The following is a 53690-nucleotide window of genomic DNA, read 5'->3' on the forward strand; positions in this document are numbered from 1 at the left end:
CGCCTTCTTCAAGGGCGGGCATAAACTCACTACCCATGCGGGTCATGGGATACCAAGCACTGGCCAGCGCGACTAACGCTAACATCAGGGTGACTTTAGGAAATTTAAGCACCAGTTTGAGCGAAGGTTGGTAAAGCGCGATCAAGAAGCGACTGAGAGGATTGCTGCGTTCGCTGGGAATTTTGCCGCGAATAAAGTAACCCATCAAAATCGGCACTAAGGTGATCGATAAAAAGGCCGCCGCTGCCATGGCGAAAGTTTTAGTGTAGGCCAGTGGCGCGAATAATCGACCTTCCTGCGCTTCGAGTGCGAACACAGGCACAAAGCTTAAGGTGATAATAATCAATGAGAAAAATAACGCAGGGCCGACTTCAATCGACGCTTCGGTGACGATGCGCCAATGCTCCTTAGTATCGGGCTCGCGATCATGTTTGGCTTTGAAATGTTCTAAATGCTTGTGCAGGTTTTCGATCATCACAATCGCGCCATCCACCACGGCGCCGATAGCAATGGCGATGCCGCCAAGGCTCATGATATTGGCGTTCACACCCATCTTATTCATCACGATAAAAGCGATAAGGATGGATAGCGGCAGGGTTATCACGGCCACGAGTGTGGAGCGCGCATGCAGCAAAAACAGTAAGCAGACTAAGCCAACCACCAACATTTCTTCGACGACCTTGCTAAACAAGTTGTCGACGGACTTAAGAATCAAGTGGGATCTGTCATAGGTTGGGATAATCTCAACCCCATCGGGCAGGCCCGCTTTGAGTTCTTCGAGTTTAGCTTTCACCGCATCTATCGTCGCTAAGGCGTTTTCGCCGTAACGCATCACCACAATTCCGCCAACGACTTCACCTTCACCGTCGAGTTCGGCTATACCGCGGCGTGAGGCTGGGCCTTTGCGCACAGTGGCGACATCTTTGAGTAATAAACCTGTACCAGAAGGGCTGGTGATACCAAGGGGAATTTCACGAAAATCCTCTAGCGTCTGGCGATAGCCTTTGGCGCGCACCATGTATTCGGCTTCGGCCATTTCGATCACTGAGCCGCCAGCTTCGCTATTAGCTTTATCGATCGCTTGTTTAATGCTGGCGATATCGAGTTTATAGATCGCCATTTTATCCGGCTCAAGCACTATCTGATAGGTTTGCTCCATGCCGCCGACGGTGGCAACTTCAGACACGCCTGCCACGCTTTGCAGCTCTAGCTTGAGATACCAATCCTGCAGACTTTTGAGTTGTGATAAATCTAAATTGCCAGAGCGATCGACCAGCGCATATTCATACACCCAACCGACACCAGATGCATCGGGGCCGAGTGAAGGTTGTACACCCTGGGGCAAACGGCTGCTAATTTGACTCAGGTACTCGAGTACCCGCGAGCGCGCCCAGTAGATGTCTGTGCCATCTTCAAAAATCACATACACATAGGAGTCGCCGAACATGGAATAACCACGTACGGTTTTGGCGCCAGGTACGGCTAACATGGCAGTCGACAAGGGATAAGTCACTTGTTCCTCAACCAATTTTGGTGCTTGGCCCGGGTAAGGGGTTTTAATGATCACTTGTACGTCGGATAAATCCGGCAGCGCATCAAGCGGCGTTTTGCGCAGCTCCTGTACGCCCCAAACAGTGATCATGATGGCGATAATCAGCACCATCAATCGCTGCCTGATTGACGCCTCGATAATATATTTCAACATAACGCGCTCCTAGTGCTGATGACCGCTGCTTAAACGCATTAAGCTGCCCTTGAGACTGGCTTCGGAGTCGAGTAAGAATTGCCCCGAAATCACCACCCGTTCACCTTCATTCAGGCCTGAAATAATCTCGGCTTTACCTTGGCTCATCATGCCGACTGTGATGGCCTTGGCGGTAAAGCTGTCATCGGTTTGTTTGACGATCACGCGGTTTTCTTTACCCGTCTGAATTAAAGCTTCCTGCGGGATCACGAGCACATCTTTATTCGGGCCACCGAATAGCGAGACTTTCGCGAGGGTTTTAGGTCTTAAATCTACGTCGGCATTGTTGAGAACCACTCGAACTCGCAGGCTGCGAGTGACTGGGTCAAGCTCAGGGTAGATATAATCGATCGTGCCTTCGATGCCACTGATATTCATGGCGGGAACGGCAATTTCGGCCTTTTGACCTTTAGCAATCCAGCTTTGCTCATTCTCGAATACGTCGGCAATCACCCATACCTTAGAGAGATCCACTAGGGACATGACTTCGGTCGAAGGCTGAATGTACATGCCATCACGAACGTCGAGGGCTTTAACTATGCCATCCTCTTTGGCGTAGAAAGGTACGCGATACTGGGTTTGATGTGACTCGGCTAATTGATTGATTTGCTTATCGTTAAAACCGAGGAAAGATAAGCGTAAACCCGCATTGCGCACCAAATCTTTGTAGCGGCCTTGGCCGTTTGCTTTGGCTGTGTCCATGGCGAGCAGGTAGTCATCTTGGGCGTTAATTAAATCGGGAGAGTAGATCTCGTAGATCAGTTGGTCTTTCTTGACGGTATCCCCCACGGATTTGACCATGAGCTTTTCAATCCAGCCAGTGACGCGGGCATGGATATGGGTGATCTGGCTTTCGTCGTAATCGATTTGACCGACGGTTTCGACAAATTTCCACAGTGTGTCGCGTTCAACCTTGGCGACTTTGAGTGCCAGCGCTTGCTGCATACTGCCGGAAACATTGATATTGATTTCTTGGGTATTGCCGCCCGTTTCGACTTTTTCTAAGTTCATGCCGCAGATAGGGCAAGTGCCGGGCACATCGCTGATGATGTGAGCATGCATAGGGCAAACGTACTTGATTGTTGTCGCGTGGTTTTGAGCTTTGACTAAACTGTCGGCCTTAGGTGTTGGGGTGTCGAATACTTGACTCGACGCTTTCGCTGCCAAGATTTGCCCATGCTCAGAGGCTTGGTGATCTGCGACTTGATGCTGTGCATGCTCGGCCGCAGAGTTTGCGGTATCTTGTTTCTCAACTAAAAACATATTGCACTTAGGGCAGCGACCGGGCTCATGGCTGAGCACTTCGGGATGCATAGGGCAAGTGTAAGTTTTTACTTGATTTAACGAATTATTTTTAGGCGCTGTTGCAGAATTTACTGCAGCTTCGGTCGCCACGAGCTCTTGTGTGCTCGCCAGTTGGGCATGGCTCAACCAAGGCGTACCTAAGAGTAAGCTACTCAAGATCAGTACGGCTTTAGGGGTCTGCTTTTTTACGGTTTTAAATGAATTCATATGCCTCATCTCCAGCCTAGCTTAGTGGTGTTTGTGGGCGTTTTTTGCCGCACCTTCAGCTGGTTTTGCTTCTACCGCCTTTGGCTCTAAGTTCATACCACATTGAGGGCAAGTATCCTCTTTGCTGCCAGTCACTTCAGGGTGCATAGGGCAAACATGGGTATGGGCTTGTTTCTGTGGATTGGCATTGTCGTGTTGATGTGCGTGCGGCGCGGCCGTCGCAAACACGCTTGTGCTGGTCAGCAAGAATGCGATTAAGGCGAGATTAGTTAGTGTTTTCATATTATTCACTCCATCGGATTAACGGCCGAATACGAGCGCATAAACGTCAGTGAGCACAGTGGATCAAAGCGGTTCGCTTCGATAGACGGATTGATGCCACAATTTGGCATTCGGCTCAGTAATCAACGTTTTGCTAGACTCGGGTGCACAATTTAATGATAAGGCACCACAATAAACGGCTAAATAGGGCGTTAGCTTAGGGCTAACAGCATTGTCGTTTTAGCTTGGTCGTTTGGCTTTTTTAAGGGTTTATTTGCCCAATAAGCACAAAGTAGAGCTAGGCTATCGGTGGTTTAAAGGCCGAAGACAAAGAGATAGAGTGGAAATGAGGCATAGGAGTGGCCATTGCAGTATCGCTCATGCTCACACTTGGCCAGAGGTGTGGGCTGAATAGAGTGCCAGCGACTGAAATCGTCAAACAATGACCACAATCATTTGAACATGATGTGGTGCCATCACAGCAATGCTGTTTCGCGCCGGGAAGCATTTTATCGTTGCAGCAATCCGCGTTGGCCATTGAATGTGAGTCAGAACTGTTCTCCGTGTCCATCTGCATCATTGTAGCGTGGTGCATTTGGGAGGAAACTTCATGATTCATCGCACTCATATCCATAGTGTGTGGCACCATGGCGTGACCATTAGACACGACACTTTGCCCGACGAGTGCGAGTAGAGTGAATATGACTAAAAAATAACGACCGAGTGTGTGATGCATAAGTCTTCCAAATGATGAACGGCTCGATTCTAGCATAGCGATGTTTAGCTGTAATGATTTAACTCACATTTCAGTTAACGCCTCAATTTAAATATCTAATTAATCTAAATTAGCAAATATAATTTCTGACTCGCAGTTTTGTCTTCAACGGGCTTATCATGAATATGACTGCGTATTTTAAGAGACTCAAATTGATCGTAGAAAGTTTCATTTCGAACAGTATTATTCGGCTTACCTGCGTTTACCATTTATTTCTGCTTCAATCTTAAGGTGCAATAAACATTGGCGTGATCACATTTCTGTTTTCTAGAAAATAAATTTCTAGTTCTAGATTATCAAGGGAAAACCTAACTATAAAAAATCGGTAACTTGCGATTATCGGGTGATTGCATTAGCTTTAGTTAAAGTGCATCACAGTTCAGCTAGCGGTTTTTACCAAATGACGTCCAAATAGTTAGAGCTAAGTCTCATTTTGCGCTTTTAAGGTTAATTTAATCAGCAAATTTCGGCTTAAAATCAAATTTCTAATAAATGAAAGAGCATAAACTAGTCTTATAAAAACTAATTTTGACAATTTTGGAGATAGAGTGATGAACTGGCGTGCACTATTTAAACCTAGCGCGAAATATTCAATCCTGGCGCTACTGGTCGTCGGTATTGTAGTGGGTGTTGTGGGATACTTTACCACTCAACAAACATTACACGCGACCAGTACAGATGAGTTCTGTATGTCTTGCCATAGCAATCATTCGCTGAAGGATGAAGTGTTGGCTTCTGCCCATGGCGGCGGCAAAGCGGGGATTACGGTTCAGTGTCAAGACTGTCACTTACCCCATGGTCCAGTCGATTATTTGATCAAAAAAATCATCGTATCTAAAGATTTATATGGTTTCATGACAATTGATGGCTTTAACACTCAAGCCTGGTTAGATGAAAATCGTAAAGAACAAGCGGATAAAGCGCTGAATTATTTCCGTGCGAACGATTCTGCTAACTGTCAGCATTGCCACACTCGTATTTACGAGAATCAGCCAGAAACTATGAGCAAAATGGCTGTAAGAATGCACTCAAATAACTTCAAGAAAGAACCTGACGCGAGAAAGACCTGTGTTGACTGCCATAAAGGCGTAGCACACCCATATCCAAAAGGATAAGGTTTAGCGTCTAGTTGACCATTTAAAAGCCCTCAATTGAGGGCTTTTTGCTGTCTGTGTGCTTGGTTAATTCGCTTGAGTCATCACCCGTTGCCGATAAGCTAACAGGCTGAAAATTCCGAAGATAAACACTTGTAGATAATCTTGTTGCGTTAATGGCAGCAAGGTCTTAAACAGCATGTGGAAAATCGCGACTTGGAAGCAATGCATCATGCAGGTAATGGCAAACAGGATATTTAAAGTAATCGCCACATTGCCTTCAAAGGGGATGACTAAGTTGTAGGCCATCATCAACCAAGCAATCAGAGTGATGGCTTTACCTAAGTTAATTAATAAGGACATGGTTTTCATCTTCGATGGGCTCAACAGTGGTTTCTGAGTGATATTGATATAAACGGTAGCTCACTTGCCCTGCATTCTTTTCTTTTAAGGCGTGCCAGCGAGAAGGGATAGCAAGTTGCGGCAATTCAGACTCGATTTCGACATAAATCAGCGCACCATCATTGAGCCAGCCTTGAGTATCTAGCAGTTGAATCGTCTTTTCTGCCAATCCCTTACGAAAGGGGGGATCGATAAACACCACATCGAAACCTTGCTCGCAGCCCCTTTGCAGTACCACTAACGTATCAGCATTGAGCACTTCGGCCTTATCGCATTTAAGGGTTTGTAGATTTTCTTTTAATTGCATGGCTGCGCCGCGTTGCAACTCGATAATTTTGGCGAAACTGGCATAGCGGGACAAGGCTTCGAGAGCTAAAGCACCACTACCGCCAAAACAGTCGAGTACACGTGCATTGACTAAATCATTAGCCAACCAATTAAAGAGTGTTTCGCGAACCCTGTCTGTCGTCGGGCGTAAACCTTCGAGATCTTGGATAGGTAGACGACGCGAGCGCCATTGGCCTGCGATGATCCGCACTTGTCCACTGCCGGGTTTATTTTTGGCTGTTTGACCCATGGTCACATTATTTTTGACCGTTCGATGATTAACCAAAGTGCCCCCGTGATTTTGCCTGAAGAAAGAAAGTGGTAGACTGTGCCACCTTAATAAAGGCCGCTATTTTATATCAAAGTCTCACTAAAAGGTGAGAAGGCTAACTGAGCTTAGCTAATTGCCGACTTTTTGGGCGTAATTGCCGAGGCAATCTGGTATAACATCAGGGTCTTATTCAAAATTCAATACTGAAGTAGAGCGCTGGAATCACACATGGCAAAGAAAGGTTTTTTCTCTTGGTTTCGTAAAGATAAGTCACAAGATGAGGTCGTCGCTGAAACGCCAGTTGTTACTCCAACACAAGATACTGATGCAGCACAGCGTGTAGCGCAGGAACAAGTAGAGGCACAAGGGGCCATCGAGGCCGAAGCTCATGCTGAAAAAAAGGCTGCAGAACAGTTAGCGGCCGAACAAACACAGGCAAAAGCCGAAGCCGAGCAATTCGCCCTTGAGCATGCCCGAATTGAATCGTTGCATTTTGCTAATCAGCAAGCTGAAGCGACACGTTTGGCTGCTGAACAACTTAGTGCACAAAAGCATGCTGCAGAGAAGTTAGCCGAAGCACAGTTAGAAGCAGAGCAACGCATCGCAGAACAATTGGCAGCACAGCAGTTAGCGGTTGAGCAAGCCGCCGCAGAGCAATTAGCTCAAGCAGAGGCGGCGCGTGTAGTTGCCGCTCAGCTAGAAGCAGAATTACTCGCAGCGGAACAAGCTGAACTTGCCCGTTTGGCCGCCGAACAGCATGCTGCTGAAGCCTTAGCGGCAGAACAACTCGCTGGCGAAGCACTGGCACGTGAGCAAGCAGAGGCTTTAGTTCAGCAACAAGCTGAAACTGAGCAAGCTGTTGTAGCAGTTGCTGAATTACAACCTGAGCCGCAGGCTAGACCCGTTAAGGAAGGGCTCTTTGCTCGCCTGAAACGTGGCTTAATGCGTACCAGTGAGAATATCGGCAGTGGTTTTATCGGCCTATTTCGCGGCAAGAAAATCGATGACGATCTGTTTGAAGAACTCGAAGAACAATTATTAATCGCCGACGTTGGTGTCGAAACCACTACGCGATTAATCAAGAATTTGACAGAGCATGCCTCACGTAAGCAGCTTAAAGATGCCGAAGCTTTATATGAATTACTGCGGGATGAGTTGCAAAAAACACTCGATCCTGTCGCTATCCCGTTAGTGCCAGACAATGCTAATGGCCCATTTGTTATCTTAATGGTTGGCGTTAATGGCGTGGGTAAAACCACCACTATTGGCAAATTAGCCAAACAATATCAGAGCCAAGGTAAGTCAGTCATGTTAGCCGCGGGCGATACCTTCCGTGCTGCAGCGGTTGAGCAGCTACAGGTTTGGGGTCAACGTAATGATATTACCGTGATTGCCCAGCATACTGGTGCCGATAGTGCCTCTGTGTTGTTCGATGCTTTGCAAGCGGCCAAGGCGCGTAAAGTGGATGTATTGATTGCCGACACTGCTGGTCGTTTACAGAACAAAGCGCACTTGATGGAAGAATTGAAGAAAGTCGTGCGAGTGATGAAGAAACTCGACCCAGATACGCCACATGAGGTCATGCTGACATTAGATGCGAGCACAGGGCAAAACGCGATTAGCCAAGCACAATTATTCCAGGAAGCCGTAGGTGTAACGGGTATTACCATCAGCAAGTTAGATGGAACGGCTAAGGGCGGCGTGGTATTTGCGATTGCTGATAAGTTTAATATTCCGATCCGTTACATAGGTGTGGGTGAGCAAATTGATGATTTGCGTACCTTCAATTCGAAAGAATTTATCGATGCCTTGTTCACTCAAGAAAAAGCGGATAGCTAATTTATGATTGATTTTCAGCAGGTCAGTAAGATTTATCCTGGCGGCCAAATGGCGCTGGAGGATGTGAATTTTCATCTACAGCAAGGTGAAATGGCATTTTTAACCGGCCACTCGGGGGCGGGTAAAAGTACGCTGTTGAAATTAATCACGGTAATCGAGCGGGCAACAACGGGGCGCGTCGCGATTAACGGTCACGATATCGCCAAAGTCAGCCCTAAACATGTGCCTTATTTGCGCCGCAATATCGGGATGATTTTCCAGAACCATCACCTATTGATGGACCGAAGTGTGTTCGACAATGTGGCTTTACCACTGGTGATTGAGGGATTCTCCCATGGCGAAATCCGTAAGCGTGTAGCGGGTGCACTCGACATGGTGGGTTTATATGGCAAGGAGCGGCATAACCCGATTATGTTGTCCGGCGGTGAACAGCAACGTGTTGGCATTGCCCGTGCGATTGTGAATAAACCGCCTTTACTACTCGCCGATGAGCCTACGGGTAACTTAGATCCTAAATTATCTATGGATATTTTGCGTCTGTTTGAAACCTTTAATGATGCGGGAACCAGCGTATTAATCGCCACCCATGATTTAGGTCTTATCGCACGAATGAAATATCGCACTTTTACCCTTAAACAGGGCCGTATGTTAGGTGCACAAGAGTTGCATCCTAATGTGCACACTCGCAGTGCACCGACGAATAGAGGTGAAGGGCAATGAGCGATAGCGCAAAATTAACTCGCAGCAAGCTGCCTCTGTCTGGTCGGATTGTGATGTTTTTTATTCGCCATGCGCAGCAAGCAATGGCTAGCATGGGAGAACTCTGGCGCAACCCAATATCCTCTGTGATGACCATGGCTGTCTTAGGTGTGAGCCTAAGTTTGCCTGCAGCATTGCAAGTGTTAGTTAAAAATGCCGAGACCATTACCAGTTCCTGGAACAGCGCGGCAGAGATCTCCTTGTTTATCGACGATAATCGTAGTGAACAAACGATTCAGAGCCTGCTGACGCGCATTCGGACATATCCCGAAGTGGATAAAGTGCAATACATAGATAAAAATCAAGCGCTAGAAGAATTCCAACGCTTATCTGGGTTTGGTGAGGCCTTGGCCTATTTAGATAAAAATCCTTTGCCCGCGGTCATTACCGTTACGCCTACGCCGCGTTACTCAACACCAGTGGGCGCCCGTGAACTCTTAACTAAACTAGAGCGCGAGCCTGAGATTAGCTTTGGCCGTTTAGATATCGAATGGTTAGAACGGTTACAGGCGGTAGTGCGTCTACTCGAACGTACTGTGATGGCGATTGCCGCGTTACTCGTGCTGGCCGTGGTCTTAGTGATAGGTAATACGATTCGCTTAGCGATTATGAATCGGCGCAGCGAAATTGAAGTGATGAAGCTCGTTGGGGCAACCGAAGCCTTTATTCAGCGTCCATTCCTCTACACTGGGATTTGGTATGGTGTCATTGGTGGCATATTGGCTTGGCTTATCATTAACTTATTAGTGTGGTATCTCGATTCGGCTCTTGCCGAGCTGTTGGGCTTGTATGGCAGTCAGCTTGAAATGAAATCACTCACTTTTATTGAACTGCTGCAATTGGTTGGACTTGCCTCATTTTTAGGTTGGTTAGGTTCGTATTTGTCTGTACGTCAGCATTTACGGTCGATTGAACCTTCATAATAATCAGTCGATTAAACTAAAAAAAGTGACGAAAAAAATGCTGAGTAATGAACTTTTGTTCACTTGCAATGTCTACTTCAGCGAGGTAAAAAGGGTACCTGCAAACGAGCTGAGGTTGACATACTCTGTCAATTAGCCGATAGTTCGTGAGCTTATTCTTAGGGTATTTTGTTGTTGAACCTAAGAATGCACTCGTTAAGTAGTCTGATAAATGTAGGAGAGTGAATGACCTTTCAAACGCAATCAATGGCACTGACAGTCCCACAGGGCGCCAGTAGTCTAGAAGCTTATATCCATTCAGTGACTAGCATCAGCATGCTGGACGCTGAGGCTGAGTATGAGTTAGCCAAGCGTTTACAGGAAACTGGTGATCTACAAGCTGCGAAGCAACTGATTATGTCGCACTTACGTTTTGTAGTGCACGTTGCAAAGGGCTATTCAGGCTATGGTTTGCCACAGGCAGACCTGATCCAAGAGGGCAACATAGGCTTGATGAAAGCGGTTAAACGCTTCGATCCCGATGTTGGCGTGCGTCTTGTGTCTTTTGCTGTGCACTGGATCAAAGCTGAAATTCATGAATATGTGCTGAAAAACTGGCGCATTGTTAAAGTCGCGACCACTAAAGCACAACGTAAGTTGTTCTTTAATATCCGTAAAGCGAAAAAACGCTTAGGTTGGTTCAGCGATGCAGAAGTCACTATGGTGGCTGAAAATTTAGGTGTGTCTAAGGCCGATGTGACCGAAATGGAATCACGTATGGCAGCGCAAGATCCGGCATTTGATTTAACCAATGATCAAGACGAGGAGCATGATTTTGCCCCCGTCCATTATTTGGAAGATCATTCATCGGATTTAGCGGAAAATATTGAAAACGACAACTGGGAATCCAATGCTCAAGGTCGTTTATTATCGGCCATCAAAACCTTAGATGAACGTAGCCAGCATATTCTGCGCGCTCGTTGGTTAGATGACGATAAAACCACACTGCAAGAACTTGCAGAGACTTATCAAGTGTCGGCCGAACGTATTCGCCAACTTGAGAAAAATGCCATGAACAAGCTAAAAGCTTGTATGGAAGCCTAAGTCACATCACGTGTAAAATGATTGTAACTTAACCATAAAAAAACCTGCTGCGGCAGGTTTTTTTATGGGTGAAATTTGGCTTGATGACGTTGATGATAAATCAGTGTTTAACAAGATTAGCTATCAAGGCTTTTCTATTTACTTTCAGCCCTGCCTGCTCATGATTTTCTGGCCATACATAATACTGTCTTGGGCGTTTGAAGCGGGCGATTTTGTCGGCGAGGAACAATTCGAGTTCACTTGCAATCGACTCTGGGTGGTGGGTTAAACTGCCGCGAATGATGGCGGCGGGGAGACTGCCAAATTGTGCATCGGGGATGGCGAAAACGATAGCATCATCTATTTGTGGGTGCTGTTTAAGCGCGGCTTCGATTTCTTCTGGCTGGATGTTTTCGCCGCCGCAGATAAACATATTATCGACGCGGCCATGAATGCGCAGATTACCATTTTCGTCCCATTCGCCCATGTCTTTGGTGTAAAACCAGCCGTCTTGTTCAACGCACTTTTGTATTCCATCCGCGGTGAGATAGCCCATAAACAGGCATGCGCCGCGTACCAAAATCACACCATCTTCGATTTTAAGCTCACGCTTGGGGAGTAATTTGCCACTGCTGCCGTCGCTAAAAGCGTGACCTGTGGTGATCTGCGAGCCCATTTCCGTCATGCCGTAACTGGTGTAACTGGCGATATTGCGTTGCTTAAGTTGTTGGAGTAAGTCGATTGAGACTGCGCCGCCACCAAGTAATAAGGCTTTGATACTTTTAAGCTTGCTGCTCGTATCGGCGAGTAACTTGCTCAGTTGTGTGGGAACGAGAGATATGTGAGTCAACTGATCTTGGTCAATCTGCTGACCAAGGCTAAGCGCTTGATCTGGTATGACAACACTGGCACCGACTAAGGCACAGCGGTTTAATATCGCAAGACCGCCAATATGGAATAAGGGCAAGGAGAGTAGCCAGGCATCACCTTGTTCGAGTGGGATTAAGCTGCGGGCACCTTCGGCATTGGCAATATGATTCGCTAAGCAATGCACCGCCGCTTTGGGAAAGCCACTAGAGCCTGAAGTTAAAATCACATTAGCTGGACGAGTAAAGTCGACAGGCTGGGCTAAGTCACTGCTAATGCGATTAAAATTTAAGCGCAAGTGATGACAATTCTGTAGTTCACAAACCTCAGCACTCCAAACATAGCGGATCTGATGTTCATTAATTAAGTCTTGGATCTGCGCGAGGGGGAAACGTGGTGAGATAGGAAAAAAGATTACTCCTATATCGATGCAGGCCCAATAGAGACAAATCATCTCGAGATTATTGCTAGCAATACAGGCGAGCGGCTCACCGTTTGAGATCCCCGCAGCGCTTAGCTGCTGAGCCAGTGCGATAACGCGCTGGCTAAGCTCTGAGTAGCTAATGTCTTGCCCCGCCAACTTGATGGCTGTCTGTTGTGGAAACGCAAGCGCAGCTTGGTGCACGGGTGACAGTGCAAGCGGTTTTGATAGGCTGGCATTAGACAAACTCGTTTCCCTCACTTTTGGCTGTATCATTATTTTGTTGCATTGAATCAATGGCGTGCAGTGCAATTGGCTCAAGTTGCGCGAGTGTGAGGCAGTATTTTTTACCCGATGACACGATTAAATCTTGGCTAAAGGCGCTGAGGGTATCGAGCCCAGGGATTTCATCGGGAGTGAGAATCGCGGCTAAATGGGCCAGATCATTAATGCCTAAACTGCTCTCTAGACTCGAACTGATAATGCAACGTACGCCATAGCTTTGCGCCGTATCGATTAAATTAGCTAGTTTTTCGATACTGCCGAGCAGCATAGGTTTGATGACAAGCGCAGTCAGGCCATTTTGCATTACAAACTGGTATTCTGGATCGTTGAGCGATTCATCGAGGGCGTAGGGTATACCAATTGCTTGATAAAATTCATGATTATCATGAGGATTCAGGCAAGGTTCCTCAATGTACTCTATGGTATCTAGGGGCAAGCAAGCGGCAAATTCGATTGCTTGCTCAAGTGTAAACCCTCGGTTCGCGTCCAAACGCAATTTGAGATCGGGGCGGGTACGTAAAATGCCATAAATCAGGCTTAGTTCATCTTCGATTGAAGTTTGCGCGACTTTGACTTTCACCGAACGAACATTACAGCCAAGGGCGGCAATTTTGCTATCGAGCAAGTCTCTGCTCGCATCCGTTGGATGATAAATCAAAGGGACTGTAGCCGTTTGTGGACGGATGGCATCGAGTTTGCCCATTAACTTGGCTTGTAACAGACTTAAACCAAAGGCCAAAGAAGGGTACGGACTTTGCTCGGCGCATTCTAGCAATGTATCAATATGCTGACCGCAGAGTTGGGGTAATAATCCAGTCAAAGCCGTTTGCACTTGAGTGAGTGTTTCACGGCTGAACCCCATCAAGGCTTGTTCATCGACATCTATGCCAGAGAGTGGGGAAATTTCAACTTCGACTTGTCTATGCTCGCCACCAAGATTAGCGCTGGCACAGGCTTGTAATACTAATCCCGCTCTGTGATCGATACGTTGCTTGCCGACGGGCAATAATACGTCGAGCGGTAGTCGATATTGATACAGGTTAAGCGAAGTTAATATCATATATTTCCTACATTTTAATTCTGTCATTACCCTAGCAACTTCACTATTTTTGAGGTTAATGCCTCGGGAGCAGCTTGGTGTATGTTGTGGCCGGCGCCGTGAATACTATGGACGAGGATGGGCGCGTGTAATTGCCACTCTTGGGCGAGGGCGTGGAACTTAGCATCTTGGTTGCCAGCAAAGAAATGGCACTCACAGGTAAGCTGCAAAGGTACATCCCACATTGATGCTTGGTGTGCAAGTGAGGTGGTTATGAATACCTCTTTAAGCCGCTGTTTAGGATGCAGATCTAATGCTGCAGAACGATGCTCGATTAAGGTTTTCCGTTTGGTAGCCGTCATATCGGCAAATACGGGCTGCTGATACCACAAGCTTAAAAAGTCTTTGCTATTCAGATGCAGTAAACGCTCGGCCCACTGGGCATCATTTTGGGTTCTGGCAAGTTTTTCTTGCGGGTCTGTAAGTCCAGGATGGCAGGATTCGAGGTTTAGGCTCAGAAGTCTTTCTGGATAGGCTTTGGCAAGGTGCAGAGCAATACGGCCACCGAGAGAATAACCATAGAGATGGAATTGACCAATATGAAGGCCATTCAGGTGTGCCAACACATCTTCAACACATTGGTTAAATCCATCTAATTCGGTTGGCTTCAACTCCTTTTGGTTATCCCCGTGGCCCGGCAGATCTAAGCAAATACAGTGAAAGTGCTGGCTTAGCGCAGGCATTAACGGCAACCAGTCGGTCTTAGTGCCTAAAAAGCCATGCAGTAACACTAAGGTCGGTAGTGAAGGAGCGCCGTAACGGGCCATGGTTGGCATTAGCTTTGTTTCACCCACAAGTTGAGCTCGGCGATTTGGTCGCTGGCTTGGTTTTGGCTCACATTGACTTCAATGATCGAAGCCCCCTGAAAATCCAGCGCTTCATTATAGCTATCTTGAAAATCGGCTAAATTATCCACTTGATTATAGGGCAAATTAAACATAGCTGCGGCGTAGCCAAATTCTAAACCGTGGCTGAGTCGATAATAATCGCTACGGACTTGTTCATTGGGAACGGGTAATAAGTTGAAGATGTTACCGCCATCGTTATTGAGGATCACGATCACCAGCGGGCTGGTTAAGCCTTTAGCGATGGCTAGCGAGTTAAGATCGTGCAGTTGTGATAAATCACCGATGATTAAACTCGTGGGTTTGCCTTCATGGGCCGCAATACCGCAGGCGGTGGCGAGTAGTCCGTCAATACCTGATGCGCCACGATTAGTATAAGTGGTTGCCGTACAACAACTGACAGGGGCATACATGTCGTACAAGCGTACAGGCAGGCTATTGCCGATAAAAAGCTGCTGTTCTAGCGGACGAGTATTGGCGATGGCCCGCACAACTTGTGCTTCACCAAATTCCCCTTGGTCGATATTGCGCACAAATAAGTTATGTAATTCATCGTTATAGGTGATTAGGGTATTCGCCCAGTTTGCTGAGGATGAGCGATACCAATTTAAGGCCGCAAACTGCTGTGCATTCGCGTGCCAAATGTGTTTAGCATTGTGGCTAGGGTCAAGCCTGTCTTGTTCTGGTAAAACCTGCCAATAGCTGTGCCAATTTTGCTCGGCGAGATAGCCTATCAAGCGTTTTGATAATAAACGGCCGCCGAATACGAGTACACGATCCGCTTCCTGCAATAGATTGCGCGCCTTTGGATGTTGCAACAGTTGATCAATATTACCTATCGCTGCGGGATGCTGACGCAGTTGCGACTGGGCATCGGTAAGTAATGGCCAGCCGATTTTTTGCGATAGGGCAATTAGTTGCTGTGGATCTTGTTCAGGCGTGAGAGTACCGACAACGATCACCCCTTTACCGTGGACGAACCGCATAATGGCATCGTCACTTGGGCTGCTCACCTGTTTGCTCTTACCGTATTGGGTATACGGTCGTGCGAGCTGCAGCCAAGTTTGCAATGGTTTGAGGTAAGGTGATTCGGCATCGAGAATCGCGCCACCGAGTTCACTCGGATACAAGGGCTCACGGTACATGCAGTTGATATGCACTGGGCGAGTTTGATTCGCCACCGCTTCATCCACTGTGGTAAGCAACGCTTGCGGTGCGATATGTATATCCGGTGTTGGCAAATTCACTTGAGTGGCGTAATTCGCAAAAATTCCCGGTTGGACTATGGCTTGATTGGCACCGCAGCCGAGTAATTCGGGCGGACGATCGCCACTTAAGACGATTAAAGGTACATGGGTCAGCCACGCCTCCACAATGGCAGGGTACAAGTTGGCGACTGCTGTGCCTGAGGTTGTAATGATGGCGACCGGTGCGCGGCTAGCTTTTGCTAGACCTAAGGCCATAAAGCCGAGCCCACGCTCGTCGAAATGTAAGTGACGCTGGAGTTTAGTTTGCTGGGCGGCGGCGAGGGTTAACGGTGTTGAGCGCGAGCCCGGCGCCATACACACATGTTGCACGCCAAGACGTGCTAACTCCTCAAGAATAAGGGCGCCCCAAATAAGATTAAGAGTGGCTGTATTTTCGGTCCGCATAGCTGAATCTATTAGGATAAAGATGGGCTTAGTGTAACGTGTTTATGCTCCAAGATGTATGCTTGGTTTAACAATTCTCGAGTGGATCGCATGGGGGCTGAGGTGGAGCCTAAGCTAAGGCAGAGGATGCCTATCACCTCGTGTATCGGTGGTTTGTTGTTTGGATATGTTGAGCTATTGCTTGGCTAGATAATACGATCGACGATTTTTTTAATCTCTCCGCTTAACCATTTCAAGTCCTCATTGATTGCATTAGGCTGATTTTTTTGCACTAAGAAAATCGTTGGCGTTTCTGTATCTGCATATAAACGTTCTGCTTCATACTGCGATAGTTGACACGTATGCAGTTCAGGAATATCACTCACCATTTCGTAAACTATCCGATAAGGCAATAGGGAGACTGCATTACTTTCGCCTAGATATTCAAACAAACTTGAAATACTGGTAATGGTAATTTCAGTATTGAGTTTAATGCCATTCGTTATGCAAAACTCTTGGTATGGACTCAATTTGGTGCTGGGATTACCAAGATCCGTATTGACATAGGGGTATTCCGCAATCGTTTCTAGGGTGATTTCCCGTTTAAAAATAGGATGATGTCTGCTAGCAATCAGGTAGAGTTTGTCCATACGTTGCAATTCAGTCGTTAGCAGTTTATCGCCGAAGGCGGCAACATCGGCAGCACTTTTATTGCAACAAATACCTAGGGTTGTATCACCATTAATAATGTCTTGAGTCGTATGCATAGACCAAGGGTTTATATTAATGTGCATGGTTTTTTGCTCTTCTTTAATAGCCTGCATCAAGGCTTTAGGAAAGGTGTAGGCAATTAATCCTGGCGCTGCAATTTCGACATGTGTCTTAACTTGGCGAGTGTTTGCTATTCTGGCTTTTTGAAACTTATCAGTACACTCAATTGCTTCTTTTGCAATTGGATATAAATGAGTAGCAAACTCATTTGGGAATAAGCCATATTTACGACGAATAAATAACTCATCACCAAAAATTTCCCGTAGATTTTTAAGGCTACGGCTGATTTTAGGAGCTGGAATGTCTAGCGCTTTCGATACATAGGTTGCTGACTTGTTCTCATATAATGAAACAAGTATTTTTAAACTCAGAATATCGAGGCCATCCATGTTACTAATGTGCATTTTTTATATTCCTTAATATTGAGCAAATACTTAAATCAACGCCTAATTATGGTGCTAATTAATAATTTTAATGTGAAACTAATCCCAAGTTTTGGATCTAGATTTTATCTATGTGTATCAAAGGTTTTTTTGTTTTATTTTTAATATTTAAAATGGTTTTTCATAAAATTTAAAATTTCAAAAACTGATATTTACATATTTAAAATGCAAATACTGAATTATCAAGTATCAATATTTGTATTTAAGATTTACATAATTTTGCAATGTGACGCGCAATGTAAATCATTGTTTATATTTAAGTTGTTATTTGCAAGTGTGACGTGTGTCAAGAAAAAATAAGTGTTTTCAAATAATACTAAAGTTGCTTTAAAGGAGATAACAAAAAATAAATTAGTTTTTGGAGGCGTGTATGAATACTTCAGTCATTCTCAGCTATGCGTTTATGTACTTCGTACTATTCGTAGCAGTACCATTCGTGTTTGTGATGTTTGTCATGACTTGCATTAAGTTTTTTAAAGCAGGTCCTGATGAAGCCGCACATCATGAGATGAAACTTAAACCAGTATTGTTTGATAAACAAAGCTTCAATTTTTTTAAATCATTAAAAACAGTTGTTGAAGGTAAATACGATGTTTGTTGTAACGTGCCATTAGACACTGTATTTGAGATGGACAAACATGATACGGAATTAAATCATGAATGCCGACTCGATTATGTATTGATCGACCATGATTCATCTGAAGTGAAAATGGTTATCAGTGATTTTGGCAAAGAAACTAACTCACCACTGAAAAAACTGTTTAGCAAGTTCAATATCAGTTTCATTGAAATGAACCAGCATAAACAGTGGGATACTCAGAGTCTTAAGCAAGCCTTGGCTGTGTGATCTTGACCGTCGGGTTCGGAATTATCCGAACTCGACCCCTTCTTTACCTTCCTACGGATAAATGTGAGGACTTCCTATGTCCAAAAGACAATGGCTGTGGTCGTTACGCTTAGGTGCTGCTGCGTTGCTTTTAAGCTTTTCTGCAATGAGTGCTGAGCCAGCCAATCAAATTAACAGTGATGCTTGTATGAAGTGTCACAAGCGTAATGGTCAAATGTTAGGGCATCATGGTCAAGATGCGATGAAAATGAGCTGTTCTTCCTGTCATGGAGAAAAGGGCGATCACCCTAAAAAACCGAATGATATGGTGGTCTTTGGTATGGAGGAATCGTCGGATCTGACGGTTCAGCTGAGAGTGTGTCAGAAGTGTCATACCAAGAAAAAACTCAGTGGAGCAGATTGGACGCATAACGTACATGCTCAAAAAGTGCCTTGTGCCGCCTGCCATAAATTACATAGCCCAACGGATCCAATGGCGGATATGACGCCGAAGGTTCGCAGTGAGCTATGTAGCAGTTGCCACACTGGCAAGCAGGAGTAAGGTTATGGAAAATTCAAAAAGAAGATTTCTAAAAGGCACCTGTGCCTTATTTGCCGGCGCTACAGGTGCATCATTACTCGCCACAGTGAATGCATCGGATAGTGTTAAAGCAGAACCTGATGTCAAATATGCACTTATTCATGATGAAACTAAGTGTATAGGTTGCCAAGCGTGTGAGGTGGCTTGTCGTGAAGTGAATAATGTACCCGAAGGTGTTTCTAGGCTTCAAATTAAGCAAGCGGGTCCCTTTGGCGAATACCCTAATCAGTTTTATCACTTTAGTCGCAAGTCTTGTCAGCATTGTGAAGACGCACCCTGTGTAAATGTATGTCCAACGGGAGCTGCATTTATTGATAAAGAAACGGGTATCGTTTCTGTCGATGCATGGAAATGCGTAGGTTGCCAATACTGTATTGCAGCTTGTCCTTATCAAGTCCGTTTTATTAATCCTGTCACCCATGCGGCGGATAAGTGTGATTTCTGCCGAGAAACTAACCTAGCTCAAGGTAAACAACCTGCCTGTGTTGCTGCTTGCCCAACAAAGGCACTCGTGTTCGGTAATTTAAAGGATCCGACTTCTGAGGTTGTTCAAGTTCTGCGGTCTAATCCAACCCAGCGCACTAAGGTTGATCTTGGAACGAGACCTAAATTGTTCCGTATCGTTGCAAAATCAGGGGAGGTGATACTATGAGTGCCCTACATTTTGATACCTTAGTGTGGCATTGGCCGATTGCAATTTACCTGTTTTTAGCGGGTGTATCTGCGGGAGCCATGTTCTTCGCCGTACTGTTGAAACATTTTGTTTTGAAGCAAAACGCCTATCAGTCTGGTTTTGTGCGAGCCGCTTGTATTGTCGCGCCTGTCGCTGTGATGGCCGGGTTAGGGATATTGGTCGCAGACTTAACTAAACCTCTCGATTTTTGGAAGATTTTGGTGTTCTACAACCCTAAATCTGTCATGTCGATGGGCGTGCTTATTCTGCTGATTTACCAAGTGTTTATGTTTATGTGGATTGGTTTGACTTTCCGTAAACCTGTTGATGCTTGGTGTGAAACACGCTTTCCTATTGTGCTTAAGTTGACCGCATTATTGGCTCGATTTGAAGCGACAATTACAGGATTGCTCGTGATTCTATCCTTGGCATTGGGCGCGTATACAGGCTTCCTGCTCTCGGCCTTGCCAGGCTATCCCATGCTTAAAAATCCTGTGTTACCTCTGCTGTTTTTGGCATCTGGTTTGTCTTCCGGTGCGGCATCATCTTTACTCGGTGGCGTGTTGATGAATGGCAAACCTAATGACAAAGAGGTGCACTTTATCCACAAGGTTGAAATCCCACTGATTTTAGTTGAAATCGTGCTGATTTTTACCTTCTTTATGGGCTTAGTGCTAACAGGTGGGCAGAGTAAAATAGCCGCCTTTAATGCCTTAGGGTATGGCTTCTGGGGATGGATTTTCTGGCTTGGTATTATTGGACTCGGTTTGTCTGGACCATTGGCGATGAATCTGTTTATGACGGCGACATCTAAACGGAAATGGGCCTATGTGGCGGGGACGGCTTGCTTGAGCTTGATCGGGGTATTACTGCTACGTAACTTCATACTCTATACAGGACAAATGACGATTGCTTAAGGCGTACCGTTAATTAATGACGAAAAAATCATAATAATCAATGGAATCGACGGATCGCGGAAACAATGTCAAAGGAAAACATTGTAGATGAGGCCCTTGCGGCGCTGGCTGAGCTCTCAAGGGTTAAGTCTAGCCGCGGTTGGTTGTGTAACAGGGAGGTCGCTGGGCAAGGATGCCATATTTTACACTTCAATATTTTGCCCTGCCTCCAAACGGGCCTCGCCACCTTATTCCTAAGGGTGGCGTTTCTTGTTTTAGGGAGGCACGATTTACTCGCCGAGGTTATTAATCCATTCACTCATTACCACATGGGTTTTGATCTTGATGATGTCAGTGTGAGTGTCGATATACTCACGGATCTCATGCAGGCGGCGCATCGAGGGCGCATGCACGTACACGAGTAAATCCATATCACCAGAAATACCACGGCAGGTAATTACTTCGGGGATCGCTTGGAATACGTGTACCACGTCGGCGCAACGTGGACATTGATGCTGGATTTCGAAATAAGCCGATACTCCTTCTTTTTGCGACTCACTCAAGAGCACTTGATAGCCACGGATCACTCCAGTTTGTTCGAGCTTTTTTATGCGCTCGGCAACCGCACTACGGGATAGATTGACCTGTTCGGCGATATTCGACACGCTCTGGCGCGCATCCTGACGCAAACTATGAATGATGGCCGTATCGAATTTATCCAAGGGTGACTCCAGTGAAAATGGCTATATTGAATCTGTGTGTTATTTTGCCATTGGTTTGAATAACCACAGAATTTGCTGAGTATTTTTGCTTAAAATTTTACCAAAATTTAAGCTGGCCGTCATTTTGATGGAAATAACGTTATTTGCCGCGATTTTGCCGGTATTGGACGTGGAGAACACTGAAATTAACGGCAGATTGTAGGGCGAAATCTCATTATACTGACAGCTCAAAAACCACAGAATATTAACAGATGAATTCAAATAGCGGAACTATAGGTCGTTGGCAAGGTGCGGGTTTAATGGCGACCACTTTGCTCGGTACAGGGGTATTTATTTTGCCTCAGATGACTATTGAAAAAGCGCATTCTGGCGCCTTAGTCGCATGGATCTTGTTAACCTTGGCCATTATTCCAGTGGCACTTGTCTTTGGTCGTTTAGCGAGTGTATTTCCCCATGCCGCAGGCCCCGCTTACTTTGTCGAAAAAGCCTTTGGTCGCACTGCTGGTCGAACAATTGGACTGATCTTTTTACTGGTTGTGCCCATGGGGGCACCGGCCGCGATTTTGATGACCTTTCAGTTTGTGAATGCCTTAATCCCGATATCGGGTTGGTCCAAGGTTGGTGTTGAAATACTCGTGATTTTTGGCTTGTTTCTGATTAATTTAAGAGGCATCCAAGTGTCGGCTAAGCTGCAATTTGGCCTGACACTTTGCATCGTCGCCGTTGTTGTGGTCTTGTCTGGTGCGAGTAGTTTTCAGCAAGGTCATCTCACGACACTTGCTAGCCATGGTATGCCTGAAATGCCGACCGTGATGATTGCCGCTGGCATCGCTTTTTGGAGTTTCTTGGGTATAGAAGCTATGACCCATCTTGCCGATGATTTTCGTCGTCCGCAGCAGGATATGATCCCCGCTATGATGATGGGCACAGTGCTGGTGGGTGTGATTTATGTGGCTTGTACACTTTTACTGCTATTAGTGCCGACAGATAAAAGTGTCGCCATGATCGGCGTGTTTGACCAACTGCTCGGTGGTTACGGCGCACAAGTGATTGGTGTGTTAGGTATCGCAAGTGGATTGGCTACCGTTAACGTGTATGCGGCCAGTGCGGCACGTCTGGTCTGGAGTTTTAGTTGTGAAGGCATTTTACCGCGCTTCTTTGCCGTTAAGAATGCCCACGGTGTGCCCATTCGAGCACTTGCTGCGCTGTTATCTGTGATGGCAAGCGTGATTGTACTGACTTACCTTACTGGGCAAGAGTTAGAGCACCTTATTGCATGGAGCAACGGCGTATTTGTGGTGATCTATTTGATGGCTATGCTCGCTGCCGCTAAGTTATTACCACGGCACAATTGGCCGCTGGTGGCGCTGGGTTGTGTGTTTTGCTTAGTACTAGGTTTTGCCCTAGGTGCAAGTATGTCCTATGTGCTTGTGTTGATCTTAGTGGTCGCACCATTTTTGTGGTGGCAAAAGACCCATATTAGTCGCAAACAAAGTTTGGCGTTACCTGAGTAATATTCGCACCCTCTGGGGCTAAATCAACATGATGGGTTAATTAAAAAAGCCCCGAACTTTTTATTGTCATAAGAGTTTGGGGCTTTTTTGTGTGGCTTAGTGGATTTCGAAACTGGATATGATTGAGTGCGATTAAATTGCATGAAACAAAGAGGTAAACCTTAAGTCTGATGGCCGCCAAGCTTTGTTGCCGAAGGACTGCACATTACTGATATTTAATGTATCTCGGTGAGCGAGGCGATAACTTGTGTTCTATATTTTGATCATTCATACGGAAGGAGAATAAATATGGATTCAGCTGCGTTGCTCAATCGTGTCGATGAGTTACCTAGGTTACCTAAGGCGATCAGTGAATTGTTAGATGCGGTCAATGATGACAATGCGACAGTAAAAAGCATTGCCACTAAAGTTTCACACGATCCCTTAATTAGCGCTAGGGTGTTACGCCTTGCTAACTGTGCCCACTATGGACGCAGTCGAGAGGTTGGCACTATCGATGAAGCTGTTGTGCGTCTTGGGATGCAAACCCTACGAACCTTAGTGCTAGCATCGGCGGTGATTGGTGCCGTCCCTAAGTGTGAAGGAATAGATTTAGCCCAGTTTTGGGGGCAAACCTTTGAGATTGCGCTTTATAGCCAAGAAATGGCAAAGCGTTGTGGCGCAGTCCCAGAAGAGGCTTTTACTTGCGGTATCTTACATCGTATTGGCGATCTATTGATTGCGGCAGTATCGCCTGAAGATGCGGCGAAAATTGCCGAAGCTGTGGCGCAGGGTAAAGATAAGCATCAGTTTGAGCGCGAGTTACTTGGATATGATTCCCCTGATATTGGCGCATTACTAGCGAAAAATTGGAAGTTTACACCAGCGTTAGTGCAAGGCATTTTGTATCAAGACCACCCTAAGGATTCAAACCCATTTTCAAAACTTGCTGCGTTATTATGCTTATCTTACAAAGTTCTAGATGAGTGGGATACGATTGAGGATGATGAAAAAACCAGTTGGTTATCTCAATTAGCGACTAAGAAAGGATTGAAGATGGAGATGGGCGGGCTAAGGACTAAGTTGACTGAATTACACGGTTCGGGATATGAAATCGGTAAAGCGTTAGCTTAGGAGCTTGTTTAGCTTAGTGTTTTGGTGAGTAGGGCGGCAGTAAAAATATTTTTAGCCAAAGAGCGATATCAATTTAGTCTTAAGAAAGCAATCGCGTGAATGGGGAACGGGTGTTTCGCATTCACGCTTTTTTATGGGCTTTTGTTGATTTGCACTTTGATTGAATAGTGGATGTGGCTAGCCAGTTTGTTGGGTGGCAGCGATGGCAAGATTACGCATTTGGATCAACTCGCTGTGTTTGAGGTGCAACAAATCGGCGGTGCGTCGAATGATCTGGTCTTCATATTGGGATAGCTGGCCATCGGCGTAGGCCAGTTGCCACATTGCGAGCAACAATTGCTGCTTTTGCGCTAGGCTAAATTCAGCGTTAATGGCTGAGGTGAATTCAAAGAGTGAGGTCGCGCTGCCTTGTACGCTTTTAGCCTCATCAATCAGTATCTTAGCGTCTACTTCTGACATTGATAAGGTATCGGTTAGCAGCTTAGGTAATAAGGCTTCTTCCTCTGCCGTTAAGGTCTCATCGGCAAATACGACTTCAAGTAACATACTCGCTGCGGCCAGTTTAAGTTGATGTGCCTTGTCTTCAGTGGAGACTGCTTGAGTATGAGCTTCAAAAAATCGTCTTAATTTCGCAATCATATTTGGCGGTTCTCATGCTGGAGGGAATATAAAGTAGAGTCGATTGGGAAGTGAAAGTTCACCCTAAACCTTGTATTGCTTAGGGTGAGGTAAGACTGAATTACAGTAGCGAGTTCAGACCTTTCACCAGTAAGTCTGAGGTGCCTTCAGTGCCATTGGTATCTAAGTAAGACTTAGCTATGTTGATCATTGGCATTGCTAGATCTTTAGAAATGCCCAATTTTTCAAAGGCGTCTAAAACCATAGCACTGCCTTGCAGTGATGAACCTAAATCACCCGCTTTGGATAATAAGCCAGAAACACCCGATTTTGAGTCCAATTTAGGCGCGGCGGCTAGCAAACTATCGGCATTAGGAATGCTGGCAGCCAGTTTTGAGTAGTCGGTTGTTCCTAGGCTTGATTGCGCTAAGCCTAATAAACTGCCTAAGCCACCTTCGGCTTGAGTTTGGTTTAAACCCAATTGTGACATGACGCTGCCAACTAAATCATTCGACTGAGTTGCCGCTGTTGTAGTGGTCGCTTTTTCAGTTTTGGCTTGAGTTCCTGCCAAGTTATCTAACCAGCCTGCACTGGCGGGCGCCGCTAAAATACAAGTGCTGAGGAGGATAGAGAAGGTCAGAGTGTGTTTCATATGGAAGCGTCCTTTGATGGTTTGCGCACGAGTTCGCTGGACAGTTTAGCGGGTTTGTCACTTTTGTTGCAGTAGTTTTCTGTGATTTACGGTTCACACTGGTGATTTCTACTGTGCATTGCCAAGGGATTTTCGGTATCCTTAGCGGCAATTCTAAGTGTTAATTCATTTCAATTATTTGGAAAGTCGCATGTCACTATCCGCAATTTTGTCAGAAGCCTATAACTTCTTCCGTAATCATCTGGCGCAACTCGCTATGCTGACGATCCCATTACTCTTGATCCAAGTGGGGATCCAGTTATGGCTTGGTATAGAGATGAGTAAAGTTGATCTAGAAAACCCACAGTTTGGCGCGCCGCATATGATCGCCATGATGCTGTTACTACTTACTTTTTCGGTATTAATTGCCGCTTTGACTCTGTTTTTAGAACTGCGCTCACAAGGGCATAGTCCTTCAGCGGGAGTGGTGTTGAAGGCGAGTTTACCTTTTGTTCCACCATTATTATTGGCTGGGGTGTTTTCTGGTCTAGCGATTTTAGCACCAGTGATGCTGTTTGCCGCCTTCGGTCCTGTGTGGCTGGTAGGATTGGTAATTAGCTTCTATCTCTTTGCGCGTTTAGCCTATGTGAACTTTATGGTTGTGGTTGAGCGCTTAACACCGCTAGAAGCGATTAAGGGTAGTTTTAGTTTTAGTGGCCCTATCGTACTGAAAACCATTGCATTATTGATGTTATATTTACCACTCTCAGTCATAGGTAGCCAGCTTTCTGGGTTAGCGTCCATGGGCGGATTACCTGTGCAAATGTTAGCGGATACTTTTATGTCTTTTATTGGATTATTCGTTAACGTCGCTTTGTTCCGCTTATATATGGTGTCGAAAAAACCAAGCGTCGAATAGTGCAACATCAATTCAGCCTGCAGGGAATCACTCATGGGGACGAAAACAGTCATTAAGGATAGTGAGTTTATCCACGATTTTTCGGTCTCCTTGAGTGATGATTACCTCAAGGCGAAAAGCTATGTGCAGGATGTGCCGACACAGTCGCTGCTGCACATTCGCAGTTTTACCCATAAACTTACAGAGTTACTGGGGCAAGATAAGCAAATCGCGTTTTCCAGTCCGAATTTATACGATAGGATCGAACAGCTAAATCAGCGGCGCGTGATTGATGTGAAGACCACTCGTGCCCTGCATCGATTGCGTGCCGACGGTAACCGCGGTGCTCATCCTGAGAAATACCATCTCACCCAAGAACAATTACTCGCGCTAGCGCAAAAATCCATTAAAGATGTCCTGACTTTAGTTGAGCACTTGTATCCTAAGGTTAAAGGTCGAGTTGCCCCTGACTACTGTTATGAAGCGACTGACGCAATGACTGTGAGGGACTTATGTTACCGCGCTGTGATGGAAGATGACCCGCAAGCGCAGTATTTGGTGGGGATATCGTTTAAGATCAAGGCTTTGATACTGAAAGAACAAGAACTGCTCAAAGAGCAAGAACTTGCGGCAGAAGCCGAAGCTATATCAAGCCAAGATTTATCCACAGTTTCACCTCTAAATACCATTTCTCACATTAGCGCAGCTGACAGTTTTGCCCGAGCGGCCTATTGGTTTTCCCTTGCGGCACCTAAGCACATGGAAGCCTTACATGAGCATGGCGTAGCACTGATCCACGGTTATCAAGGCGCGCCAGAAGTGGCTAAAGGTGAACAGATCATTGCCACTGCAGCAGCAGCAGGTGTGGTCAATGCGATGGCGTTATTGGGATATTTTTATCTTGTAGGCAGTGAGTCGTTTCAACCCGACAGCAAGTTAGCACAGCAATATTTACAAGGTGCGGCAGATGGCGAGCAAACCGAAGCGATGGCGAATCTAGGTGTATTGCATTACCAGCAAAAGAACTTAACTCAAGCTTATCATTTTATAAGCAAAGCCGCGCAAGCAGGTTATCCCCATGCTCAGTATCATTTAGCATTAATGCTTGCCAATGGAGATGGTTGTACTCGAGATATGATTGCCAGTGAGCATTGGATGGCCGAAGCTGCCGAGCAAGGACAACTCGATGCTATGCTCACGCGGGCGCAACATATGCTCAATGATGACAATGCCTTTGGCAGTGATTTGACTCAAGCTGAGGATTATTTGCGCCAAGTGATCAAATATAGCCACAGTGTGCCTGCGATGATTGAGCTGAGTATGGCACTGGCCGACGGTATCTTAGGGCGAATTGATGTCGTTGGATCTGCGGCTTTACTTAAGCTGGCACGGCAAAATGCCAATAAAAAAGAGGCGGATATTATCGAGCCTCTGTGGCGTTCACTGGTATTACAGATTGAAAATGTGCTTGAGGTAACCCAAGATCCCGCCGAAATTCATAGCCTTAAACGCGCCCAGACCTTACTCGCTTGAGCGCAGTTTTGCTTCGATTGAACTAGTGTTCATCCTCTTTATGCTCAAAAGTGCGCCCTTGATGGCGTGCCGCATTAGATTCCCTAACAATAGTGTCAGATCCATAAACCTGACTCTGCGGCTCCTCTGTCGCGTGGGCATGCTGCGTTGCGTTTGCCTGAGCCTGATTAAATTTAGCCAACTGACGTGCCATATAAAAACGGCTAAATAGGACTAAACAACCGAGCGCAATGGCGCCAAATAAGAGCACGAAGGGCAATAAAAATAGTGATAAACAAATTAGGCTAATGCTAATTGCCATCGCTAACCAAGCCCGTGGGCCAGAAATTCGGGTCTGCAGTGGGCTCTGTTGGAACTGTTGAAAAATCATAAGAACTCCTCGATAGGCAGTGGACATTTAGTGTGCAATAGCGAGTGCGTATAGGTCACGTTAATCTTGATTAATTTACTTTATTTTACTCGGGAGGCCATTTTGGTGTTGCGCATTACTTTGATATGTGATCGCATGTCTATCTATATGTTGTTGCTCGAATAACGGTTGGTTAATTATATGTGTTTGCTAAAATCTTTTTGATGTAAATCTGAGCAATTTCTTTGCTAACTGTACATAATATGAGAAAATTCAGCTCAAATTTAACTGCAGTTTTAACTCAGTTAGCCGCCTTATTATATTGGTTGTAAATATTCGTTCGACCCGCTCAAACACCCTCTTGTTTCACTGCTTTGTTAATTAATTAGACGCCAACATGAACTCATATTCGCTCAAGCAAAAAATTCTGTTCTCTGTCGTGGCAGCCCTTTCACTCGTGATTGGTTTGTTGTCATGGCAAAGTTATTCCAGCCAAAAATCCCAACTGTTACAAAACAGCCTAGAACAAGTGCAGCGCTTAGGTGAACAGCAGGCTGAGCGGATACAAGAATGGTTGGCTGGCCGCCAAGATATTATGGGAGCCCTGGCGAATAAAGTTGAAGGTGACAGCCTCAATACACTTCAACAAGCACAGGCATCGGGCCGTTTTCAGCTGACCTATTTTGGCTCTCAAGCTGGGCAAATGTTGGATTCTGATCCGAGTATTGATCGTACGGGCTATGATCCTCGCAGCCGCCCTTGGTATCAACAAGCCATCAGTGAGCGCGGTCTTATTTTGACAAAACCTTACGTGGATGTTGCCTATAACATTCTGGTTGTGACTATGGCACAGCCTACCGCACAAGGTGTTGTGGGTGGTGACTTATCTATCGCAAGCCTAGTTGACGGTGTTAATCGGATGAAGTTACCGGCAAACGGTTATGCCATCATGATGCACAAAGATGGCACAGTGATCGCTTATAAAGATCAAGCTAAGACGATGAAACCTATAGGTGAAATCGACAACGAGCTTAATCGCAACTTACCAGAACAGAGCCGTGCAGCGGGCACTCTGTTGCCTATGTATTTTGAAAATGAAGGACGTGACAAATTAGTCTGGAGCGTTGATATCCCTAATACAGATTGGGAATTAGTGTTAGTGCTTGATAAGGAAACGCTAGAAGCGCCATTGTCTAACCTATTACTCACTCAATTGGGTCTCTCTGCACTCGTACTGTTGCTGAGTGTGTTAGCCATTTCTTGGTTAGTTGGCATGTTACTGGGTCCTCTGAGTCGAGTATCGCAAGCTCTTGCGCGTATTGCCGATGGTAATGGTGATTTAACTCAACGTATTTCTGTCGACACTCAAGATGAAGTGGGCGTGCTTGCCGATAGCTTTAACCGCTTTGTGGGCAGTCAACATCAGCTGATCAGCCATATTCGCCAATTAGCGAATGAGTTAGATGCCGATGCTGAACGTAGTCTTGCCACCACGCAAACTTCTGTTGCCGAGTTACAACGTCAACAGCAAGAAGTCGCTATGGTCGCGACTGCGGTAACTGAAATGGCGAGTGCGACTAATGAGATCGCAGCCAATGCTGAGAACACGGCAACGGCGGCTCAACAGTCTGCAGCGAGCAGTTTACAGGGCAAAGAGTTAGTGAATAAAACTCGTAACTCGATTAATTCACTCGCAGATGAAGTGACTCAAGCAACGGATGTCATTGGCGATTTAAGTCGTCACGCTAAGTCTATCTCGAGTATTCTGGCGACAATTCAAGGGATTGCAGAGCAAACTAACCTGTTGGCGCTTAACGCAGCCATTGAAGCGGCTCGTGCTGGCGAGCAAGGCCGTGGTTTTGCGGTCGTTGCCGATGAAGTTCGAGTACTGTCACGTCGTACACAGGATTCGACTCAGGAAGTACATACCACGATTGAAACGCTACAACGCACTACCGCCAGAGCAGTCAGCTTGATGGAAAGCAGCCAAGCATTAGCGGGTCATAGCGTAGAAGATGCTAATGCGGCGGCGAAAGCCCTTGAAGAGATTACGCAAGCGGTCAACGTGATTTCAGATATGGCAGGCCAAATTGCTACCGCAGCGGAAGAACAGACTCAAGTGACGGGTGAAATAACCCAGAATACGGTTGCGATTAAAGATGTGACCGATGAGATTACCGCATCGGCCATGGCAGATTTGGCACAGGCGAGGGGCTTAAAAGCTCGCGCTAATGACCTGAATGCACAAGTCGCGACATTTATTCTTTAGTTGCCTTAACTCGATTTTTTGAATAATAGATATTTAAGTAAATTTCAATCGTAGGTTTACAATAACTAATAGTTTTCCTCCGCGCCTTAGACGGCGCGAAGGTATTACTTTTTAAGATTGTTTGTGATGATACAATAATGAGTTAATTATACCTTTATTTAAAGGTACCATTCTGTTTATTTTTTATAATATCTTAAAATCACTTAATAACTGTTTTAACTTGAAGTTTTTAGTTGCATTTAATTCTTAGTTGCATTTAATTCTTAGTTGTTTGCATTAATATGCATTGCTAAGCCTGTTTAATGTTTTGTGCTTATTTAAATTTGGCTAATTTAGTTTGTTTGTTAAGATTAAATTTTATTTTTAATTTATTTATCTTTCATGGTCAACGTGAAATAATTCATTTTTACGTTTCTAAGTAAGCTCACTGCTGCTAAAAATAGCTGTTGTTATATTTAGTCGGTATGGTTATCAGGTCTTTATTTGTGAAAAATATATTATGAAATCATTTTCATTAAGGCAGAAAATTCTTTTTTCCGTTATTCTTGCTCTTTCATCTGTCATATTATTATTATCTTGGCAGAGTTATTCAAGTCAGAAGAAAGTCTTACTAGATGTGAATTTAGAGCAGGCTCAACGACTTGGTGAGCAGCAAGCGCTACTTATCAGTGAGTGGCTCGTAAGCCGTCAGCAAATTGTTAAAGGAATCGGTGGGCAGTTGAGTCATGACATTGTGCAAGCAATGAAACAGGCTAAGCAATCGGGAGGGTTTGAATCGACATATTTTGGTGAGTCAAACGGTAATATGAGAGACTCAGAGCCAGCAACTGACTATTCAAATTATGATCCTCGTACAAGGTCATGGTATCAAGAGGCAATGCAAGCTGGAGGAAATATAATAACCCAGCCATATCTCGACATTCCTCTCCGTATTTTAGTTGTTACTTTGGCCGAGCCTGTTGCAGGCGGAGTTATTGCTGGAGATCTATCGATTAGTAATCTTATCGAAGAGGTCAACCGCATGAAGTTACCGGCAAACGGTTATGCCATCATGATGCACAAAGACGGCACAGTGATCGCTTATAAAGATCAAGCTAAGACGATGAAACCTATAGCTGAAATCGATAACGAGCTTAATCGCAACTTACCAGAACAAAGCCGTGCAGCGGGCACTCTGTTGCCTATGTATTTTGAAAATGAAGGACGTGAAAAATTAGTCTGGAGCGTTGATATCCCTAATACAGATTGGGAATTAGTGTTAGTGCTTGATAAGGAAACGCTAGAGTCGCCACTGTCGAGCTTGTTACTCACTCAGTTTGGGCTTTCTGCACTCGTGTTGATCTTAAGTGTATTAGCCATTTCTTGGCTAGTAAGTGTCTTGCTGGGTCCATTGAGCCGAGTATCGCAGGCACTGGCGCGTATTGCCGATGGCAATGGTGATTTAACTCAGCGTATTTCAGTCGACACTCAAGATGAAGTGGGCGTGCTTGCCGACAGCTTTAACCGCTTTGTGGGCAGTCAACATCAGCTGATCAGCCATATTCGCCAATTAGCGAATGAGTTAGATGCCGATGCTGAACGTAGTCTTGCCACCACGCAAACTTCAGTTGCGGAGTTACAACGTCAGCAGCAAGAAGTCGCTATGGTCGCGACTGCGGTAACTGAAATGGCGAGTGCGACTAATGAGATTGCAGCCAATGCTGAGAACACGGCAACAGCGGCTCAACAGTCTGCAGCGAGCAGTTTACAGGGCAAAGAGTTAGTGAATAAAACTCGTAACTCGATTAATTCCCTCGCCGATGAAGTGACTCAAGCAACGGATGTCATTGAAGACTTGAGCCGTCATGCTAAATCCATTTCGAGCATCCTGGCGACAATTCAAGGAATTGCCGAGCAAACTAACCTGTTGGCGCTTAACGCAGCCATTGAAGCGGCGCGTGCTGGCGAGCAAGGCCGTGGTTTTGCGGTCGTTGCCGATGAAGTTCGAGTACTGTCACGTCGTACACAGGATTCGACTCAGGAAGTACATACCACGATTGAAACGCTACAACGCACTACCGCTCGAGCAGTCAGCTTGATGGAAAGCAGCCAAGCATTAGCGGGTCATAGCGTAGAGGATGCCAATGCGGCGGCGAAAGCCCTTGAAGAGATTACGCAAGCGGTCAACGTGATTTCAGATATGGCAGGCCAAATTGCTACCGCAGCGGAAGAACAGACTCAAGTGACGGGTGAAATAACCCAGAATACGGTTGCGATTAAAGATGTGACCGATGAGATTACCGCATCGGCCATGGCAGATTTGGCACAGGCGAGGGGCTTAAAAGCTCGGGCTAATGACCTGAATGCGCAAGTCGCGACATTTATTCTGTAATCGCTATTCTTAATAGTGGGCCTCGATATTAGCCCGATAAAGCCTTCGCTTTGTCGGGCTTTTTACTGGCCGTTTTTGTCGTGTTAAAGCATTTCTGTGGGATTGAATAACTTAGCCACACTTTGACAAATGGTTTCTCTAATCCATTTATGCCCTTGATCTTCATCATTTCTTTGATGCCATAACAGCACATAGGCCATTGGCATAAATTCGAAAGGCAGTGGCAGTTGTTTGAGCGGATAAAGTTGGCAGGCGTGACGGGCAAAGCTCGACGGCAGAGTGAAGATTAAATTGCTGTGGGCGCAAACGCTGGCGGCACCATAAAAGTCGGGTACAGTCGTGCTGATCCGGCGTCTATGCCCAAGATCGGCAAGAAAGTAATCCAGTGCCCACCAATCACTACCTTCACAACGAACCTGCACATGGGCCATATCGAGGTAAAGGGGTAAATTCCATTGTTCTGAGGTGAGCGCCGCCATCAGCGGGTGATCCTCTCGCACTAAGCAGACTTGTTGATCGGTAAATAATGTTTGATAGGCAATCCCTTCGGGCAGGCGATCCACTTGAAAATCCGACAGTGGATGCAAATCCCGCCCTGAAATGCCAAAGTCGATTTGCCCTTGCTGCAAATCCTGCATCGATTTTTCGGTCCAGACATAGGAGTCGAGTTTGACGTTGGGTGCCGTGGTCAGCATAGGGCCGATAAAATATGGGATTAGGGTTTCATAGGCGCTTTCCACCATGGCAAAAGAAAATTGTCGATTGCTACTGGCAGGATTAAAGGTCGGAGGCTGAGTGAGTTGATACAAGTCTTGCAATATATTCGGCAGTTTTTGCCCAAGAATGAGGGCGTGCGCGGTGGGTTTTAAGCCATGCGCCGTGCGCTGAAATAGGGGATCATCTAAGGTTTCTCTGAGTCGATTTAAGCTCTTACTGAGGGCTGACTGACTTATATGTAATCGGCTGGCGGCGCGAGTGACACTTTGCTCCTCTAGCAGTACTTTGAGTATGACCAGCAAGTTCAAATCGATTCTGGCTAAGTTGTCGATATTCACAGATATTCCTCAGAGGAAATTTACTTTGGAAATTATACCATTTCTGTTCATACCTTGAGTTAATTAAAATAGCGCCCACTGAAATACCTTTCCCTGATCAACTGAGATTATTTATGCGGCGCAATCTGTTACCTATCCTGATGTCTATGGTGCTGCTCAGCCCATTAGCCATCGATATTTATTTACCTTCAATGCCAACTATGGCGACAGAGTTCGCCGTATCTGCCAGTGATGTGCAATCCACACTCGTATTGTTTTTATTCGCCATGGGCTTAGGCCAAGTGTTGATTGGGCCATTAGCCGACCGTTATGGCCGCCGTCCTGTGGCCATTTTCGGGGTCTTACTCTACGGCGCAAGTAGTCTTCTCGCTGCCGCGGCCATCGAATTTCATTGGTTACAGATTGCTCGTGTGCTGCAAGGTTTAGCCGCCTGTTCAACTTCTATTGTGGTGTTTAGTGCAGTGCGCGACTGTTACTCACAAAAAGAAGGCGCTAAAATTTACAGTTACTTAAATGGCGCGATTTGCGTGATCCCAGCTTTAGCACCAACCTTAGGTGGCTTGTTAGCGATGCAATTCGGCTGGCGTTCAACCTTCGTTTTCATGACGTTATATGCCATGTTGATGATGCTCGTTGTCGGTTATCGCTTACCTGAGACTCGCCCAGCCAACACTGTTACTACTGGCCCACTTTACCGTTGGGGCAGATTCAAACCTGTACTCGGTAACACCCACTTTTTGTTTTATGCCTTTGCTTGTATGTCAGCTATGGCGGCTATTTTGAGTTATGTGTCTTATGCGCCTGTGTGGTTGATTGGGCATTTAGGGGTTTCTGAGCTGGCGTTTAGTGGTTTATTCGGGCTCAATGCTGTGTTCAATATCGTGGCCTGTTTTGCTGCACCGATCGTCATTCGCAAACTGGGTAATCGTCCAACGGTTATTTTGGCTCTGTCTTTACTCGTTTTGTCTTCAGTGGCGACAGTGGCGGGCCAACAGTTTGGTCCAAATACAGGGATGGCAGCAGCTTTTAACTTCATGTTACCTATGATGTTGTTGTGTGTGGGATTTGCCTTCTTACTCGGCCCCGCGACGAGTATGGCGCTGTCAGCTTTCGGTGAGCGAGCGGGGACTGCCGCGGCTATGCTAGGTTTTATTCAGATGAGTGGTGCATCCGTTTTAGCTGGACTTATACAGCAAACGAATTTAACTGCACCTTATGCAGTGGCACTCGTCATGGGCGTGTTTTCTATCGGTTTATTGTTGATGATGGCGCTGAGTCGATTCGACCACTGGCACCAAGAGCAGTTAGTTGGCGAGCATTAGTTCGCGGCACTGATTAATTACAGAGTACACCCTTTACCCACAGTTTGTTTGACCGCGAACTGTGGGTATTTTTTGTTGTGTCTTATACCCTTTTATCCTTTGGTATACTCGTAAAATAACTCACTACGAGGGTAAAGCTTGTCTCGTCACTATTGTTCTATCTGTCGTTATCCGCAAAATGCTTGCTTATGTGCGAGTGTTCAGCCTATCTCTCCAATGACTCAGTTGGTGGTTTTACAGCACCCGAGTGAAGTCGAACATAAGAAGAATAGTGTGCGGGTATTAAGTCTTGCTGTACCTAAAACGCAAGTTTATGTGGGTGAAAGTGAGTCTGATTTCAAAGGCTTACGAGAATATTTAGCGGCGTGTAATATGCCGATTTATCTCGTCTATCCCTCTGCGTTAAGTGTAAGTGTTGAACAGCAACGTATTAATCCTGATTGTATATTGCTGTTGCTCGATGGCACTTGGCGTAAGGCATTCAAAATGCTGCAGCTGAATCCTTGGTTAACCCAGTATCCTGCGGTGCATTTGGCTGAAGGTTATGAATCGCGCTATCGGATCCGTAAATCGAGTCGTAGCGATAGTTTATCGACCTTAGAAGCTTGCGCTTATATGTTAAGCGCCCTCGATCCTACCCTTGATGTTCAGCCGTTAATGATGGCATTTGATGCTATGGTGGAACTGCGGATTAAGGCGATGCCGAGTACAGTGCAGGTTCGTTATCAGAACTCAAATGAATCCAGTGGTAAGGTATAGTTGATGGGGTTAAGGCTATTGAGTCTTAGATTTTTTAAGTATGAATTAGTGCTTTTAAGTTATTGAGTTTTGAGACTCCGTACGAATTAAAATAGTCAAAATCTTATTCAGATCACGCTAACTTAATGTGAAATACGGTTTAATAACTAGGATTCATTTGCGCAGCAAATGATGAGATAGCTTTGCCAGCCAATTGCTTTGCAGGGGAGTAATTCCATTCATTACTATTAGTAAATGGCGTGCTGGCAGGGCTATCGAGCTTTAAATATGGTTTTTTTATTGATAATGATGATAGCGCTTTGCCAGGCCATCATTGGCTTTGCAGGGGAGTAGATTCCATTCATTACTATTAGTAAATGGCGTGCTGGCAGGGCTATCGAGCTTTAAATATGGTGTTTTTGTTGATAATGATGAGAGTGCTTTGCCAGGCCATCACTGGCTTTGTAGGGGAGTAATTCCATTCATTACTATTAGTAAATGGCGTGCTGGCAGGGCTATCGAGCTTTAAATATGGTGTTTTCTGCAAGAAAATCTTTCCCCTTAGTTCGCGACCCATCAAAATATTTCGATAAAACCTTAGCGGAATCTTTCGTTTTCCGTTGTAAACGTTGAGAGCATTAATTTGGTACGTAGGTCGGATTATCGAGCCGATGCGAACATCGGCAGTCCTAAATCTGTTCTAGGCTAAGCGTTTTTCCGCAAGAAAGGCTTGGGTGAAGTTTTCGACTGAACTCGGGTAACCAAATAGAAATCCTTGGGCGAAACCTTGGCCCATGTCAGTCATTATGTCTTTTTGTTGTTGAGTTTCAATACCTTCTGCGACGAAGTGAATGTCGAGTGCTTGTGCGAGTTGCACTATAGCATTGCAGAGCTTTTGTCCTGAGACTTCGTTTAAGCGCAAGGCAAACTCGGCATCAATTTTGACGCTGTCTATTGGCAAAGTCCCTAAGCGACTGAGTGACGATAACCCAGTCCCAAAATCATCGATGGCAATACTGACACCTAACGCTTTGATACGATTGAGTGTGAGTCGTGCTTGCTCCGGTTGTCGTAACAATGCCGATTCGGTAATTTCTAAAATCAGTGCTTCGGCGGGTAATTTCGCCATTTCTAAGGCATTTATCACTTGGTCGATAAAATCTAAGTGTTCTAATTGCAGTGGTGACACATTGACTGAAATTCTAAAGTCGGGTTGATAATGTGCTCGCCAGAGGGCCGCTTGTACACAGGCCTGTTCTAATACCCATTGGCCAATGCTGACAATTAATCCTGTTTCCTCAAGCAATGGCACAAAGTCGGCAGCTTCATAATATTCTGTCGGTGATTTCTGCCAGCGGAGCAGGGCTTCGGCAGCAATAGTTTGATTTGTGTGTAAATCGACTATGGCTTGATAAGCGAGAGTGAATTGTTTTAGGCTATGCGCATGCTTTAGGTTATTGATTAACTGTAATTTTAACTCGGCTGCTAGGCTCATTTCCTTATCGTAAAACACGAGATGCGGTAAGCTCTTTTTAGCGCAATACATGGCAGTATCGGCAAGACTAATCAGTTGTCCCGCTTGGTTACTGTGGGTAGGAAATAGCGCAATGCCTATGCTGGTGCCGAGGAAGAACTTTTGGCCTTCAATTTCAAAGGGGCTCTCAAATAAGCTGAGAATCTGTTCTGCAAACAGTTGGATTTCATCTTTGCAGCTACAGTCTTGCAGCACTAAGGTAAACTCATCTCCTCCCATACGGGCTATATCGGCTTTTTCGATACAACCCGCCTCGAGACGGGCGGCGACGAGTTGTAATACTCTATCGCCCATGGAGTGACCGAAGCTGTCATTGATATTCTTGAAACCATTGAGATCTAAAAACATCAACGCGCCCAGTGCGAGGGGATCAGTTTTAAGTTTTTCGAGGGCACTATTGAGGATCTGTTTGAGATGGAACCTGTTAGGTAATCCAGTCAAGGTATCGTACATAGCCCGAGTTGTTAGCTGGGTTTCTAATAGTTTTTTAGTACTAATATCACTGAAAATATTCACATTATAATGAGCATCATCTTCAGTGACGATTTTACGACTGCTCTGCCAAGCAGGGAAGTTACTGCCATCTGAACGTCTTTTCCATGTTTCGCCCTGCCAAAATCCCCTTTGTTTCAAGGCGATTTGGCATTCGGTTTCTTCCCCCATATTATGGGTTCTTACTTCTAAAAATTCAGGGGTTTTACTGATGAGCTGCTCAGCGCTATAGCCGCAAATACGACACATGGCTTTATTGACAGCCAAAATTTGATTATCAGTGTCAGTGATATACACAGCTTCGGCACTTTCTTCGAGCGTGGTCGACAAAATTTCTTTGGGAATATGAGCAAAACCATCAGAAATCGTTTCGCGCATTTGATTGCGGCGATTAAGAGCTTGTAATTCAACGAGTACCACGGGCTGTTGTTGCAGATAACAGCGATAGAGATTAATTCGAGTCGGCAGTTCATTGCCTTGTTGGCTCATGTGCAGCCAGTTGAATTCAACATTATTGCCTGCAATGGCTTCGAGGATCATTTCCCGTGCAAATTCAACACTATTGCGGCCTGAAGATTGGATCCTCGGAGAAAAATCATAGGGAGTCGCATTCACAAAAGCATCGTATTCAGTCTCAAAATAACTGAGGGTGGCTTGGTTGGCACTAATAAAGCTAAAGCCTTGAATTAAGGCTAAGGGGGTTTTATGGGGATGTGCTTGCCAGAGAGACAGCTTTTCTTGCAGTACAGGATCATCTGTACTGAGTTTCTTAAGTAAGTGTTGCCATCTGATCATTCAGGATACTCCCTTGTGACGCAAAATAGTCACATCCCATTTTTAGGTCTTCGTTGAACACGAAGTTGCCCAATAGTACATCATTCCAATGGGGTTAAAAATAAACCTAATTGTTGTTTCACTCAAATAGAAACTTAAAAAGTGTAGTTTAAGACTTGTATTCAAGCATATTTTTTAAGAACACCTGCTGCATATTTCAAGCTTAGGCAGATTTTATGCTATGTTTTGCACATCTTGCGTGAATTGGCTTTTATCATTGATTCATTCAATTATCGAATACAAGGAGACATGGAATGGCGTATTTATTTAAAGTGTTAATCTCTAAAATATTAATATCGCTAGTCCTCATCTTTAGTTTTCATCTCGCGTTAACAAATGCCGCCGAGGCGCCAAAGCCTAGATTGACCCTAGAGCAAAAAGCCGATAAGGCACGCATCGACTCACAGCGATTAGAACAGGCTCAATTAGAAAAGGCCCGTCAAGCCACTAAAGAGACGACAGAGCGGGAAGATAAAATTAAGCAACAATCCCAAACCAACGATTGGGAAGCGCAGCAAAAACTTAAGGCACAAAAACAGTTCGACGAAAGAGAAAGTCGCGAGCAAAAATATTTACGGGAAGCAAAAGAAGCCGCCGCAAAAGAGCGTAAAATCCCTAAACCTTAATCAGGCCATCGATATAGTCGATTTCAGCTGGTCAGTGCTAGCATTATTTGTGGGCATTACGACTATTCTCATTACTATGCACCTTAATATCCCTAGGAATTGTTGTTGAATATCTGCCCCTTATGTCATGGCGTTGAATTACTCGCTTATCATCAAGATAGGAAGCGTAGCTACCAGCAATGCCAAACCTGCCAACTGGTGAGCGTGCCTTCTGAGTTTTATCTTTCGGCCGAGGCAGAAAAAGCCGAGTACGATAAGCACGAGAATCATGCCGATGATCTCGGCTATCAAACATTTTTAAATCGCACACTCGAGCCACTACTTAGCCGTGTTAGCATTTCGGCCCAAGGGCTCGATTTTGGCTGTGGAGAAGGTAAGGCATTGAGTCTAATGGCAAAGGCGCGCGGTTATCAGATAGATAATTACGACCTTTATTACGCTAATAATCCCGAAACGTTAGCCCGCCAATACGACTTTATTACCTTAACCGAAGTCATTGAACACGTGAGTGGTGCCGCAGGGTTACTTGCCCAGCTTGATAGGTTATTAAAACCTAATGGCATTTTGGCTGTTATGACCAAGCGTGTGCAGGATAAAATCGCATTTGCCCGCTGGCACTATAAAAACGATCCCACCCACATCAATTTTTACGCCGAAGCGACCTTTGAGTGGCTCGCGCATCACTATGGCTGGCGACTCGAAATTATCGATAAGGACGTAGTCTTCTTGCATAAAGAGATGCATAAAGGAATTCATCAGTCGAGTTAATGCTGTTGTCGCTTAAATGTACTTATCATCAATTTGTGACGCTATAGATGCCTGATTTTCTATGGGTTTTGTTGTAATGCCAGTGGCTATTACTAATACTTCAAGCTCTGACTCAAGATTAGGGTTAGCCGTTAGCCCGATAATCACTAGGGCATCGTGGGGGGCGTTGTTTGTTTAGCACGCCTATCTGATTGTATTAACTGAGTTCTATGGTGTTCCTCGCGACTACACGCACAATTGCCGCTAGTGCTTGGTCTATATCATCGAGTAGTGGATGTTGCACCAAACGTTTACTCGTATTCTGCGTGTGGTTTGCAAGACGCTCGACTAATTCGTTCACCGATATTTTGCGGGGCGAGCGAGGGTTCAAACTGAGTAAGGGTCACTTGACGCTGAAAATTAGGCTGTATATCTAGTTAATAAGGTATGGCTGGAATAGCTGCATAGTAAGTAATAGAAGGCTGCGACAAAATCTGTCGCAGTAATATGAAAATAGAATTTATGTAGTTAATTCGATTAAATAAGTTCGCCAAGTGTATATGTTAGCGGTATAAAGCAAACGGATTAACACTGCGGCCAAGTGTCAAGATGAAGGAATAAATACAATGGATGTTAAGACGTATCTACAAGCATTGAGTGCTATTTACGCCAACATGAATCAAACATTAGAACTGGATCGTGGCTTATCAAACTCAGTTTTAGATGAAGCCGAAAAACAATTAGGTTTTACACTTATTTCCCCGTTAAGGGAGCTTTGGGGATATGCCAATGGCGGCAATGAGTGGAGCACAGTCTTTGCCCGAAAAGATTACTTTTGCCGGTATGATTTTTTGTCACTAGCCTCATCATTTAAATTTCGTGACCGAATGAGAAAACAGGCCCAGTACTACGTTGATTACCACGAGCCAGAAGTGCGGGATCCCAAAATCCAATCAGGATGGTATCAAGAAGGTTGGTTGCCCTTCGCTCAATTTGGGGGCGGCACATTACTCTTGATTGCGGATCATTCACCCTCAGCATTAGGTAAAATGGGACAAGTCATCGCATACACCCATGACCCCGATATGATGGACTTTATCAGCCCAAACCTAAGCCAATTTTTTGCACAATCCTTGGCGCAAATCGCACTATATCCAGGTGAATTAATTGAGGATTAAGGATAACGAAAATGAACGATCCATTATTCAACAAACCTAGTGAACTGATTATTGAAGGTGAGCTTCAGGGCAACGATAAGTTACGCATAAAAATGCTCGAAGACGTTTCTCTGATGACACAAGAGACGAAGTATCAAATTCTAAATGCTATGCTCAAAATGCATAAATATTTTGAAAATTATTGCGGTGATTTGGAGGTTTCTTTAAATACAATCAATGAAATAGCAGAAAATACCCAGCCGTTGTACATTATATTGGATGACACCAGCACAATGGAGACTCGGGCAATTCGTTATCATTACGCCTGCAACTGGGAAACCGATCATGGGGTAGAAGTGATGGTACTCAATGGTAATCAAGTGATTTTTGTGGGCAACTGCGGTTACACCTATGGTGTGTTATTAGCCTCCATTGATAGTGCTTTATCCCTTCAAGATGAAGAGCTTAATTTTCTATGAGTTGCTGACTAAATTTTACTACTATTATTCCCGCGCAATACTGTGTTACTCAGAAAGGCAATTTTAGCTAAGCATTTTAGCCAGACATCTACATATGATGGCTCTTGTTCAAGTAATTTTAGCCAGTATAGGTGGTAGAGAAACCGAAAGTGCATTATGTTGTTGATTTAAAATGGGTGGCTAGACTTTGGCGGGTAAACCAAGCTAAGGAGCCAAAACGTAACAAAGCGTTTAAAATCCTTCGCTTTACTCACTGGAAGTTCAAACTACTGCTTCAGTTTGAAACTCCTTTAACACGGAGTTAACTTCTTATGACACCTGAATATCTAGCCAAACAAGTTGAATTTATTGACTGGCTCTCGGCTGCAAGTCCCATTGAAGGCGTATTGGGTTCTACATATGGATGGGAGTGGCTGCCTACAAGCAGAGATCAAGAGGATCCTTTGAATGGTCCGAAAAAATGTGAGGAAACAAAAGACGCGGAGATGCTTGTGTATAAATCGGCGCTCAGATCTCTGAGAAAAATTGGCCGGTCACATCCTTTGCTTGTGTATGGTCCTCATGATTTTACTGAGAGCTTTAGAGGCGGCGCACTCTTTGCCTTCAAAATGGCAGCGAGAGAGGCCGCTCTCAGACAAAAGGGCGTATGGAGTGAGGTGGCTGAGTTGTATAGCCAAGGCCGATGGCCATGTGGTTTTAAAGAAAATCGTGAATTTGTTGTTTTGTGACTAAAGCTAACGATGCCAAGCATTAGGACAGCTTTTCCGTTGCCTTGAGTTTCTTTAACTGAGCTCCGCCATCCCTATCTTTTTTCAGGTTGATTTATCTAAAAGCTGGATTCCCGCCCACAAGCATTGCGGGAATGACGGTTAAAGACAGCCTCTAATGAAGCACAGTCTCTTTTACCTTTATCACTAAATCTATTAACAATTCCTCCTTGTCCGTGTAGTTTAGGTAGCTTATAAAAACAACAATAGGCTATCGCTATGACTTTACCCTCTGTATCACTTGCTGCATCAACATCATTTGAATTTAAGCCCCTAGTAAATAAATCCCGTTTTTCCAAGACCTTACTCGCGTCGGCCTTAGCCTTGAGTTTTATGGGCACGGGTTTTAATTCGGTACAAGCGGCGACCAGTGCTATGCCGGATGCGGCTAAGTTGGCGGCGGGTGTGGAGCAAAAGGTGATCGACTGGCGTCGTGATTTGCATCAACATCCTGAGTTGTCTAACCGTGAGTTTCGCACCAGCAAGATTATTGAAAAACATCTGAAATCCTTAGGATTAGAAGTACAAACGGGGGTGGCGCATACGGGCGTGGTGGCCATTTTGAAAGGCGGGAAGCTGAAAGGCGGCAAGCCCGGTCCCTTGATTGCGATTCGGGCGGATATGGATGCCTTGCCTGTGACTGAGGTGGTTGATTTGCCCTTTGCCTCTAAAGCGACCGATACCTATCGTGATCAAAAAGTGGGGGTGATGCATGCCTGTGGGCACGATACCCATGTGGCAATGTTGATGGGCGTGGCTGAAAACCTCGTGAAAGTGAAAGACAGCCTCGCGGGTGATGTGATGTTTATCTTCCAACCTGCCGAAGAAGGCGCGCCAGACGGGGAAGAAGGCGGCGCAGAATTGATGCTAAAGGAAGGGCTGTTTGCTAAGCGTAAACCTGCCCAAGTGTTTGGTATGCATGTGACCTCGAGCATGCCGAGTGGCATGATTGGCCTACGCAGTGGCCCTGCGATGGCGAGTGAGGATTCTTTTACCATCAAAGTGAAAGGCCGCCAAACCCACGGTTCGCGCCCTTGGAATGGGGTCGACCCTATTGTCGCTGCGGCGCAAATTATTACCAATGTGCAAACGATCGTCAGCCGTCAGGTGGATATCACTAAAGCCCCTGCCGTGGTGAGTTTTGGTGCGGTTAATGGTGGCATACGCTCTAATATTATTCCCGATGAAGTCGAGCTGATTGGTACTATTCGCACCTTCGACCAGCCCATGCGCGCCGATATTAAAGTGCGTTTAGCTGAAATGGCCGAGCTGTCGGCGAAAACCCTTGGTGCGACCGCGACCACAGAGATCCAGCCAGGTTACCCTGTAGTGGTCAATAATCCCGAGTTAGTCGCTAGTATGAGGCCTGTGCTTGCCAGTGTGGTGGGCGATAAGATGCTGATTGAACCTGGGTTAATCACAGGTGCCGAGGACTTTTCCTTCTATGCCTTAGAGTCTCCTGGGATGTTTTTCTTCCTCGGGGTGACACCAAAGGGAACGGATCCAGAAACCGCGGCCAGCAATCATTCTCCGGCTTTTTATGTAGATGAAAGCGCGCTAAAAGTGGGAGTTGAGGCCATGACTAAAGTGGCGTTGACTGCGCTAAATGCGCAATAAGTCGGACAGACGTTATTCCGTAAGCTCTTCGGTATAACTTGAGCTTACAAAAAATCGGCGCTGGATACGCTTTCTGCGCTTGATTTGTTAAACAATTTACCTCTATATGTGGATATTTACAGCAAGGAGCAAACCAAATGAAGCGCACGCTATCGGCTCTTGTGTTGGCCATGGGACTTTTGACTCCCCTAAGCCAAGTACAGGCCACCACGGCAGAAGACATTAAGAGTTTCACGCTAGATAACGGCATGAAAATCATGGTGCTAGAAGATGCCTCAATTCCCAATGCCAACATGTATTTATTTTGGAAGGTCGGTTCACGTAACGAAGTGCCCGGCATTACCGGTATTTCGCACTTTTTCGAACACATGATGTTCAACGGTTCGAAAAAGTACGGCCCAAAAATGTTCGACCGTACTATGGAAGCCGCAGGTGGCGCGAACAATGCGTATACCACTGAAGACATGACGGTTTATACCGATTGGTTCCCCGCCAATGCGCTCGAAACTATGTTCGATCTCGAAGCTGACCGCATCGCTAACTTAGATATCAACCAAGCCATGGTCGATAGCGAACGTGGCGTAGTGCAGTCGGAGCGTTCCACTGGCTTAGAAAACTCTAACTGGAATGCCCTCGAAGGCGAAATCAAAGGTGTGGCGTTTTTAGCCCACCCTTATTCGTGGTCGGTGATCGGCCATGAGTCGGATATCGCCGCTTGGTCGCTGGAAGATTTAGTCCAGTACCATAAAACCTATTACGCGCCGAACAATGCCGTGGTCGTGATTGCCGGTGATGTAAAGCTTGCCCAAGTAAAAGCCTTGGCAGACAAGTACTTTGCGCCTATTCCGGCACAGACTCCGCCTAAAGCGATTCGCACTGTCGAACCTGAGCAAAAGGGTGAGCGTCGCACCTTTGTGCAAAAGGCATCGGTCAGCACACCTAATGTGATGTTGGCGTATCACATTCCAGCGGCAACTCATGCGGATTTTTATGCGCTGGACTTATTAAGCTCGATTCTAAGCCAAGGTAATAGCTCGCGTTTATATCAATTATTGGTTGATAAACAAGTGGCCTTAGAAGCGCAAACCTACATGCCGATGTCGGTCGATCCTAACCTCTTCTATGTGATGGGTGTTGCTACACCTGAGGTGAAAGCCTCGACGCTGGAGCATGCGTTGATTGAGCAAATCGATGCGATTGCGGCCCAAGGTATTACCCAGCAAGAATTGGATAAAGTTAAAAATATTAAGTTGATGGATTTTTATCGCTCGATGGAAACCATTAATGGTAAGGCTAATACCATAGGCACCTATGAGATGTATTTTGGCAGTTACGACAAGTTATTTAATGCACCTGAAGCCTATAACAAGGTGACGCCTGCGGATATTCAACGAGTTGCCCAAACCTACTTACGTAAATCGAATCGCACTGTGGCTGTGCTGGCGGCAACTGAGGAGTCTTCCCTATGAAATCGACAGCAGTGAAATCACTTAAGATGGCATCACTTGGGAAATCGTCTAAGTTAATGGCAGCATTGGCTTTAGGCACAAGCTTAATCATAGCGGGCTGCGCGGCGACATCGGCACCAAAGCGGGTCGATACTGGCAGCTTTGCGATGCCAAGTTACGATAAGTTTGTGTTAGATAACGGCTTAACTGTGTACTTAATGCCGCAGCGCGAAGTGCCGTTAATTACCTTAAATGCCGTGGTACGCGCCGGTGCAGTGAATGACACCACCGCAGGCGTGGCACAAATGACAGCAGAAGGTTTGTTGTTAGGTGCGGCGGGGAAATCTAAGGCGGATATCGAGCAGCAAGTGGATTTTCTCGGTGCAAGTTTAGTGGCCGAAGCGGATAAGGAAGGCAGTTATCTGAGTGCTGACTTTATGGCGAAGGACATTGACTTGATGCTGGGCTTATTTAGCGCGGCGATGTTAACGCCTGATTTTGATGCCGCCGAGTTCGATAAACTCAAACAGCGCGCGATTGCTGGGCTGCAGCAGGATAAAGAAAGCCCGCGGGCGGTGATTGGTCGCTACTTCGATAAGCTCGTATTCGGTGCCCATCCTTATGGCAATGCGGCTTCGGGTAACCGTGATTCACTGGAGCAAGTGACAGTGTCGCAGTTGCGCGCCTTCCATAAGAGTTACTATCAACCTTCCAATACCGCGATAACTGTCGTGGGTGACTTTGATGTGGCGTCGATGAAAGCCAAGCTGACGCAAACCTTTGGTCAGTGGCAGGGCAGCGAAAAACTGGTGCAGCCTGATTTAAACCGAGGTTTGCCTCAGTTGACCGAGGCCAAAGTCTTGTTGGTGGATAAACCCGATGCTATCGAAACCACCTTTGTGATCGGCGGTTTAGGTATTAGTCGTGACAATCCAGACTATGTAGGTTTAACGGTAGTGAACACTATTTTAGGTGGTCGTTTTACCTCTTGGCTTAACGACGAGCTGCGGGTGAACGCAGGCTTAACCTATGGCGCACGCTCAGGTTTTAGCCCTTATACCGATTCGGGCGTATTCACAATCAGCACTTTCACTAAGACGGAAACCACTCAAGAAGCGATGGATCTAGCCTTAAAAACCTATGCACGTTTATGGGAAAAAGGTGTAGATCAAGCGACCTTAGATTCGGCTAAAGCCTACGTTAAGGGCCAGTTCCCGCCTCAGTTTGAAACCTCAGGGCAGCTGGCGGGGCTCTTATCTGGCATGTATCTATACGGTTTCGATGATAAGTTTATCAATGAGTTCCAAGCTAAGGTGGATGGTTTGACCTTAGAAGAAACCCAAAGGTTAGTGAAAACTTACTTCCCGCAAAAAGATCTGCAATTTGTGCTGATTGGCAATGCGGCTAAGATTGCACCGATTGCTGCTAAGTACGGCAAAGTGCAAACTGTCGATATTAACGCCACAGGATTTGGCCAATAAGCTATCATTGCGAGGCTTGATTCAATAAAGAAAAGGTCTGCATAGTGCAGACCTTTTGCTTTTCTGTTCTAGGTGCTATTGCGCGCCCGGCTTAGCATAATGGGTCATCCAATCCTTCACTTGATTATACCAATAGATAGAGTTATTGGGTTTCATAACCCAATGATTTTCATCGGGGAAGTAAATCATCCGTGATTCCACATTGCGAGTTTGCAGGGTGCGGAACAGTTCAAATCCTTGTCCCACAGGTACCCGGTAGTCGAGCTGACCGTGGCTGACTAAGGTCGGAGTGTTAAAGTTAGCTGCAAAGTAATGCGGAGAAATGGCTTTATACAGCTCAGGATTATCCCAGTAGTTGCCAAATCGGGTGCTGTGCACGGCAAAATCCGACGCCATTTGTGAATACATGTCGTAAACCGCAGCGTGGATCAACAAGGCTTTAAAGGGATGTGGTTGGCCTAAAATAATTGAGGTCAGATAACCACCGTAACTTGCGCCACCCGCCACCATGCGGTCGCTGTCTATCCAGCTTTGCTGTTTAAACCAGTCGGCAGCCTTGAGCACATCTTCGAGGGATTTATTCTTCCAATCTGGGTTAATCGCATCGGCAAACGCTTGTCCGAAGCCGCTAGAACCATGGAAGTTTGGCCAAGCAGTGACATATCCCCAAGAGGCGAAGGTTTGTGCGTTCCAACGGTAATGGAAACCGTTAGTAATGGCGTTGTGTGGCCCGCCGTGAACTAGCATAAAGAGTGGATATTTTTTACTGCGATCGAATCCGGGGGGATAGTGAACCCACATTTGAATATCTTGATCTTGATATCCCTTGTAGGTCACTGATTCGTAAGTGCCTAAATCAACATCTTTGAGAATATCGTCATTAAAATTCTCTAGGCGTACCGTCTTACCATTGCGGGGATTAATGCTGACCAAGCGCGCTGGGTGCAAAAAGCTCTCGTTGGTGGCAATCAGTTCACCGTCTTTGCTTATGGCGGGTTGGCCAAAGTCAGTTGCCTCTGTAATGGCTTTGACTTTACCGTTTTTGGCATCGATATGATAAATGCGGTTAGTGGCGGCATCTTCGATGGTGGCATAAAAGCCTTTACTGTCGGGGGTCCAATTAAATTGGCTGACCGAACGATCCCACTCTGGTGTTAGCGTATTAAGTTTACGGCTATCGATATCCAGTAACATCAGCCTTGAAGTATCGGCATAGAAACCGGGGATTTTCTGACGGGTAAAAGCCAACGTTTTGCCATTGGGGCTAAAGCTGGGATCAGCATCAGCGGCTTGATTTTCTGGGGTGATATTCTCTGCTTTACCACTGCCAATCGTCGCAAGGAAAATATCCAGTTTAGGGTCGATACGGTTGTCTGAGCCATAAGTACTGAAGGCAATTAAGCGTTCATTAGGCGAAATATCGTAACTTGAACTGCTTTGGCTCGAGCGTGGTAACTCATGGCCGAGTGCTTGCGTCACGGCTTCGACTTCGCCGCCCGAAGCGGGGAGCCTAAATACATGGGCTTGGCGACGTTCATCTAACCAGTGATCAAACTGAGCGTAGGGCAAAGCGTTCCACTGGCGAGCGGAGACCTTATTGTCTTCGTCGGCTTTTAGTTGGGTCTTCATCTCGTCCCATGTTTGATTTGGGAATATATTGCTGATGAAATACAAATGCTTGCCAACCCATTTAATACCATTTACGCCAGTAGGTATGTCGGTTAAGCGCTGCGCTTCACCCGGACCGTCCATAGGCAATAGGTAGATTTGGCCTGCGTCGTCTTCATTTCGCTCACTCACAAAGGCCAAGGTTTTGCCGTCGGGCGAAAACACGGGCTCGCTCACCTTTAACCCTTTGACTGTAATCGCGCGATTATTTTTACCTTCGCCATCAAAACGCCATAACTGGGTCGAACCTTTATCTTCCTTCAGATCATATTCTGTGACTGGCGCAATAATATGCTCACCAGAGGGCGATACGACTGGGCTACCAATACGCTTAAGTTGCCAGAGCAATTCCACCGAGAGCGGTTTACCCTGCTCCGCAAATGCTGAGCCGAATGGCATCAACAGACAGAGCAATAAGATTCCTGTCTTCTTCACTGTGAGTCTCCTTATCATACATATAGTTATAATGATTTTATTTGTGGTGCAGATTCGAGAGTATAGAAACCGAGCATGAAAGCAAACTGAGTGATAACCCATAGCGGGGCGCTTTGTGTAAGCATCTGTGAATGGTTGTCGGCTAATTGTGATTTGTTGATGACAGAATTACAGGCTAATCTAGGGTGATATTTCGGCTGAGGACTAGGTAGATGCAGAATAAAATCAACCGATTAAGACTATTATGGGGAGTGACAATTGCACTGAGTGCTACTATTCCTCTGGCTGCGCACGCGGCTAAGATAAGTTTTAGTGAGTTTTGCCCTCAGTTTACCGGTCAATGGGGAGGCGATGCCGCCAAAGTGGGGGAAGTGCCACGAAAAGTCACAGTCACCGGATTTTGCTCCCATGATAAGCGGCAGCTGTTATTGTCTGTGAGTGTTGGCACGCGTGCGCCCTATAGTGAAACCTGGTGGTTTAGGGAGCAGGGCGAGCAAGTGTTGTTGACCTATTACGATGGCGTGTCCCAAGAGAAGCAGCAGGTCTTTAGCTTATATCGTCAAAATGGCGATTATTCTTTGCTGGGTGAGGGCGTGGTGACTGCTCGGTCTGCGTTAATTCAATTACTGTTCGAGGCAAAGGGGGCGGGTGCTCAAGCTAACGCATGGCAATGGACGCAGAATATTCAATATTTAGACGATGATGTTGATCGCTATCAGCTTTTTCGCGGGATAGAGATGACGCCAGTCGCGCCATCTCAATAAGTGTACTAACTCATACACGAACTGGCAGTTTTGATTATGTAGTACGACCTTGGCTGTATACCCATGCAATTCATTTTGGAATAGAAGAACGTTAAATATAGAAGGGCGATCCATGGTATTTGCTCGACGACACGCAGCGAGTCCATCCGTGGATGCTCGACCGCCCCATCCATGGGGCGGACGGTCGTCTCGCTAATCACCATGGATCTCCTGTTTAACATCGGTGTAGCCTGTTTGTTTTAAAAAAGATATGTGACTCGTTTTTGGACAAAATCGTGTTAGGTCATCAGCTATAACAGGTGAGTTTCACATAAAAATTTCTATGGGGTAACACCCTTTTAAAGTGTGAGCAACGTAACACCGTTGCTCCCTTAAACTCTAAACGCAACTCATAGTAAAAACGCCATGCTTTGCGAATCATTCTTAAACGGTTTATTAGTTGCTTGTGAGCCTATCATTTCCAAATAAGTGCATTGCTGACGACGCCCCAGGACTTATATAAATAGACTCAATATACAAATTCGCTTTGTTAACTGAATAAGAAATCGTGTTACCATTTTCCATGCTTCTAATAAACTTTTTCATCCAAATGCCAGGAATAGATACATTTAAACTCCAACTTGGCGAAATAACAGCCTGATACCCACTCTGTAATAACCTTTTAACCAACGTGTGTGTACTATTTGAATAATAATTTTCAACAATACTACCAGCGTGACAGACAAACATAATAGCAATTTTTCCGGTACCAAATATTTTGTCCATATTGTATGCTTTCCCATCGGATGGATATAAACCTCGAAATCCTGAATTGCCGTCACGACCACCATGAGACACAAAAACATTAATGTCGGAACAAGGATTAGGAATCAACCCTTCTTCATATACAACTTTAACATTATCTAAATTTTCTTTTATTTTTGCAAATGCAATTGAAATCGCAATATCACCTTCAACTATAGGCGCCCAAACATTGATTTTTTGCAAGTCCACCTTTTGTTCTTCATACTTTACATAATTATCAAAAGATAAAGGTGATGATACTGCTTGCTTAAGCCCTAAGATTTCACCTTCAACTTTTATCAAATTATGTGGATAAGACGAAAACCCCACATCACTGAAAATAACTATTTCACGAGAAGAAAGTGGAATATTAAACTCTGGTAAATTGTCCACTATAGAACACTTTTCCTTTTGCCAGATGTCCTCTCGAGTTATAAATGGACTACCTGTGACTGGAGAGTCATTGAAAGCCAAATCTTGTAGACAATTTTGAATCCACTCCTTAATTTCCTTTTTACTTGTTGATTTAATGTAATCGCAAAACGTGAAGCTACCATGTTCAAAAACAACAGCATACACTCGCTCATTGTTCGTTCCAATCCATAAAAACTGTGAGTTATTTACCGCCAACCTATCATTGACGTAATTTAAATAATCTCTAAATCTTGATGAGTTTTCACCCTCTAAATTAAAAGTTTGATGAATTGTTCCACTAATTGAGTCAATTGTATTGCCGACAAAAGAAACACCTGCATCCGAATTTAATTGATGTCCTAATAGAACACCTTCAACATCATATTTATTTAGTGAATTTTCGATAACTCTATTAGCAGTAACTATCAACTGATTTACTTCATGAACATAATCGGCTCTGTTCCTTGTTCTAGAAAGATTAACGAGCCCATCAATTAATGCTTCTCTCCCATCTGGATTTTCCTTTAATATTTTTGCTTTAATACCTTTAACTTCTTCCATACTAAGCATATGTTCAATAACACATTCAAACTCCATAACATCAGTCTTATTTTTGTATTCTTCTTCAAAGAGAACCTTTATATTGCAAATTAACGTAAACCATGGAATCAAGGATGCTTTTCCGAATCATAATATTTTATCTTTTTTAGTCTTTAGATAAATATCAATGTCTTTAATAATGCTAGAATCGCTCTCCATTATTTTCATATAAAACATAGCAACATCTAGCTTTTGTTTATGGTACTCATCAAGATTCAGACCCGATATATATGCCTTATATACATCTTTTGCTAGCGTAAAAAATCTAAAAGTTCTCAAAGCCAAAAATGTTGCAATATAAGATTTTTCAATTAGCTCTTCACAAATAGATTCTTCACCGCAAAGTGATGTATAGAGTAGACAACCATGTAATAATGAATCTATAATATTGGTCTGGCTAGTGTAAATAGAAAACCTAGCATAATGACCATAATATAGAACATTGTAATTATGGGAGCACATTAATGCTTCTTCTGCACAGTCACGAGCTTCTTGATATAAACCATCCATATTCATGCGTTCCAATATAGAACTAAACTGTATGAAAAATTCATGTTGACAGTTGTATTTTTTTGACAAAACCTTAGATATTCCAATACAAATTGCCCTGGGAGGAATTTCTGCGTTTAACTCACGAATATTTATTGGCTCACTAGCATACATATTCAGCATATCCCTAGTACAACAATATATATTTAGTAGTTCTTTTTCATCTAAAACTGGAAGTTCAAAATCTAGAATTCTAATCCCTTTTTGTTCACAAGATTCAAAACACCTTTCAAAATACTTCATGAAGGGTTCAATCTCAATTTCGCACGATAATTTTATAGATTTGTAATTTGGTTTATAGCTAACAGCCTCAAGCTTATTTAAAAGTAACATCAGTAAATAAGGAATCGAACTAGAACCTAACTCATGCAGTTCATATGATAAGTTTGCTGAAGTCTGCCTTAAATCATTGATCTCTGCATCGTTTATAAAATATAATATTTCATCAATTTTACTTAGTATTTCATCATCAACATCATTACCTAACGACACTTTTTGAAGAAATAAATTTTTTAATTCTATAATTTTTTTGTTCACTACAATAACCTATCTTTATATTGAGCTTCAAAGCCCTAAGTAACCATGAAATTTAGTCACTAAAATTGAAGGTATTAACAACTAACTTCTTAGTATTTATGCGCTGCGATGTTTGCGGGGCATAAATCGCTTGTTCACTAAATCTCAAATATGGCCGCTGCCACATCCGTGTAAATGGGTATAAATGATGCTATAGGAATTTGCTTTTTTGCGGTAGCGGTTTTTTATACAGTTTGGTAGGTAATTACTTGATATTGTTTTAGCTTTCTCGTTCTTTCTCCTTTATTTTTGCTAATGAATCGCTATCTAACAACTCAAAACTCCAAGGAATACACCTCCCCTCGGAGTTGCCGCAGGGCATTTGCGTTCGTTGCGTGAGCGAGGCATGGATGCCGAGATAGCGTCAGTCGAATCAGGGACGAGCGTCTGACGCGATAGCATAAGAACGCTTAATGCCCAAGGGGCTTTCAACTCCGTTAGGGGCGTCTTGGAGCATCCAAGGAGGATAGGACGAGCAGTCCTCCTTGGTCGGGTGTGGGGGGAAGCCCCACGACTTTGATTTTGATTAAAAAAATTCAAACTACGGAAAAGATGGGATACATAACTTCTAAATCTAACTATCAACTTTTCTATAGGCAGAGCTTTACTTGGCCTATTCCCCTTTTGAACTGCAAAACACACTTTGGGGTAATAGCTTTTTAGCTGAATGAAAAGCGAGTGGCTTAGTGAGGATTGGCATTGTGCAACAGTGACCGTTGGCGGCATGGATGCAGCCGTCGAGCCCTCAGGGACGAGTTCATGGCGTGTCACTGGGGAAGCAATGACAATTCATACTGCAAACTGACGATAAAGTTATCTTGCTTTGGGGCAAAAAGCTTTTAGCCGGATGAGCAGTTCAATAGTCGTTAAGATTGGCATTGTTGCAACTGTGACCGTTGGCGGCATGGATGCCGACGTCGAGCCCTCATGGATGAGTTTATGGCGTGTCACAGGGGAAACAATGACAATTCACTCAGTACACCTAATGATAAAGCTAACTTGCTTTGGGGCGTGCGACGTGAAGTCGTATGAAGCGCTGTTCACCGCTTAACGAGTGAACCATCTGTATCACCAGATGAACCTAGGAGCCTGAATAAAGTAGCGGCTCTGACAATGTAACGAAGATTGGTCTTTGACCAATCGGGATATGAACCGCGAGGGGATGATCCTCCTGATAACCACAAATCGGGTGAGTGCTAGGTAGTCAGTATGATGAATGTAAGTGAATCCGCGTAAGGTGCGTTATGCGATGAAACAGC

The 53690-nt window shown here is 45.0% G+C and carries 47 protein-coding genes (1 of these 47 only partly in view); 26 read left to right on the forward strand and 21 right to left on the reverse strand.

The genetic code is table 11. The features are described from left to right. The 4 genes from L5M17_RS11175 to L5M17_RS11190 form a co-directional block, all read right to left on the reverse strand. Window positions 1-1705, reverse strand: the 5' portion of a protein-coding gene (locus L5M17_RS11175; RefSeq protein WP_263147443.1) for an efflux RND transporter permease subunit. 1436 nt of this gene lie to the left of the window's left edge; only the first 1705 of its 3141 coding nucleotides appear in the window; its start codon is at window positions 1703-1705; its stop codon lies beyond the left edge, outside the window. A gap of 9 nt (window positions 1706-1714) precedes the next feature. After that, window positions 1715-3256, reverse strand: a complete 1542-nt coding sequence (locus L5M17_RS11180) for an efflux RND transporter periplasmic adaptor subunit (RefSeq protein ID WP_263147446.1) — start codon at window positions 3254-3256, stop codon at window positions 1715-1717. Window positions 3257-3277: 21 nt separating this feature from the next. After that, on the reverse strand, window positions 3278-3538 hold the full coding sequence (locus tag L5M17_RS11185) for a heavy metal-binding domain-containing protein (protein WP_263147449.1): 261 nt from the start codon (window positions 3536-3538) through the stop codon (window positions 3278-3280). Window positions 3539-3815: 277 nt separating this feature from the next. Then, a complete protein-coding gene (locus tag L5M17_RS11190; protein WP_168827238.1) occupies window positions 3816-4253 on the reverse strand; it encodes a hypothetical protein in 438 nt (145 codons plus the stop codon). Window positions 4254-4843: 590 nt separating this feature from the next. Between L5M17_RS11190 and L5M17_RS11195 the strand changes: the two genes are divergently transcribed. After that, entirely contained in the window at window positions 4844-5407 is a 564-nt protein-coding gene (locus tag L5M17_RS11195) for a NapC/NirT family cytochrome c (protein WP_105250630.1), read from the forward strand. Window positions 5408-5473: 66 nt separating this feature from the next. Here L5M17_RS11195 and L5M17_RS11200 read toward each other — a convergent pair whose 3' ends face one another. Further along, window positions 5474-5758 (reverse strand): DUF1145 domain-containing protein, encoded by a 285-nt coding sequence (locus L5M17_RS11200; RefSeq protein ID WP_263147452.1) that lies wholly within the window; start codon window positions 5756-5758, stop codon window positions 5474-5476. Next, a complete protein-coding gene (gene rsmD, locus L5M17_RS11205; protein ID WP_263147454.1) occupies window positions 5733-6401 on the reverse strand; it encodes a 16S rRNA (guanine(966)-N(2))-methyltransferase RsmD in 669 nt (222 codons plus the stop codon). Before rsmD ends, L5M17_RS11200 begins: the two co-directional genes overlap by 26 nt. A gap of 213 nt (window positions 6402-6614) precedes the next feature. On the opposite strand from rsmD, the gene ftsY reads away from it, so the two are divergent. From ftsY to rpoH, 4 genes are all read left to right on the forward strand, one after another. Further along, a complete protein-coding gene (gene ftsY, locus L5M17_RS11210; RefSeq protein WP_263147456.1) occupies window positions 6615-8225 on the forward strand; it encodes a signal recognition particle-docking protein FtsY in 1611 nt (536 codons plus the stop codon). A gap of 3 nt (window positions 8226-8228) precedes the next feature. Beyond that, window positions 8229-8945 (forward strand): cell division ATP-binding protein FtsE, encoded by a 717-nt coding sequence (gene ftsE, locus L5M17_RS11215; protein ID WP_105250626.1) that lies wholly within the window; start codon window positions 8229-8231, stop codon window positions 8943-8945. Next, window positions 8942-9907: a permease-like cell division protein FtsX gene (gene ftsX / locus L5M17_RS11220; RefSeq protein ID WP_113940269.1), complete on the forward strand. Its 966-nt coding sequence runs from the start codon at window positions 8942-8944 to the stop codon at window positions 9905-9907. The genes ftsE and ftsX overlap by 4 nt, the downstream gene beginning before the upstream one ends. Window positions 9908-10132: 225 nt before the next feature. Beyond that, window positions 10133-10990 (forward strand): RNA polymerase sigma factor RpoH, encoded by an 858-nt coding sequence (gene rpoH, locus L5M17_RS11225; protein ID WP_006079635.1) that lies wholly within the window; start codon window positions 10133-10135, stop codon window positions 10988-10990. 100 nt (window positions 10991-11090) lie between these two features. On the opposite strand, the gene menE is transcribed toward rpoH, so the two are convergent. The 5 genes from menE to L5M17_RS11250 form a co-directional block, all read right to left on the reverse strand. Further along, window positions 11091-12533 (reverse strand): o-succinylbenzoate--CoA ligase, encoded by a 1443-nt coding sequence (gene menE, locus L5M17_RS11230; RefSeq protein ID WP_411568940.1) that lies wholly within the window; start codon window positions 12531-12533, stop codon window positions 11091-11093. Beyond that, entirely contained in the window at window positions 12496-13602 is a 1107-nt protein-coding gene (gene menC / locus L5M17_RS11235; protein WP_263147462.1) for an o-succinylbenzoate synthase, read from the reverse strand. The genes menE and menC overlap by 38 nt, the downstream gene beginning before the upstream one ends. 26 nt (window positions 13603-13628) lie before the next feature. After that, window positions 13629-14417, reverse strand: coding sequence for a 2-succinyl-6-hydroxy-2,4-cyclohexadiene-1-carboxylate synthase (gene menH, locus L5M17_RS11240; protein WP_263147464.1), 789 nt, complete (start codon window positions 14415-14417; stop codon window positions 13629-13631). Beyond that, window positions 14417-16138: a 2-succinyl-5-enolpyruvyl-6-hydroxy-3-cyclohexene-1-carboxylic-acid synthase gene (menD, locus tag L5M17_RS11245; protein WP_263147466.1), complete on the reverse strand. Its 1722-nt coding sequence runs from the start codon at window positions 16136-16138 to the stop codon at window positions 14417-14419. Before menD ends, menH begins: the two co-directional genes overlap by 1 nt. A gap of 185 nt (window positions 16139-16323) precedes the next feature. Further along, window positions 16324-17292 carry a LysR family transcriptional regulator gene (locus L5M17_RS11250; protein ID WP_263147469.1) on the reverse strand — a complete coding sequence of 323 codons (969 nt, stop codon included), beginning with the start codon at window positions 17290-17292 and terminating at the stop codon, window positions 16324-16326. Between the two features lie 409 nt (window positions 17293-17701). Between L5M17_RS11250 and L5M17_RS11255 the strand changes: the two genes are divergently transcribed. From L5M17_RS11255 to nrfD, 4 genes are all read left to right on the forward strand, one after another. Next, window positions 17702-18178, forward strand: coding sequence for a DUF2726 domain-containing protein (locus L5M17_RS11255; protein WP_105250596.1), 477 nt, complete (start codon window positions 17702-17704; stop codon window positions 18176-18178). A 76-nt stretch (window positions 18179-18254) separates the two neighbouring features. After that, entirely contained in the window at window positions 18255-18719 is a 465-nt protein-coding gene (locus L5M17_RS11260) for a cytochrome c3 family protein (protein WP_105250595.1), read from the forward strand. Between the two features lie 4 nt (window positions 18720-18723). Continuing rightward, complete coding sequence (locus tag L5M17_RS11265) at window positions 18724-19410, forward strand: 4Fe-4S dicluster domain-containing protein (RefSeq protein WP_105250594.1); 687 nt, start codon at window positions 18724-18726, stop codon at window positions 19408-19410. Next, the gene (gene nrfD, locus L5M17_RS11270; protein WP_105250593.1) at window positions 19407-20348 is read left to right on the forward strand and encodes a cytochrome c nitrite reductase subunit NrfD; all 942 of its coding nucleotides are present in this window, start codon (window positions 19407-19409) and stop codon (window positions 20346-20348) included. Before L5M17_RS11265 ends, nrfD begins: the two co-directional genes overlap by 4 nt. Window positions 20349-20617: 269 nt before the next feature. Here the strand turns inward: nrfD and L5M17_RS11275 are convergent, their stop codons facing one another. After that, the gene (locus tag L5M17_RS11275) at window positions 20618-21049 is read right to left on the reverse strand and encodes an Lrp/AsnC family transcriptional regulator (RefSeq protein WP_006079646.1); all 432 of its coding nucleotides are present in this window, start codon (window positions 21047-21049) and stop codon (window positions 20618-20620) included. Between the two features lie 251 nt (window positions 21050-21300). Here L5M17_RS11275 and yjeH point away from each other — a divergent pair, with 251 nt between their 5' ends. Both yjeH and L5M17_RS11285 read left to right on the forward strand, forming a co-directional pair. Then, entirely contained in the window at window positions 21301-22563 is a 1263-nt protein-coding gene (yjeH, locus tag L5M17_RS11280; RefSeq protein WP_263147471.1) for an L-methionine/branched-chain amino acid transporter, read from the forward strand. 288 nt (window positions 22564-22851) lie between these two features. Further along, window positions 22852-23676, forward strand: coding sequence for an HDOD domain-containing protein (locus tag L5M17_RS11285; RefSeq protein WP_173248173.1), 825 nt, complete (start codon window positions 22852-22854; stop codon window positions 23674-23676). Window positions 23677-23853: 177 nt separating this feature from the next. On the opposite strand, the gene L5M17_RS11290 is transcribed toward L5M17_RS11285, so the two are convergent. Further along, window positions 23854-24315, reverse strand: coding sequence for a TerB family tellurite resistance protein (locus L5M17_RS11290; RefSeq protein ID WP_263147475.1), 462 nt, complete (start codon window positions 24313-24315; stop codon window positions 23854-23856). Window positions 24316-24415: 100 nt separating this feature from the next. Beyond that, a complete protein-coding gene (locus L5M17_RS11295) occupies window positions 24416-24946 on the reverse strand; it encodes a DUF2780 domain-containing protein (protein WP_263147477.1) in 531 nt (176 codons plus the stop codon). 190 nt (window positions 24947-25136) lie between these two features. Between L5M17_RS11295 and L5M17_RS11300 the strand changes: the two genes are divergently transcribed. Then, window positions 25137-25844: a hypothetical protein gene (locus L5M17_RS11300; RefSeq protein WP_105250588.1), complete on the forward strand. Its 708-nt coding sequence runs from the start codon at window positions 25137-25139 to the stop codon at window positions 25842-25844. 33 nt (window positions 25845-25877) lie between these two features. Next, complete coding sequence (locus L5M17_RS11305; protein ID WP_263147478.1) at window positions 25878-27356, forward strand: DUF4145 domain-containing protein; 1479 nt, start codon at window positions 25878-25880, stop codon at window positions 27354-27356. A gap of 22 nt (window positions 27357-27378) precedes the next feature. On the opposite strand, the gene L5M17_RS11310 is transcribed toward L5M17_RS11305, so the two are convergent. Continuing rightward, window positions 27379-27726: a hypothetical protein gene (locus L5M17_RS11310; RefSeq protein ID WP_173497987.1), complete on the reverse strand. Its 348-nt coding sequence runs from the start codon at window positions 27724-27726 to the stop codon at window positions 27379-27381. Window positions 27727-28102: 376 nt separating this feature from the next. On the opposite strand from L5M17_RS11310, the gene L5M17_RS11315 reads away from it, so the two are divergent. Both L5M17_RS11315 and L5M17_RS11320 read left to right on the forward strand, forming a co-directional pair. Beyond that, on the forward strand, window positions 28103-29974 hold the full coding sequence (locus L5M17_RS11315; protein ID WP_113940288.1) for a methyl-accepting chemotaxis protein: 1872 nt from the start codon (window positions 28103-28105) through the stop codon (window positions 29972-29974). A gap of 499 nt (window positions 29975-30473) precedes the next feature. Continuing rightward, complete coding sequence (locus L5M17_RS11320; RefSeq protein WP_263143284.1) at window positions 30474-32345, forward strand: methyl-accepting chemotaxis protein; 1872 nt, start codon at window positions 30474-30476, stop codon at window positions 32343-32345. Window positions 32346-32428: 83 nt separating this feature from the next. Here L5M17_RS11320 and L5M17_RS11325 read toward each other — a convergent pair whose 3' ends face one another. After that, window positions 32429-33400, reverse strand: a complete 972-nt coding sequence (locus L5M17_RS11325) for a LysR family transcriptional regulator (RefSeq protein WP_113940290.1) — start codon at window positions 33398-33400, stop codon at window positions 32429-32431. A 113-nt stretch (window positions 33401-33513) separates the two neighbouring features. Between L5M17_RS11325 and L5M17_RS11330 the strand changes: the two genes are divergently transcribed. After that, entirely contained in the window at window positions 33514-34722 is a 1209-nt protein-coding gene (locus L5M17_RS11330) for a multidrug effflux MFS transporter (protein ID WP_113940291.1), read from the forward strand. 138 nt (window positions 34723-34860) lie between these two features. Then, the gene (locus tag L5M17_RS11335; RefSeq protein WP_263147483.1) at window positions 34861-35481 is read left to right on the forward strand and encodes a tRNA-uridine aminocarboxypropyltransferase; all 621 of its coding nucleotides are present in this window, start codon (window positions 34861-34863) and stop codon (window positions 35479-35481) included. 679 nt (window positions 35482-36160) lie between these two features. On the opposite strand, the gene L5M17_RS11340 is transcribed toward L5M17_RS11335, so the two are convergent. Further along, on the reverse strand, window positions 36161-38281 hold the full coding sequence (locus L5M17_RS11340; protein WP_263147485.1) for a putative bifunctional diguanylate cyclase/phosphodiesterase: 2121 nt from the start codon (window positions 38279-38281) through the stop codon (window positions 36161-36163). A gap of 293 nt (window positions 38282-38574) precedes the next feature. Between L5M17_RS11340 and L5M17_RS11345 the strand changes: the two genes are divergently transcribed. Both L5M17_RS11345 and L5M17_RS11350 read left to right on the forward strand, forming a co-directional pair. Continuing rightward, window positions 38575-38946, forward strand: a complete 372-nt coding sequence (locus L5M17_RS11345; RefSeq protein ID WP_113940294.1) for a hypothetical protein — start codon at window positions 38575-38577, stop codon at window positions 38944-38946. Window positions 38947-39051: 105 nt separating this feature from the next. Continuing rightward, on the forward strand, window positions 39052-39714 hold the full coding sequence (locus L5M17_RS11350; protein WP_263143278.1) for a class I SAM-dependent methyltransferase: 663 nt from the start codon (window positions 39052-39054) through the stop codon (window positions 39712-39714). A 196-nt stretch (window positions 39715-39910) separates the two neighbouring features. On the opposite strand, the gene L5M17_RS11355 is transcribed toward L5M17_RS11350, so the two are convergent. Next, complete coding sequence (locus L5M17_RS11355; protein WP_217363206.1) at window positions 39911-40054, reverse strand: hypothetical protein; 144 nt, start codon at window positions 40052-40054, stop codon at window positions 39911-39913. A 265-nt stretch (window positions 40055-40319) separates the two neighbouring features. Between L5M17_RS11355 and L5M17_RS11360 the strand changes: the two genes are divergently transcribed. From L5M17_RS11360 to L5M17_RS11385, 6 genes are all read left to right on the forward strand, one after another. Beyond that, window positions 40320-40871 (forward strand): SMI1/KNR4 family protein, encoded by a 552-nt coding sequence (locus L5M17_RS11360; protein WP_212599568.1) that lies wholly within the window; start codon window positions 40320-40322, stop codon window positions 40869-40871. Between the two features lie 11 nt (window positions 40872-40882). Further along, window positions 40883-41329 (forward strand): DUF6985 domain-containing protein, encoded by a 447-nt coding sequence (locus tag L5M17_RS11365; RefSeq protein ID WP_263143266.1) that lies wholly within the window; start codon window positions 40883-40885, stop codon window positions 41327-41329. Between the two features lie 311 nt (window positions 41330-41640). Beyond that, complete coding sequence (locus tag L5M17_RS11370; protein WP_113940298.1) at window positions 41641-42057, forward strand: hypothetical protein; 417 nt, start codon at window positions 41641-41643, stop codon at window positions 42055-42057. A 258-nt stretch (window positions 42058-42315) separates the two neighbouring features. Then, a complete protein-coding gene (locus tag L5M17_RS11375) occupies window positions 42316-43713 on the forward strand; it encodes an amidohydrolase (RefSeq protein WP_263147488.1) in 1398 nt (465 codons plus the stop codon). A gap of 137 nt (window positions 43714-43850) precedes the next feature. Then, window positions 43851-45182 carry a M16 family metallopeptidase gene (locus tag L5M17_RS11380; RefSeq protein WP_263147491.1) on the forward strand — a complete coding sequence of 444 codons (1332 nt, stop codon included), beginning with the start codon at window positions 43851-43853 and terminating at the stop codon, window positions 45180-45182. Beyond that, window positions 45179-46642 carry a M16 family metallopeptidase gene (locus L5M17_RS11385; RefSeq protein ID WP_263147494.1) on the forward strand — a complete coding sequence of 488 codons (1464 nt, stop codon included), beginning with the start codon at window positions 45179-45181 and terminating at the stop codon, window positions 46640-46642. Before L5M17_RS11380 ends, L5M17_RS11385 begins: the two co-directional genes overlap by 4 nt. Window positions 46643-46717: 75 nt before the next feature. Here the strand turns inward: L5M17_RS11385 and L5M17_RS11390 are convergent, their stop codons facing one another. Next, window positions 46718-48745: an alpha/beta hydrolase family protein gene (locus L5M17_RS11390; protein WP_263147497.1), complete on the reverse strand. Its 2028-nt coding sequence runs from the start codon at window positions 48743-48745 to the stop codon at window positions 46718-46720. Window positions 48746-48957: 212 nt separating this feature from the next. Here L5M17_RS11390 and L5M17_RS11395 point away from each other — a divergent pair, with 212 nt between their 5' ends. Continuing rightward, window positions 48958-49509 carry a hypothetical protein gene (locus L5M17_RS11395; protein ID WP_263147499.1) on the forward strand — a complete coding sequence of 184 codons (552 nt, stop codon included), beginning with the start codon at window positions 48958-48960 and terminating at the stop codon, window positions 49507-49509. Between the two features lie 435 nt (window positions 49510-49944). Here the strand turns inward: L5M17_RS11395 and L5M17_RS11400 are convergent, their stop codons facing one another. Together L5M17_RS11400 and L5M17_RS11405 are read right to left on the reverse strand one after the other, a co-directional pair. Further along, complete coding sequence (locus L5M17_RS11400) at window positions 49945-51378, reverse strand: hypothetical protein (RefSeq protein ID WP_263147502.1); 1434 nt, start codon at window positions 51376-51378, stop codon at window positions 49945-49947. A 15-nt stretch (window positions 51379-51393) separates the two neighbouring features. Then, window positions 51394-52392, reverse strand: coding sequence for a hypothetical protein (locus L5M17_RS11405; RefSeq protein WP_263147504.1), 999 nt, complete (start codon window positions 52390-52392; stop codon window positions 51394-51396). Window positions 52393-53690: the final 1298 nt, after the last annotated feature.

Origin of the sequence: Shewanella sp. SW24 (assembly GCF_025653395.1) — a bacterium.
GTDB classification, from domain to species: domain Bacteria; phylum Pseudomonadota; class Gammaproteobacteria; order Enterobacterales; family Shewanellaceae; genus Shewanella; species Shewanella oncorhynchi.

What these genes read in the sequence shown, in the direction of transcription:
- L5M17_RS11305 (WP_263147478.1), top strand. Translation starts at nt 25,878, where the DNA reads ATGGGGACGAAAACAGTCATTAAGGATAGTGAGTTTATCCACGATTTT.
- L5M17_RS11385 (WP_263147494.1), top strand. Translation starts at nt 45,179, where the DNA reads ATGAAATCGACAGCAGTGAAATCACTTAAGATGGCATCACTTGGGAAA.
- L5M17_RS11195 (WP_105250630.1), top strand. Translation starts at nt 4,844, where the DNA reads ATGAACTGGCGTGCACTATTTAAACCTAGCGCGAAATATTCAATCCTG.
- ftsX (WP_113940269.1), top strand. Translation starts at nt 8,942, where the DNA reads ATGAGCGATAGCGCAAAATTAACTCGCAGCAAGCTGCCTCTGTCTGGT.
- L5M17_RS11300 (WP_105250588.1), top strand. Translation starts at nt 25,137, where the DNA reads ATGTCACTATCCGCAATTTTGTCAGAAGCCTATAACTTCTTCCGTAAT.
- L5M17_RS11320 (WP_263143284.1), top strand. Translation starts at nt 30,474, where the DNA reads ATGAAATCATTTTCATTAAGGCAGAAAATTCTTTTTTCCGTTATTCTT.
- rpoH (WP_006079635.1), top strand. Translation starts at nt 10,133, where the DNA reads ATGACCTTTCAAACGCAATCAATGGCACTGACAGTCCCACAGGGCGCC.
- L5M17_RS11250 (WP_263147469.1), bottom strand. Translation starts at nt 17,292, where the DNA reads ATGCACATTAGTAACATGGATGGCCTCGATATTCTGAGTTTAAAAATA.
- L5M17_RS11200 (WP_263147452.1), bottom strand. Translation starts at nt 5,758, where the DNA reads ATGAAAACCATGTCCTTATTAATTAACTTAGGTAAAGCCATCACTCTG.
- L5M17_RS11340 (WP_263147485.1), bottom strand. Translation starts at nt 38,281, where the DNA reads ATGATCAGATGGCAACACTTACTTAAGAAACTCAGTACAGATGATCCT.
- menC (WP_263147462.1), bottom strand. Translation starts at nt 13,602, where the DNA reads ATGATATTAACTTCGCTTAACCTGTATCAATATCGACTACCGCTCGAC.
- L5M17_RS11330 (WP_113940291.1), top strand. Translation starts at nt 33,514, where the DNA reads ATGCGGCGCAATCTGTTACCTATCCTGATGTCTATGGTGCTGCTCAGC.
- menD (WP_263147466.1), bottom strand. Translation starts at nt 16,138, where the DNA reads ATGCGGACCGAAAATACAGCCACTCTTAATCTTATTTGGGGCGCCCTT.
- L5M17_RS11290 (WP_263147475.1), bottom strand. Translation starts at nt 24,315, where the DNA reads ATGATTGCGAAATTAAGACGATTTTTTGAAGCTCATACTCAAGCAGTC.
- L5M17_RS11315 (WP_113940288.1), top strand. Translation starts at nt 28,103, where the DNA reads ATGAACTCATATTCGCTCAAGCAAAAAATTCTGTTCTCTGTCGTGGCA.
- L5M17_RS11255 (WP_105250596.1), top strand. Translation starts at nt 17,702, where the DNA reads ATGAATACTTCAGTCATTCTCAGCTATGCGTTTATGTACTTCGTACTA.
- menE (WP_411568940.1), bottom strand. Translation starts at nt 12,533, where the DNA reads ATGATACAGCCAAAAGTGAGGGAAACGAGTTTGTCTAATGCCAGCCTA.
- L5M17_RS11345 (WP_113940294.1), top strand. Translation starts at nt 38,575, where the DNA reads ATGGCGTATTTATTTAAAGTGTTAATCTCTAAAATATTAATATCGCTA.
- L5M17_RS11295 (WP_263147477.1), bottom strand. Translation starts at nt 24,946, where the DNA reads ATGAAACACACTCTGACCTTCTCTATCCTCCTCAGCACTTGTATTTTA.
- L5M17_RS11190 (WP_168827238.1), bottom strand. Translation starts at nt 4,253, where the DNA reads ATGCATCACACACTCGGTCGTTATTTTTTAGTCATATTCACTCTACTC.
- L5M17_RS11380 (WP_263147491.1), top strand. Translation starts at nt 43,851, where the DNA reads ATGAAGCGCACGCTATCGGCTCTTGTGTTGGCCATGGGACTTTTGACT.
- menH (WP_263147464.1), bottom strand. Translation starts at nt 14,417, where the DNA reads ATGCCAACCATGGCCCGTTACGGCGCTCCTTCACTACCGACCTTAGTG.
- L5M17_RS11180 (WP_263147446.1), bottom strand. Translation starts at nt 3,256, where the DNA reads ATGAATTCATTTAAAACCGTAAAAAAGCAGACCCCTAAAGCCGTACTG.
- L5M17_RS11375 (WP_263147488.1), top strand. Translation starts at nt 42,316, where the DNA reads ATGACTTTACCCTCTGTATCACTTGCTGCATCAACATCATTTGAATTT.
- L5M17_RS11360 (WP_212599568.1), top strand. Translation starts at nt 40,320, where the DNA reads ATGGATGTTAAGACGTATCTACAAGCATTGAGTGCTATTTACGCCAAC.
- L5M17_RS11365 (WP_263143266.1), top strand. Translation starts at nt 40,883, where the DNA reads ATGAACGATCCATTATTCAACAAACCTAGTGAACTGATTATTGAAGGT.
- L5M17_RS11370 (WP_113940298.1), top strand. Translation starts at nt 41,641, where the DNA reads ATGACACCTGAATATCTAGCCAAACAAGTTGAATTTATTGACTGGCTC.
- L5M17_RS11260 (WP_105250595.1), top strand. Translation starts at nt 18,255, where the DNA reads ATGTCCAAAAGACAATGGCTGTGGTCGTTACGCTTAGGTGCTGCTGCG.
- ftsY (WP_263147456.1), top strand. Translation starts at nt 6,615, where the DNA reads ATGGCAAAGAAAGGTTTTTTCTCTTGGTTTCGTAAAGATAAGTCACAA.
- L5M17_RS11395 (WP_263147499.1), top strand. Translation starts at nt 48,958, where the DNA reads ATGCAGAATAAAATCAACCGATTAAGACTATTATGGGGAGTGACAATT.
- L5M17_RS11185 (WP_263147449.1), bottom strand. Translation starts at nt 3,538, where the DNA reads ATGAAAACACTAACTAATCTCGCCTTAATCGCATTCTTGCTGACCAGC.
- yjeH (WP_263147471.1), top strand. Translation starts at nt 21,301, where the DNA reads ATGAATTCAAATAGCGGAACTATAGGTCGTTGGCAAGGTGCGGGTTTA.
- L5M17_RS11310 (WP_173497987.1), bottom strand. Translation starts at nt 27,726, where the DNA reads ATGATTTTTCAACAGTTCCAACAGAGCCCACTGCAGACCCGAATTTCT.
- ftsE (WP_105250626.1), top strand. Translation starts at nt 8,229, where the DNA reads ATGATTGATTTTCAGCAGGTCAGTAAGATTTATCCTGGCGGCCAAATG.
- L5M17_RS11285 (WP_173248173.1), top strand. Translation starts at nt 22,852, where the DNA reads ATGGATTCAGCTGCGTTGCTCAATCGTGTCGATGAGTTACCTAGGTTA.
- nrfD (WP_105250593.1), top strand. Translation starts at nt 19,407, where the DNA reads ATGAGTGCCCTACATTTTGATACCTTAGTGTGGCATTGGCCGATTGCA.
- L5M17_RS11265 (WP_105250594.1), top strand. Translation starts at nt 18,724, where the DNA reads ATGGAAAATTCAAAAAGAAGATTTCTAAAAGGCACCTGTGCCTTATTT.